General features: G+C 70.1%; 48 protein-coding genes and 1 pseudogene. 22 read left to right on the forward strand and 27 right to left on the reverse strand.

The window, feature by feature from the left end:
- Positions 1-101: 101 nt before the first annotated feature.
- Complete coding sequence (locus JHY01_RS08055) at positions 102-524, reverse strand: SRPBCC domain-containing protein (RefSeq protein ID WP_205325101.1); 423 nt, start codon at positions 522-524, stop codon at positions 102-104.
- Positions 525-654: 130 nt separating this feature from the next.
- Between JHY01_RS08055 and JHY01_RS08060 the strand changes: the two genes are divergently transcribed.
- The 3 genes from JHY01_RS08060 (at position 655) to JHY01_RS08070 (ending at position 2,846) form a co-directional block, all read left to right on the forward strand.
- Positions 655-1,014, forward strand: coding sequence for a hypothetical protein (locus JHY01_RS08060; protein WP_205325102.1), 360 nt, complete (start codon positions 655-657; stop codon positions 1,012-1,014).
- Between the two features lie 3 nt (positions 1,015-1,017).
- On the forward strand, positions 1,018-2,157 hold the full coding sequence (locus JHY01_RS08065; RefSeq protein ID WP_205325103.1) for a DivIVA domain-containing protein: 1,140 nt from the start codon (positions 1,018-1,020) through the stop codon (positions 2,155-2,157).
- Between the two features lie 107 nt (positions 2,158-2,264).
- Positions 2,265-2,846, forward strand: a complete 582-nt coding sequence (locus JHY01_RS08070; protein WP_205325104.1) for a pyridoxamine 5'-phosphate oxidase family protein — start codon at positions 2,265-2,267, stop codon at positions 2,844-2,846.
- Between the two features lie 44 nt (positions 2,847-2,890).
- Here JHY01_RS08070 and JHY01_RS08075 read toward each other — a convergent pair whose 3' ends face one another.
- Positions 2,891-4,012 carry an FAD-dependent monooxygenase gene (locus tag JHY01_RS08075; RefSeq protein ID WP_205325105.1) on the reverse strand — a complete coding sequence of 374 codons (1,122 nt, stop codon included), beginning with the start codon at positions 4,010-4,012 and terminating at the stop codon, positions 2,891-2,893.
- 160 nt (positions 4,013-4,172) lie between these two features.
- Between JHY01_RS08075 and JHY01_RS27670 the strand changes: the two genes are divergently transcribed.
- Positions 4,173-5,117 carry a GntR family transcriptional regulator gene (locus JHY01_RS27670; protein WP_205325106.1) on the forward strand — a complete coding sequence of 315 codons (945 nt, stop codon included), beginning with the start codon at positions 4,173-4,175 and terminating at the stop codon, positions 5,115-5,117.
- Positions 5,118-5,206: 89 nt separating this feature from the next.
- Here the strand turns inward: JHY01_RS27670 and JHY01_RS08085 are convergent, their stop codons facing one another.
- The gene (locus JHY01_RS08085; RefSeq protein WP_205325107.1) at positions 5,207-5,800 is read right to left on the reverse strand and encodes a TetR/AcrR family transcriptional regulator; all 594 of its coding nucleotides are present in this window, start codon (positions 5,798-5,800) and stop codon (positions 5,207-5,209) included.
- 65 nt (positions 5,801-5,865) lie between these two features.
- Between JHY01_RS08085 and JHY01_RS08090 the strand changes: the two genes are divergently transcribed.
- Positions 5,866-6,789: an NAD-dependent epimerase/dehydratase family protein gene (locus tag JHY01_RS08090; RefSeq protein WP_205325108.1), complete on the forward strand. Its 924-nt coding sequence runs from the start codon at positions 5,866-5,868 to the stop codon at positions 6,787-6,789.
- 74 nt (positions 6,790-6,863) lie between these two features.
- Positions 6,864-7,175: a DUF4190 domain-containing protein gene (locus JHY01_RS08095; protein ID WP_205325109.1), complete on the forward strand. Its 312-nt coding sequence runs from the start codon at positions 6,864-6,866 to the stop codon at positions 7,173-7,175.
- A 56-nt stretch (positions 7,176-7,231) separates the two neighbouring features.
- Here JHY01_RS08095 and JHY01_RS08100 read toward each other — a convergent pair whose 3' ends face one another.
- The 5 genes from JHY01_RS08100 to JHY01_RS08120 form a co-directional block, all read right to left on the reverse strand.
- Positions 7,232-7,915, reverse strand: a complete 684-nt coding sequence (locus JHY01_RS08100; RefSeq protein WP_205325110.1) for a polysaccharide deacetylase family protein — start codon at positions 7,913-7,915, stop codon at positions 7,232-7,234.
- A gap of 98 nt (positions 7,916-8,013) precedes the next feature.
- Positions 8,014-8,805: a pyrroline-5-carboxylate reductase gene (proC, locus tag JHY01_RS08105; protein WP_205325111.1), complete on the reverse strand. Its 792-nt coding sequence runs from the start codon at positions 8,803-8,805 to the stop codon at positions 8,014-8,016.
- 83 nt (positions 8,806-8,888) lie between these two features.
- Positions 8,889-9,380, reverse strand: coding sequence for a DUF1990 family protein (locus tag JHY01_RS08110; protein ID WP_205325112.1), 492 nt, complete (start codon positions 9,378-9,380; stop codon positions 8,889-8,891).
- A 1-nt stretch (position 9,381) separates the two neighbouring features.
- Entirely contained in the window at positions 9,382-9,909 is a 528-nt protein-coding gene (locus JHY01_RS08115) for a GNAT family N-acetyltransferase (RefSeq protein WP_205325113.1), read from the reverse strand.
- Between the two features lie 250 nt (positions 9,910-10,159).
- On the reverse strand, positions 10,160-10,675 hold the full coding sequence (locus tag JHY01_RS08120) for a GNAT family N-acetyltransferase (protein ID WP_205325114.1): 516 nt from the start codon (positions 10,673-10,675) through the stop codon (positions 10,160-10,162).
- Positions 10,676-10,917: 242 nt separating this feature from the next.
- Here JHY01_RS08120 and JHY01_RS08125 point away from each other — a divergent pair, with 242 nt between their 5' ends.
- Both JHY01_RS08125 and JHY01_RS08130 read left to right on the forward strand, forming a co-directional pair.
- On the forward strand, positions 10,918-12,024 hold the full coding sequence (locus JHY01_RS08125; protein ID WP_205325115.1) for a sensor histidine kinase: 1,107 nt from the start codon (positions 10,918-10,920) through the stop codon (positions 12,022-12,024).
- Positions 12,021-12,689, forward strand: a complete 669-nt coding sequence (locus tag JHY01_RS08130) for a response regulator transcription factor (protein ID WP_205325116.1) — start codon at positions 12,021-12,023, stop codon at positions 12,687-12,689. The genes JHY01_RS08125 and JHY01_RS08130 overlap by 4 nt, the downstream gene beginning before the upstream one ends.
- Here JHY01_RS08130 and JHY01_RS08135 read toward each other — a convergent pair.
- Positions 12,686-13,381, reverse strand: a complete 696-nt coding sequence (locus JHY01_RS08135) for a class I SAM-dependent methyltransferase (RefSeq protein ID WP_205325117.1) — start codon at positions 13,379-13,381, stop codon at positions 12,686-12,688. The two genes, JHY01_RS08130 and JHY01_RS08135, sit on opposite strands and share 4 nt — an antisense overlap.
- A 162-nt stretch (positions 13,382-13,543) precedes the next feature.
- Between JHY01_RS08135 and JHY01_RS08140 the strand changes: the two genes are divergently transcribed.
- The 4 genes from JHY01_RS08140 to JHY01_RS08155 all read left to right on the forward strand — a co-directional run bounded on the left by JHY01_RS08140 (position 13,544) and on the right by JHY01_RS08155 (position 18,956).
- A complete protein-coding gene (locus JHY01_RS08140) occupies positions 13,544-15,274 on the forward strand; it encodes an ABC transporter ATP-binding protein (RefSeq protein ID WP_205325118.1) in 1,731 nt (576 codons plus the stop codon).
- Positions 15,271-17,031, forward strand: a complete 1,761-nt coding sequence (locus JHY01_RS08145; protein ID WP_205325119.1) for an ABC transporter ATP-binding protein — start codon at positions 15,271-15,273, stop codon at positions 17,029-17,031. Before JHY01_RS08140 ends, JHY01_RS08145 begins: the two co-directional genes overlap by 4 nt.
- Positions 17,032-17,088: 57 nt before the next feature.
- Positions 17,089-17,289 carry a hypothetical protein gene (locus tag JHY01_RS08150; protein ID WP_205325120.1) on the forward strand — a complete coding sequence of 67 codons (201 nt, stop codon included), beginning with the start codon at positions 17,089-17,091 and terminating at the stop codon, positions 17,287-17,289.
- 422 nt (positions 17,290-17,711) lie between these two features.
- Entirely contained in the window at positions 17,712-18,956 is a 1,245-nt protein-coding gene (locus JHY01_RS08155; protein ID WP_205325121.1) for an endo-1,4-beta-xylanase, read from the forward strand.
- Between the two features lie 246 nt (positions 18,957-19,202).
- Here JHY01_RS08155 and JHY01_RS08160 read toward each other — a convergent pair whose 3' ends face one another.
- Together JHY01_RS08160 and JHY01_RS08165 are read right to left on the reverse strand one after the other, a co-directional pair.
- Complete coding sequence (locus JHY01_RS08160) at positions 19,203-19,709, reverse strand: TfoX/Sxy family protein (RefSeq protein ID WP_205325122.1); 507 nt, start codon at positions 19,707-19,709, stop codon at positions 19,203-19,205.
- Positions 19,710-19,754: 45 nt separating this feature from the next.
- Positions 19,755-21,668: a glycoside hydrolase family 127 protein gene (locus JHY01_RS08165; RefSeq protein WP_205325123.1), complete on the reverse strand. Its 1,914-nt coding sequence runs from the start codon at positions 21,666-21,668 to the stop codon at positions 19,755-19,757.
- Between the two features lie 308 nt (positions 21,669-21,976).
- On the opposite strand from JHY01_RS08165, the gene JHY01_RS08170 reads away from it, so the two are divergent.
- Positions 21,977-24,058 carry a PhoX family phosphatase gene (locus tag JHY01_RS08170; protein WP_205325124.1) on the forward strand — a complete coding sequence of 694 codons (2,082 nt, stop codon included), beginning with the start codon at positions 21,977-21,979 and terminating at the stop codon, positions 24,056-24,058.
- Between the two features lie 109 nt (positions 24,059-24,167).
- Here the strand turns inward: JHY01_RS08170 and JHY01_RS26515 are convergent.
- Positions 24,168-24,557 (reverse strand): annotated as a pseudogene (locus JHY01_RS26515) (DUF1772 domain-containing protein); the annotation flags it as partial.
- 59 nt (positions 24,558-24,616) lie between these two features.
- On the reverse strand, positions 24,617-25,201 hold the full coding sequence (locus JHY01_RS08180; RefSeq protein WP_205325125.1) for a dihydrofolate reductase family protein: 585 nt from the start codon (positions 25,199-25,201) through the stop codon (positions 24,617-24,619).
- Positions 25,202-25,285: 84 nt separating this feature from the next.
- Between JHY01_RS08180 and JHY01_RS08185 the strand changes: the two genes are divergently transcribed.
- A complete protein-coding gene (locus JHY01_RS08185; RefSeq protein ID WP_205325126.1) occupies positions 25,286-25,861 on the forward strand; it encodes a TetR/AcrR family transcriptional regulator in 576 nt (191 codons plus the stop codon).
- Here the strand turns inward: JHY01_RS08185 and JHY01_RS08190 are convergent.
- Complete coding sequence (locus JHY01_RS08190; RefSeq protein WP_205325127.1) at positions 25,821-26,648, reverse strand: isocitrate lyase/phosphoenolpyruvate mutase family protein; 828 nt, start codon at positions 26,646-26,648, stop codon at positions 25,821-25,823. The genes JHY01_RS08185 and JHY01_RS08190 overlap by 41 nt on opposite strands.
- On the reverse strand, positions 26,638-27,357 hold the full coding sequence (locus tag JHY01_RS08195) for a hypothetical protein (protein ID WP_205325128.1): 720 nt from the start codon (positions 27,355-27,357) through the stop codon (positions 26,638-26,640). The genes JHY01_RS08190 and JHY01_RS08195 overlap by 11 nt, the downstream gene beginning before the upstream one ends.
- A gap of 65 nt (positions 27,358-27,422) precedes the next feature.
- Between JHY01_RS08195 and JHY01_RS08200 the strand changes: the two genes are divergently transcribed.
- Positions 27,423-28,139, forward strand: a complete 717-nt coding sequence (locus tag JHY01_RS08200; protein ID WP_307814315.1) for a winged helix-turn-helix domain-containing protein — start codon at positions 27,423-27,425, stop codon at positions 28,137-28,139.
- A 133-nt stretch (positions 28,140-28,272) separates the two neighbouring features.
- On the opposite strand, the gene JHY01_RS08205 is transcribed toward JHY01_RS08200, so the two are convergent.
- From JHY01_RS08205 to JHY01_RS08230, 6 genes are all read right to left on the reverse strand, one after another.
- A complete protein-coding gene (locus JHY01_RS08205; protein ID WP_205325129.1) occupies positions 28,273-29,343 on the reverse strand; it encodes a LacI family DNA-binding transcriptional regulator in 1,071 nt (356 codons plus the stop codon).
- A gap of 75 nt (positions 29,344-29,418) precedes the next feature.
- On the reverse strand, positions 29,419-31,464 hold the full coding sequence (locus JHY01_RS08210) for a TIM-barrel domain-containing protein (protein WP_240192510.1): 2,046 nt from the start codon (positions 31,462-31,464) through the stop codon (positions 29,419-29,421).
- A gap of 81 nt (positions 31,465-31,545) precedes the next feature.
- Positions 31,546-32,553 (reverse strand): LacI family DNA-binding transcriptional regulator, encoded by a 1,008-nt coding sequence (locus JHY01_RS08215; RefSeq protein WP_205325130.1) that lies wholly within the window; start codon positions 32,551-32,553, stop codon positions 31,546-31,548.
- 109 nt (positions 32,554-32,662) lie between these two features.
- A complete protein-coding gene (locus tag JHY01_RS08220) occupies positions 32,663-36,253 on the reverse strand; it encodes a LamG-like jellyroll fold domain-containing protein (RefSeq protein ID WP_205325131.1) in 3,591 nt (1,196 codons plus the stop codon).
- Positions 36,254-36,412: 159 nt separating this feature from the next.
- A complete protein-coding gene (locus JHY01_RS08225) occupies positions 36,413-37,870 on the reverse strand; it encodes a family 43 glycosylhydrolase (protein ID WP_205325132.1) in 1,458 nt (485 codons plus the stop codon).
- A gap of 149 nt (positions 37,871-38,019) precedes the next feature.
- A complete protein-coding gene (locus JHY01_RS08230) occupies positions 38,020-39,003 on the reverse strand; it encodes an aldo/keto reductase (protein WP_205325133.1) in 984 nt (327 codons plus the stop codon).
- 111 nt (positions 39,004-39,114) lie between these two features.
- On the opposite strand from JHY01_RS08230, the gene JHY01_RS27675 reads away from it, so the two are divergent.
- Both JHY01_RS27675 and JHY01_RS08240 read left to right on the forward strand, forming a co-directional pair.
- Positions 39,115-40,119, forward strand: a complete 1,005-nt coding sequence (locus tag JHY01_RS27675) for a hypothetical protein (protein ID WP_205325134.1) — start codon at positions 39,115-39,117, stop codon at positions 40,117-40,119.
- 85 nt (positions 40,120-40,204) lie between these two features.
- Complete coding sequence (locus JHY01_RS08240) at positions 40,205-40,639, forward strand: CBS domain-containing protein (RefSeq protein ID WP_205325135.1); 435 nt, start codon at positions 40,205-40,207, stop codon at positions 40,637-40,639.
- A 58-nt stretch (positions 40,640-40,697) separates the two neighbouring features.
- Here JHY01_RS08240 and JHY01_RS08245 read toward each other — a convergent pair whose 3' ends face one another.
- A complete protein-coding gene (locus JHY01_RS08245; RefSeq protein ID WP_205325136.1) occupies positions 40,698-41,693 on the reverse strand; it encodes an NADP-dependent oxidoreductase in 996 nt (331 codons plus the stop codon).
- Positions 41,694-41,961: 268 nt separating this feature from the next.
- Between JHY01_RS08245 and JHY01_RS26525 the strand changes: the two genes are divergently transcribed.
- The 3 genes from JHY01_RS26525 (at position 41,962) to JHY01_RS08260 (ending at position 43,782) form a co-directional block, all read left to right on the forward strand.
- A complete protein-coding gene (locus tag JHY01_RS26525) occupies positions 41,962-42,450 on the forward strand; it encodes a MarR family winged helix-turn-helix transcriptional regulator (RefSeq protein WP_205325137.1) in 489 nt (162 codons plus the stop codon).
- Between the two features lie 118 nt (positions 42,451-42,568).
- Positions 42,569-43,372 carry an MBL fold metallo-hydrolase gene (locus tag JHY01_RS08255; RefSeq protein WP_205325138.1) on the forward strand — a complete coding sequence of 268 codons (804 nt, stop codon included), beginning with the start codon at positions 42,569-42,571 and terminating at the stop codon, positions 43,370-43,372.
- A complete protein-coding gene (locus JHY01_RS08260; RefSeq protein ID WP_205325139.1) occupies positions 43,363-43,782 on the forward strand; it encodes a nuclear transport factor 2 family protein in 420 nt (139 codons plus the stop codon). Before JHY01_RS08255 ends, JHY01_RS08260 begins: the two co-directional genes overlap by 10 nt.
- Positions 43,783-44,110: 328 nt before the next feature.
- On the opposite strand, the gene JHY01_RS08265 is transcribed toward JHY01_RS08260, so the two are convergent.
- On the reverse strand, positions 44,111-45,139 hold the full coding sequence (locus JHY01_RS08265; protein WP_205325140.1) for a hypothetical protein: 1,029 nt from the start codon (positions 45,137-45,139) through the stop codon (positions 44,111-44,113).
- A 373-nt stretch (positions 45,140-45,512) separates the two neighbouring features.
- Here JHY01_RS08265 and JHY01_RS08270 point away from each other — a divergent pair, with 373 nt between their 5' ends.
- Together JHY01_RS08270 and JHY01_RS08275 are read left to right on the forward strand one after the other, a co-directional pair.
- Positions 45,513-46,913: an endo-1,4-beta-xylanase gene (locus JHY01_RS08270; protein WP_205325141.1), complete on the forward strand. Its 1,401-nt coding sequence runs from the start codon at positions 45,513-45,515 to the stop codon at positions 46,911-46,913.
- A gap of 162 nt (positions 46,914-47,075) precedes the next feature.
- Positions 47,076-48,110 (forward strand): LacI family DNA-binding transcriptional regulator, encoded by a 1,035-nt coding sequence (locus JHY01_RS08275; RefSeq protein ID WP_205325142.1) that lies wholly within the window; start codon positions 47,076-47,078, stop codon positions 48,108-48,110.
- A 129-nt stretch (positions 48,111-48,239) separates the two neighbouring features.
- Here JHY01_RS08275 and JHY01_RS08280 read toward each other — a convergent pair whose 3' ends face one another.
- The 4 genes from JHY01_RS08280 to JHY01_RS08295 all read right to left on the reverse strand — a co-directional run bounded on the left by JHY01_RS08280 (position 48,240) and on the right by JHY01_RS08295 (position 56,043).
- Positions 48,240-49,499: an alpha-L-fucosidase gene (locus JHY01_RS08280; protein WP_205325143.1), complete on the reverse strand. Its 1,260-nt coding sequence runs from the start codon at positions 49,497-49,499 to the stop codon at positions 48,240-48,242.
- A 79-nt stretch (positions 49,500-49,578) separates the two neighbouring features.
- Positions 49,579-52,950 carry an alginate lyase family protein gene (locus tag JHY01_RS08285; protein WP_205325144.1) on the reverse strand — a complete coding sequence of 1,124 codons (3,372 nt, stop codon included), beginning with the start codon at positions 52,948-52,950 and terminating at the stop codon, positions 49,579-49,581.
- 4 nt (positions 52,951-52,954) lie between these two features.
- Positions 52,955-54,712: a glycosyl hydrolase family 28 protein gene (locus tag JHY01_RS08290; protein WP_205325145.1), complete on the reverse strand. Its 1,758-nt coding sequence runs from the start codon at positions 54,710-54,712 to the stop codon at positions 52,955-52,957.
- A gap of 101 nt (positions 54,713-54,813) precedes the next feature.
- Positions 54,814-56,043: an alginate lyase family protein gene (locus JHY01_RS08295; protein ID WP_205325146.1), complete on the reverse strand. Its 1,230-nt coding sequence runs from the start codon at positions 56,041-56,043 to the stop codon at positions 54,814-54,816.
- Positions 56,044-56,154 lie beyond the last annotated feature (111 nt).

Consider the following 56,154-nt stretch of genomic DNA (forward strand, 5'->3'; position numbering starts at 1 on the left):
GGGGGGGGGGGCGGGGGGGGGGGGGGGGGGGGGGGGGGGGGGGGGGGGGGGGGGGGGGGGGGGGGCGGGGGGCCCCCCCCCCCCCCCCGCCTCCGCGGGGATCAGGCTTTGGCGAGGTAGGCGAGGCAGGAGTCGAGCAGCATCTGGCTGCCTTCCTTGGCCATGTCGTACTCGTCCTTGGTGGCGCAGGTCTGCGAGATGGTGAGGCGGGTGCGGTCCTCGCCGAGGTCGACCAGGTCGAGGCGCATGACCTCTTCGCCGCCGCCGGGGGTGTCCATGCCCATGACGAGCCGTTCGTGCTCGACGACCTCGATGTAACGGCCGGTGATGGGGAACTCCTGGCCGTCGGGGGTGACGACGGTGGCGGTGTAGCGGCCGTTCGGGGTCGGGTCAATCGACACCGAGCCGGGCTTGGAGTAGCTCCACGCCTCGTAGGGGGCGTCTTCGGTCCAGGCGGCCCAGACGGCGGCGACGGGGGCGTCGGCTTCGACGGTGAGGGTGTAGGTCAGGTCGTTGGCGCTCATTGCGGTGCTCCTTGGTCCATGTCGTTCGGTGTATGCCCGTATGGACGAGCGGGGTCGGTCGGATTCATCGCTGCGGCGAGCAGCATTTTCGGGCCCGCCGCGAGTGGCGGGGGTCTGGGAGAATCCTGGGATGGACGTCGAGATAGCGGTCGAAGGTTCCGAGAATGCTCGGAGCGAGCTGGAATCCTTGCGGCAGTGGCTGAACCAGGAGGACGAGTACCGGGGCCTGGTCGACTTCGCGCCCGCCGGGATCGAGCCGGGCCGACTCGGGGCCCTGCAGGAGATCCTGCTGGCGGCGATCGCCGCCGGCGGTGTCGACGCGCTCGGACGGACGATCGGCGTGTGGCTGCAGACCCGCCGCTCGGAGATCAAGGTCTCGCTGCGCGCCGACGGCTCGGTGAGGGAGGTGAGCGCGAGCGGCCCGGTCGCGAAGACGGTGGCCGAGAACCTGTTCGGCGACGCCCGCGAACGGCTCGGTCAGGGCGGCTAGCGGATGCGCCTCCCCGACGGCGCGCAGTCCCGGGCGCTCCTCATCGGCACCGGCGCCTATGAGCACCTGCCGGGTGTCCCCGAGATCCGCAACAACCTGCGGGACCTGAAGGTCGCGCTGGAGCGGCACACCGGCCTCCCGCCCGCGCACTGCCGAACGCTGATGGACCCGCCCGACCTCGCCGCCGTCGGCCGCGAGGTGGAGGCCGCGGCGACGGAGGCCGCCGACCTCCTGCTCATCTATTACAGCGGCCACGGCCTCGTCGCCTCCGACGGGCTCCTGCATCTCGCGCTCCCGCAGACCTCGCAGCGACTCCTTCCTTGGAGCGGCATCCCTTTCAGGCTCCTGCACCATGCGATCCAGGTGTCGCGCGCGAAGGCGAAGGTGCTCCTCCTGGACTGCTGTTTCTCAGGGAAGGCCACCCAGCTGCTGAGCGGCGAGGAGAGCACCCTCCTCGGCCAGATCACGGCGAACGGCGCGTTCACGCTGACCTCCTCGCCTGCGAATGAGCCGTCCTTCGCGTTCGACGGCAGCGGGCGGACCGCGTTCACCGGAGCGTTCCTGACGCTGCTCGAGAACGGCAGTCCCCGTGCGGGAGCGGCGCTGACGCTCGGTGACGTCTACCTTGAACTCCTGCACGATGCCCGGGCGCGCCATCTCCCTGAGCCGCAGAAGCTCGGGACGGACACGGCCGAGTTGCTGCCGCTGGCGAGGAACCGGCATGTCGCGCTCGGCGACCCCGACTTCGATCAGGACGTATCGCCGCCCGAGGAGGTCGGTGAGCGTCTCGAACGTCTCGTCGCCGGTGTCTCGACGCTCCTTTCGCATCGTGAGGCGATCGCCGCGGACGCGCTGGTGACCGCTGCTGACGTCGTCAACGCCCAGTTCAAGACCGTGCGGCTCACCCCTGGCTACGACGAGGACGAGGTCGACGACCTCCTCGACACCGTGGCGATCGCGCTGGCCGATCCCCCGGACGGCCCGCAGCGAATGCGGGCCGAGGACATCCGGAACAGCCATTTCACGACGACGCGGATGCGGGAGGGCTACGACGTGGAGGAGGTCGACTCGTTCCTCGACCGGGTCGAGCTCGAATTCGTACGCCGCCAAGCGTTCACGTCCGAAAGCGGTACCGGGGGCTGAAGCACTGCGGCAACCGCCCGGCCACCGGGAAGACGGTTGCGACCCGGTCGGACCAGGCGTAGGTTCGACCGCGGATAGACCGAGGAATGGGAGTCGAGGTTCGCATAATGGGAAAGACGTATCCTGTGATCGAGGGTCGCCTGCGCGAGTTCATCGAGGCGCAGCCGGTGTTCTTCGTGGCGACCGCGCCGCTCGCCGAAGACGGCCACGTGAACCTCTCCCCCAAGGGCCACAACGGTTCGCTCAAGGTCCTCGACGAGCTGACCGTGGCCTACCTCGACTTCGGCGGCTCCGGCGCCGAGACGCACGCGCACCTGCGCGAGAACGGCCGCATCACCCTCATGTGGTGCGCCTTCACCGGTCCGCCCGACATCGTGCGCGTCCACGGCACCGGTGAGGCCGTCTACCGCGACGACCCGCGGTTCGAGGAGCTCATCCCCCGGTTCGCGGAGGCCGACGGTCCGGGCGTTCGCGGGATCATCGTGGTGCGCGCCAAGCGCATCAGCGACACCTGCGGCTTCGCGGTGCCGCTCATGGAGTACCGGGAGGAGCGGCCGCTGCTGCGGCAGTTCCTGGGCCGCAAGAGCGACGACGAGTTCGCCGAGTACTGCGAGTCCAAGGAGTACAACGTGAAGAGCATCGACGGGCTCCCGGCCCTGCCGCTGCCGCTGCCGCCTCGCACCAGCTGAGGAGCTCCTGGGCGCACCGAAACCGGTGCGGCCCCTCTCTGTCCCTAGTCGACGACCGCGTCCAGGTCGATCGCGTTCTTGGCGGCGTCCGTGCGGGCGTTCCGCTCCTCCGGCGGCGTCTCCCGCGGGTCCAGCAGGGCCAGCGCCTGGTTCTCCTCGACGAACGGGCGCATCCGGCGCTCGTAGCGGGCGAAGGCGAGCTCGTGGTCGTCGGTGCGGCCGAGTTCGAGGGCGAGGACGTAGGCGCCGACGAGGGCGAGGCTGGTCCCCTGGCCCGAAGTGGGCGCGGCGCAGTGCGCGGCGTCGCCGAGGAGGGCCACGCTGCCGTCGGACCAGGTGTCCATTTTGATCTGGGCCATGACGTCGAAGTAGAAGTCCTCGGCCTTCCACATCCGCTCGAGGAAGCCGGGGACCTCCCAGCTGAAGCCGGCGAGACGGTCGGCGATGAGCTGCTTCTGCGCGTTGGCGTCCCGGTGGTCGTACTCGAGGGGCGCTGCGGCGAAGCCGAGGTAGATGCGCAGTTCCCGGTTGTCGCGCACGGTCATGACCATGCCGCCGTCGGTGCCGTTGTCGAACCAGGTCTGCCAGTGCTCGAGGCCGAGATAGTTCTCCTGGCTGAACACGCCGAGGTACGTGCCGAGGTGGTCGATGTACCGCGATTCGGGACCGAAGGCGAGCTTGCGGGTGTTGGAGTGGAGGCCGTCGGCGCCGATGACGAGGTCGAAGCGGCGCGGGGCGGCGTGCTCGAACTCGACCAGGACCTCTTCGGACTCTTGGCGGAGGGCGGTGATCGAGTCGCCGAACACGTACTCGATGCCGTCGTTGCGGGCGTATACGAGGTCGACGAGGTCGTCGCGGAGGATCTCGATGTCGTCGGAGTCGAGGCTGCCGGAGGAGAGCGCGAATTCCTCGGAGCGGAAGATCTCGTTGCCTTCGGAGTCGAGCATGTTCATGCCGTTGCTGTGGTTGGCGAGTGCGCGGGCCTGGGTGTCGAGTCCCATGCGGCGCAGGACGTGGAGGGCGGCGCCGCGGACGTCGACGGCCTGGCCGCCGCGGCGGAGCTGCGGGGCGCGTTCGAGGACGACGGGGGTGAGGCCCTGCTCGCGCAGCCAGGAGGCGAGGGCGGTGCCGGCGATGCCGGAGCCTGAGATGAGGACGGTGGTCATGGGGTTCCTCCGGATACGTCGTACTGGGTTGACTCGGACTACCGTATGAAACATGCCTTTGACCTGCAAATACATCTCCCAACTGCCCTAGTGCAGTTGGGGTCCGGAAGGTGGGGTGCGGCTAGGATCTGTCGTAGTACAGACCAGAGGGAGGGCCGCCGTGGCCGAGCCGAACGAGCCGCCATACGTTCGCATCGCCGCCGAACTGAGCAGGCGCATCGCCGATCGGGAGCTGGCTCCGGGCGACAAGGTCCCCTCGACTCGGCAGGTCGCCCGAGAATTCGGTGTGGCACTGGCCACTGCCATGAAGGCGCTGGACGTGCTTCGCGCTGAGGGCCTGGTCATCACGCGTCCGCGCTCGGGCACGGTGGTCGCGCGGAGGCGCGGCGCCGACGGCGGCGCGACCGCCGAACTGACCCGGGAGCGGCTGCTCGCGGAGGCGATCGAGATCGCGGACGGCGAAGGGTTCGAGGCGGTCTCGATGCGTGCGGTCGCCAGCCGGTGCGGGGTGGCGCCGATGTCGCTGTACCGGTTCGTGGAGGACAAGGATGAGCTGGTCTCCGCCATGGCGGACACGATCTACGGTTCGTCGGCGTTCGACCGCGACCCGGCCGCACCATGGCGGTCCCAAGTGGAGTCGCTGTCGCGGGAGCTCTGGCGGCTGCACCGTGCGCACCCCTGGCTCGGGCGGACCCAGCCGCTCACCAGGCCGCTGCCGCTGCCGAACATCATTCGGCTCGGGGACCGGCTCTTGGGCGCGCTCGAAGCGACGGGCCTTCCGCCGCACCTGTACTTCGAGTTGCACATCCTGCTGTTCAGCCACATCCTCGGCCTGGCCGCGAACTTCGAGGCCGACCACGCCGCCGCCTCCGAGACGGGCCTGTCCTCTGAGGAGTGGACCGACCTCCAGTACCAGCCGCTCATCGGCGACGCGGCCTTCATGAGCGCGCATCCGCATTTCACAAAGCTCTTCGGCCGATTGGGCTCACTGGAGGACGGCTACGACCTCGACCTCGACGGTCTCTTCGAGCTGGGCATGGGCCTGCTCCTCGATGGCGCCGAGGCCTTGGCCGCTCGAGTCGCAGCGGGACGGGCGGACGCCTAGCGCGATCGCGGTCGGCCGGACGCAGGAGGGGGCCGACTCGAGCGGCGAGGACGGCCCGGCCCGTTCGCTTCACGGGGGAGGCCGCCGGCTCAGGCGGCGAGCCCTCTGGTGAGGGAGGCGAACGCGCGCTTCCAGTGTGCGTTCGCCTCGTCCTCGTCGCCGAGGGCGCCTCGCAGTCCGAGGCTGCACAGGCCATGGGCCATCGCGTTGAGCTGCACGGCGATCGAATGCGCGCCGATATCGGCGAAGACGCCTTGCTCGACGCAGCGCCCGCAGGCCTCCACGAGGGCGTCGAAAGTGGGCTGGATCCGTTCGGACGCTGCGGCGTCGGGTTGGAACTCGGGCACCGGGCGGCCGAACATGAGCTCGTACAGGTGCGGGTTGGCGCGGGCGTTGGCGCGGTAGGCGTCGCCGAGGGCGAGCAGGTCGGCGAGCGGATCGTCGGTGCGCGGCACGGATGCGAAAGCGGCGGCGAGCCGTTCGAAGCCCTCCAGGAACATCTCGCGGAGCAGACCCGCCTTGTCGCCGAAGAGACTGTAGACGGCGGTGGTCGAGGTGCCGGTCTCCTGCGCGACCCGCCTGGTGCTCAAGGCGGCCGGGCCCTCCGCGGCCAGGATGCGCCCGCCCGCGTCGATGAGTTCGCGCCGCAGCGTCTCGTAGTCTCGTTTCCTGGGTCTCGCCATGTTGACCAGCGTATCGTAACATGGTTATATAACATCGTTACTAAATTTCGCATCAGGAGCACCCCATGACTGATCTCCACGTCGTCCTCGGCGCCACCGGCGGCATCGGCAGGGCCGTCGTCGCCGAGCTCACCGCGCGCGGACACGAAGTGCGCGCCGTCAGCCGCAATGCCGAAGGCCCGCAGGGCTTCCGCGCCGACATCACCACCGCCGAGGGCGCCGCCGCGGCCTGCGCCGGCGCCGCCGTCGTCTACCAGTGCGCGCAGCCGCCCTACGCCGAGTGGGCCAAGGAGTTCGTGGGCTTCGCGGACACCGTCCTCACCGGAGTCGAGAAATCCGGGGCGCGGCTCGTCATGGCCGACAACCTCTACATGTACGGGCCCGTCGAGGGACCCCTGCACGAGGGCCTGCCGTACGCGGCCGCGTTCCCGAAGGGCCGGGCCCGCGCCCGAGTCGCCGAGATGATCCTCAACGCCCACAAGGAAGGGCGCGTCCGCGCGAGCCTCGGCCGGGCCTCGGACTACTTCGGGCCCGGCGGCGTGAACACCGTCCTCGGCCCCTCGATCTTCGCCGCCGCGGCCGCCGGGAAGACCGCCCGCTGGCTCGGCGAACCCGATGAGCCCCACACCGTCTCGTACCTCCCCGACGTCGCCGCCGGACTCGTCACCTTGGGCGAGCACCCGAAGGCCGACGGCTACGCCTGGCACCTGCCGGTCGGACCGCCCGTCACCGGCGCCGAGTTCCTCGCGCTCGTCTGGGAAGCGGCCGGCGGCAAACCCAAGAGCGCCGCGCTGGGCCGGGGCATGCAGCGCCTCATCGGCGTGTTCAACCCGACCGTCAAGGAGCTCAGCGAGACCTGGTACCAGCGCGACCGCGCCTGGATCGTCGACGACACCGCGTTCCGCGCCGCCTTCCCCGAGCACGTTCAGGTCAGCGCGCACGAGGAGGCGATCGCGCGGACCCTGGCCTGGTTCAAGCAGCAGGCCTGATTCCCCCGAAACACACCAGAACGCCCGAATCCCTCCGTAGACTGCGCACACTCACCGTATGCAATGGAGGCGTCATGGCGCAGGACTACGGACCGGGCGCGCAGGTCAACGTGCCCAGGGAGATGAACGGGACCGCGATCGCGGCGTTCGTGCTCGCGGTCGTCGGGCTGTGCTGGCCGCTGGGTCTCCTCGGGCTCATCCTCGGCTACGTCGCGAAGAGCCAGATCAAGTCCCGCAACAACTCCGGCAGCGGGCTCGCCACGACCGCGATCGTGCTCGGCTGGATCACGGTCCTCGGCTTCATCCTGTTCGCCATCGCGCTCGCCGTGGGCTGGGACGCGTGGATGGACCGCGTGAACGACTACAAGGACGACTACGACCTCTAGCGGGCACCGAAGCGGCCCACCCGGCGGACCGGATGGGCCGAACGAGCGTGCGGACCCTAAGCGGCGGGGCTGCACTTCGGGGTGATGCCGAACGTGTACCCCTTCGCGGCGAGCTGCGGCAGCGCGATCTCCAGCGCCTCCACGGTCTGCGAGCGGTCGCCGCCGCCGTCGTGCATGAGCACCACGTCGCCGGGGGTGGCCCCGAGCAGGACGTCCACGATCGCGTCCACACCCGGACGGGCCCAGTCCCTGGTGTCCTCATTCCACAGCTGCCGTTGGAGACCGGCGTCGGTGATCGCCTGGTTGACCGTGGTGTTGTGGGCCCCGTAAGGCGGACGGAAGCAGTTCACCTCGGCGCCGAAGCTCTCGAGGAGGTTCTGGGCGCTGCCGATCTGCTGGTCCATCTGCGCGCGGGTCAGGGTGGTCATGTCGGGGTGGTCCCAGGTGTGGTTGCCGAGGGCGTGGCCGGCCGCCAGGACGGCCCGGGAGCGCGCGGGGTCGCGCTGCGCGTTCTGGCCGAGCTGGAAGAACGTCGCCTTGGCGTCGTTCGCCGCGAGCACGTCGAGGATCTCGTCGGTGTAGGAGCCGCCGGGGCCGTCGTCGAAGGTGAGGAAGATCTGGCCGTTCCAGGGGTCGTCGGCGGCGGGGGCCGCGTTCTGGGCGGCGTGCGCCGGGACGGAGAGGAAGAGGGAGCCGATGATCGCCGCAGCGGCGACCACGATGAAGCGAAGATGTTTCATGCCAACATCGTGGCGTGACTTCCCTTGTGGCGCAACGAGGGAGTTATCACCTAAGTCGCTTGTGTCCTCGAGCAACCAAGCGGGGGCGCGGGAGCGTATCAGCCGCCGGAGAGCTCGCCGCCGCGCTCGGCCGCGGCGGCCACGGCCGCCCTGATCACTTCATGCACATTGGATTCGTCGAGCGTCTCGAGCGCGGCTTCGGTGGTGCCGCCGGGAGTCGCGATCCGGTCCAGGAGCGCCGCGGTCGGCTCGTCCGAGTCCTGCAGGTGGAGGCACGCGCCGAGAAGCATCTGGTCGACCAGGACTCGGGCGGCGACCGGGTCCATGCCGCCGTCGACCGCGGCGTTCGTCATCGCGTCGGCGAGGTAGTAGAGGAAGGCGGGCCCCGAACCGCCCACGGCCGTAATGACATCCATCATGGACTCATCGGCGGTGACGGTGACCCCGATGCGGTCGAACAGGTCCTCGATCTCGGTCAGGTCGGTGCCCTCGGGCGCGGCCAGCGCGGTGGCGGCCTGGCGGGCGCGGGCGGCGGTGTTGGTCATGGCGCGGACGGCCGTGATGCCCTCGGGGAGGCGTTCGGTGAGCTTGGCGAGCGGGACGCCGGCGGCGAGGGAGACGACGATCGCTTCGGGTGCGAGGGAGGGGCCGATCGCGGAGAGCAGGGGTCCGACGGCGACGGGCGGGACGGCGACGAGCACGATGTCGGCCTCGGCGACCGCGAGCGGGTTGTCGGTGCCGACCTCGACGCCGTACGCGTCGGCGAGCCGTGCGGCGCGTTCGGCGGGCAGGGCCGTGGCCCAGATCTGGGCGGGCGGCAGACCGGAGTCGAGGAGCCCCGCGAGGACGGCCTCGCCGAGATGTCCGACGCCGAGCAGCGCGATGTCCATGTCCTCACCTCCGTGTCAGCGCTCCACAGCCCGAAATCTACGGGCCGGGCCTCCCGGGTACCGGGATTCAAGGGAAATGCCGCTTATGTACGCAAACAGGCGTCGCGCATGGCGTCGGCGAACCGGTCGGTGGCACGCGACCGCAGGAACCGCGCCACGGGCCCTCCGAGGCGGGCGGCGACGGTGCCGGCCCGCGAGAAGGACCGCACGGTGAAGCGGACGCGGCCGTCGGCCGCTTCGAGCAGGAACGCGGCTTCGCCCGTTTCGGGATGGCCGGGCATGGAGCCGTATCCGAACCCGACCCTATCGGGTGTCTCATCGGCCCATACGACCTGGCAGGGTATGTGCAGGACGCCGGCGAAGCGGAGCACCACCTCGACCCCGGGCGCGGCGCGTTCGGCGGAGGCCTCGGGGCGGAGGCCGCACCGCTCGTGGAGGCCCCAGGTCATGAGAAGGTCGGCGGCTTCGGGCAGGGTCGCGTCGAGGACGGCGGTGCGCTCGAGGTGGCGATAGCCGGGCGGGAGGGTGCCGGTGCGGGTGGCACCCGCTTCGGGGTAGTTGACCTTGTACTCCACGTCAGTCGTCCAGTTCGGGGTCGAGGACCTGGAAGAGCAGGTGGTCCTGCCATCTCCCGGCGATCTTGAGGTAGGCCGGTGCCATGCCGATCGGTTCGAAGCCGTTGCGCTGCAGCACCTTCTGCGAGGCGTAGTTGTCGATCAGGGTTTCGGCCTGCACGCGGACCAGGCCCAGGTCCTGGAACGCCACCCGCTTCGCGAGGCGCACGGCCTCGGTCGCGACCCCGCGCCCGGCCGCGGACTTCGCGACCCAGTACCCGACGCTGCACGAGCGGAAGTAGGGCCCGCGCACGATCGAGTTGAGGAAGATCTGCCCGACGAGCCTGCCGTCGTCCTCAATGGCGTAAGCGAGTCCGATGCCCGCTTCGGCCCGCGCCTTGGCCGCCTCGATCTCGGTCCGCACCCCCTCGGCGGCGAACGCGGCCTCGCCCCGTTCGGGCTCCCAGGGCGCCAGGTAATCCCGGCCTTCGCGCCGCAGCGCGGCGATCGCCTCGGCATCGTCGAGAACGATGGGACGAATGGTGATCATGACTTCATTCTGCCGTGTCGCGAGCGAACCGGGGGTACGGGCGCGGAGATCGACACTCCCCGATGGGTGCGCGCCTGCGGCATACCGTTCGGCGACTCGTGCGGAACCTCCCCCGAACGACCTTCCCGAGCGACAGGGCAATTCGGGACGAGCGACGGCGTCGACCCCCGCCAGACCATGGTCGACGGCATCGCCGAGCCCGACGAGGACCCGCGTCGAGCGGCGGCTCGAACGGGCCGTCGAGGGCGGGTCAGGGCCGCAGTTCCAGGGTGTGCCAGTCGAGGACCCGGCCGTCGGGTTCGCTGCGGCGCTGCAGGAACGTGAAGCCCGCGCGGGCGGCGACCGCCGCCGAGCGGGTGTTGGCCGGTTCGCAGCGGATGACCGCTTCGGTGCAGCCGATCCGGGCGGCGTAGGTGCAGGCGAGGCGCACCGCGCGGGTGGCGAGGCCGCGGCCGCGCCATTGCGGGTAGAGGCCGTAGGCGAGATTCGCTTGGTCCTTGCGCAGGTAGTACTGGCCGGTCTGGACGTCCACGGTCCCGGCGAGCGCCAGGCCGGGCTCGGCCCGGATGCCGAAGTTGTGGAAGGGCCCGCCGTCGCGCCACCATCGGGCGCACGCGTCGAGGTAGTCGCGCAGGCCCTGCGGCGTGGCGGGGTCGCCGCTGAGCCAGCGCACCATCTCCTCGTCCTCCCCCGCGAGGTGGGCCTCGAAGTCGTCGGGGCCGAGCGGGAGGAGCGTGACCGTGCCGTCGGTGAGCGCCTCGTGCATCCTTTCAGCCTCGCGCAGTTCGCCGCCTCCCGCAACGGATTCAGCGGGTGCGGCGCAAGGCCCGCCAGCCGAGTCCCCGGGCGAGAGGGTCGCGGCGGTGTCGTGCGCGCACGTCGCTGACGACGCCGCCCAGGAAGCCCGTGAGGGCCCCGGCGCGACCGACGGACCGCGCGGGCTGACGAAGGCATCGGATCGGGCCCCGATCCTCGTTCCCGTGGCCGGAGGCGGATAGGTTCGGGCGCATGACCGGTGAGGGAACGAGGCGCGGCGCGCGCGGCCTGGCAGTGGACTTGGGCGTGCTCCTCGTCGGGGTGTTGGCATGGCTGTTCATCGCCGGAGAGCGCCTCGCCTCCGAGATGCCTTCGCCCGCTTGGCTGTTCGACGTCGACATGGCGACCGGGCTGCTGGCGCTGCCGCTGCTGTGGCTGCGGCGGCGCTGGCCGACGCAGGCCGCGGTGGCGCTCATCGTCGTGTCGACGTACGCGGAGACCATCGCGTTCCCGCTGCTGGTGATGCTCTTCTCGGTGATCGTGCGGCGTCCGCCGCGCATCGCGGCGTGGGTGTACGCGGGGTCGCTCGCGGCCTCCGGCGTCTACGTGGTCCTCAGGCCCGAGGAGATGGGGCTCGCCTTCTCGATCGCGTTCGCGCTGTCAGTGCACGCGGCCGTCGCCGGGTGGGGCCTGTTCGTGCGGTACCGGCGGCAGATGGAAGCACGTGCGGCCCAAGCGGAACGGGACGAGCGCGAGCGGGCCCGCCAGCGGGCGCGCGACGAGCTCGCCCGCGAGCTGCACGACATGCTCGGCCACCGGCTCTCGCTGCTGAGCCTGCACGCGGGCGACATGGAGTACCGGCCCGACGCCCCGGCGGAGGAGCTGACGCGCGCGGCCGGTGTCGTGCGCGAGCAGTCGCAGCTCGCGATGCGGGACCTGCGGGAGATCATCGCGATCCTCCGCGCCCCCATCGGCGAGCTGCCGCAGCCGCGCATCGCCGATCTGCAGGCGCTCGTCGAGGAGGCCCGGCCCGCGATGCGGATCGAGCTGGCGATGCGCGTCGAGGGCGAGGTGCCCGAGCGGTCCGGCCGCACCGCGTACCGGATCGTGCAGGAGGCGTTGACGAACGCCCGCAAGCACGCCGAGGACGCCCCGGTGGGGATCGCTGTGGAGGGACGCAACGAGGACGGGCTCACCGTCGCGGTGGTGAACGGACCTGGCCGCGACACCGGCCCGGGTTCCGGTCACGGCCTCATCGGGTTGGAGGAGCGAGCCGCGCTCGCGGGCGGGCGACTCGAATACGGGCCGGCGGCCGATGGCGGCTGGCGGGTGCACGCGTGGCTACCCTGGACCGCATGAACGAGCAGCCTTCCGTGGACGTCCTGGTCGTGGACGACGATCCGCTGGTGCGAGCCGGACTGCGGATGATCCTCGGCGGCGCCGGGGACCTCGACGTGGTCGGCGAGGCCGGCAGCGGTACCGACGTGCCGGAGCTGGTCGCGCGCCTGCGGCCCGACGTAGTGCTCATGGACCTGCACATGCCCGGGGTCGACGGCCTGACCGCGACCGAGCGGCTGCGGGCCGCGCCGAACGCGCCGGAGGTCCTGGTGCTCACCGCGTTCGAGGCCGACGGGCACGTGCGGCGGGCGCTGCGCGCCGGGGCGGGCGGGTTCCTGCTCAAGGACACGCCGCCCGCCGAGATCGTGGCGGCGGTGCGCCGGGTCGCGGCCGGGGAACCGGTGCTGTCGCCCGAGGTGACGCGGCGGCTGATCGGCATCGTCGCGGGCGGCGCCCCGGATGACCGTCGCAGTGCGGCCCGCGAACGCTTGGGCGCGTTGAACAGCCGCGAGACCGAGGTCGCCGTGGAAGTCGGGCGAGGCAGCTCGAACGCGGAGATCGCGGCGGCGCTGCATCTCAGCGTCCCCACGGTGAAGACCCATGTCTCGGCGGCGCTCGGCAAACTGGGCCTGAACAACCGCGTGCAGCTGGCGCTGCTCGTGCACGACGCCGGGCTCGCCGACTAAGGACGGCGGAGCCGCGCCGCCAGGAACGACGGCCGCGTGTTGAGCTCCGCGAACGCCTTCGGGTCGATCGGCTCCAGTTCGGGCGCGGGGCGGGGCTCGATCAGCTTCTCGACGGCGAAGCCCGCATCGAGCAGATCGCCGATGAATCCTTCGACTGTGTTGCGCTGGAAGTGGATCGGCGGCAGGTCCTCGCGGACGTGGAGGTCGACCCACTCGTCCGAGAAGTACGAGTCGCCGAAATGGCGCCAGTCCGCGGCCGGGTGCGTGGTCGAGATCAGGAACCGCCCGCCGGGTCTGAGGACGCGGAAGATCTCGGCGAGCAGCCCGGCGCGGTCGGTGATGTGGTGGATGACGAGGGCGCACAGGACGGCGTCGAACGAGGCGTCCTCGGCGAAGTCGAGCGGCAGTTCGAGGTCGTGCTGCCGCAGTTCGGCCCGCTCCCCCACCTGCTGCTTCGCGCGGGCGAGGAGTTCGGCGCTGCCTTCGACGCCGACGACCGAGGCGCCCCGTTCGAGGAGCGCCGCCGCGTAATGGCCTGGGCCGCAGCCGACGTCGAGGAAACGCTGCCCGGCGACGTCGCCGGCGAGGCCGAGCATGGCCGGCCGGTCGACATAGGCGTTGTACGCGCCGTTCGCGGAATGGTCGGCGAAGGCGTCGCCGAGCGCGCCGTGGTAGGCGGTCTCTGGGGGCATCGGGACAGTATCGCGGAGCGTGTTCGGCTGCGCCAGCCGTTTCAGCCCGGCCGAACCGGAAGTGACCAGGACATCGTTCAAGGGTTGAAAAAACAGTATCGCCTCGCGAACGGCGGCCGGTAGCGTTCATCCGCGCATGACCCCGAACCGAAGGCACAGCAGATGGCACGCTTCAGTCCCCCGCGCGACCCCGGCGGGCCCCTCGCACACTCGAAACCGGCGGTGGCCGTCATCGGCTGGCTCTTCCGGTCCCAGTGGCGGATGCTCGCGATGAGCACGCTCGTCTCGTTCGCGTTCCTCGGCTGCCAGCAGTTCGTGCCCTTCATGGTGGGACGGGCGGTCGACGCGGGCCTCGTCGCGGGCGATCGCACCGCGCTCTACTGGTGGTCGGCGGCCCTCATGGCCTGCATCGGGATCGCCACCGCCACGGGCGTCGCGAGCTTCTACTACATGATGTACACCGCGATGGACACCGACTTCCGGGTGCAGCGACGCCTGGTCGACACGGTTGTCGCGGTCGGCTCGCGCATCCGATCGCGGGCCGACGCGGGCGAGCTCGTGGCCATCTCCGCGGCCGACGCGCACGCCCTCAGCTCGGTCTCGATGATGTTCGGCCGCTTGGCATCAGCGCTGCTCGCATTCATCCTCGCGCTCGCGATCCTCGCCACCCTCTCGTGGTGGTTCGTGCTCGCCGCGGGCGTCGGCGTCCCCGCCATGTTCATGCTCCTGCGGCCGCTGTTCCTGCGCCTCGAAGCGCGCGGACGCGACCTCCGCGCCCGCATCGGCGAGCAGACCGGCATCGGCACCGACGCCGTCGCGGGCCTCCGGGTGCTGCGCGGCATCGGCGGCGAAGCGCACTTCATCGGCCGCTACAAGGCCGCCTCGCAGGCCTCGCGCCGCGCCGGGGTCCGCGTACGGCGCACCGCGGCGGGCCTCGAGTTCGCGCGGCTCGCCCTGCCCGGAACGCTGCTCGTGCTCGTCCTCTGGATGGGCGCGGAGATGACGCTCAACGGCACGATCACCGCGGGCGAGTTCGTGGCCCTCTTCGGGTACCTCGTGGCGCTCACCCGGCCGCTCGGGTACACCATCCAAGGCGTCGACGCCCTGACCAGGGCCATCGTCGCCTCCGGCCGCTTCCAGAGGCTCCAGGACGAACATCCCGAGCCCGAGACGCAGAACGAGTTCCCCTGGCCCGCGGGCGAAGCCCTGCACGACCCGGCCAGCGGCGTCACGATCGAACCGGGCCTCATCACCGGCATCGTCACCGGTGACGGCAAGGGCGCGACCGAACTCCTCGACCGTCTCGGCGGCTACAGCGAGACCGGCGAACCCGCCCGCATCGGCTCGATCCCCTTGGACGCCTTCGACACCGCCACGGTCCGGCGCCACCTCCACCTGCTCGAGGCCCGCGCGCAGCTCTTCAGCGGGCCGCTCCGCGACCAGCTCGACGTGGACGGCGCCCGCTCGGACGCCGACATCATGCGGGCCCTCCACACCGCCTCCGCCGTCGACATCGTCGGCGTCGACCCCTCCCTCATCGAGAGCGAGGACGTCCCGACCGGCGGCTACGACCTCGACACCGTTGCGGGCGAACGAGGCCGCAACTTCTCCGGCGGCGAACGCCAGCGCCTCATCCTCGCCCGCGCGCTCCTCGTCGACCCCGAGATCCTCATCCTCGACGACCCGGCCAGCGCGTGCGACGCCCAGACCGAAGCCCGCATCGCGGATCGACTCGCGCGGCACCGCAGGGGTCGGACCACCGCGATCCTCACCAACGCCCCGCAGCTCCTGGCGATCTGCGACCGCGTTCAGTTCCTCGGCGACACTGTCACCTCCGGCACGCACGCCGAGCTGCTGCACCGGGCCGAGTACCGAGAGGCGGTCGCCCGATGAGCAACACGACCCTCCCCATCGCGACCGCGGCCGAGACCCGCGAGTACCTGCGGGCGCTCGTCGGCCGCCACCGCGTGCGCTTCAGTCTCGTCGTGGCCCTGACCATCAGCGCGGCACTCGCGGGCATGTCGACGCCGTACCTCGTGGGGCTGATGGCCGACGCGTTCGCGTCCTGGGCGCGCGGCGGCGCGGCGGACCCGGGCGCGGACCTGTGGTGGCAGATCCCGCTGATCCTCGCCGCGGTCCTCGCGCAGGCGGCCCTGACCTGGGGTTCGTACCGGAACCTCGCGGTCCTGTCGGAGCAGATCGTGGCGGACGTGCGCGAGGAGTTCATGGAGCGCACGCTGGCCCTCCCGCCGGGCCGTGTCGAGGCGGCCGGGACCGGAGAGCTGTTGTCCCGCACCAGCCTTGACATGGCGCAGGTGCAGCATTCGCTCGTGCAGGCCGCGCCGCAGTTCTTCACGGGGCTGGTCACGGTGCTGGTGTACGTGGCGGGCGCGTTCGTCGTCTCGCCGGTGCTCGGCGCGGCGATCCTGATCGCGGTGCCGCCGATGGTGCTGGTGCTGCGCTGGTATTTCAAGCGGGCGTTCAATGTCTTCCACGAGGTGCAGGCCGCCAAGGCGGACTTGACCTCGGCGGTCGCCGAGACGATCGACGGCGTCAAGACCGTCGAGGCGCTCGGCTGGCAGGAACGCCGCGTCGCCCACACCGACCAGGCCGTGGACAAGCTGTTCGGTGCGCAGATGCGGTCGATGCGCTTGCGGGGCAAGCTGTTCCCGGTGCTCGACTTCTCGGCGTTCCTGCCGTGCTTCACGGCGCTGCTGCTCGGCGGCGTGCTCACCGCGACCGGGTACTCGACGATCGCGCAGACGACCACTGTCGTGCTCATCATGCAGCTCGCGGTCGCCCCGGCGATCGAGATGATCCTCTCGCTCGAATGGGTGCAGAGCGGCATGGTCTCGCTGGCGCGGCTCATCGGCGTGCGCAACGTCGAAGCCGCGGTCGGAGTCGCGAGACCGGCGCGCGATGAGGACGAGATCATCGAGCTCAAGGGCGTGACGTTCGGTTACGCCCCGGACAAACCGGTGCTGCAAGGGGTCGACTTCGCGCTGCGCCGGGGCGAACGCCTCGCGCTCGTCGGCCCTACCGGGGCCGGAAAGTCCACATTGGCGCGACTCATGGCGGGCATCCACCAGCCGAGCGAGGGCACGGTCCGCGTCGGCGGTGCGGAGACGCGCGAGATCGATGAGACCCTGCTGCGGCGCTTCGTGATCCTCGCGACCCAGGAGTACCACCTCTTCAACGACACGCTCGGCTCCAACCTGCGCCTCGGCGCCCCGGGCGCCACCGACGAGCAGCTGCGCGAAGCCCTCGACGTGGTCGGTGCGGGCGGTCTCCCCGACCGCCTCGACGACGGGCTCGACACCGTGGTCGGCGGCCGCGACCACGCCTTGACGCCGGCCGAGGTCCAGCAGGTCGCCCTCGCGCGCGTCATCCTCGCCGCACCTGAGGTGATCGTCCTCGACGAGGCCACCTCCATGCTGAGCCCCAACGCCGCCAGCGACATCGAGCAGGGCCTCAACCGCATCCTCGCGGGCCGCACGGTCGTCAGCATCGCGCACCGCCTCAACACCGCCCACGACGCCGACCGCGTCGCCGTCGTCGAACACGGCCGCATCGCCGAACTCGGCTCCCACGACGAACTCCTCGCGAAGAACGGCGCGTACGCGGCGCTCTGGCGGCGCTGGCACGGCTGAGCGAAGCCGGACGCGGCCTGGGCCAGTTGCGACGTCAGCATCGAGGTGCGCCATCCCGTGTTCCGTTGGGACCTTTGGGATCTGGCCTCGGGCGAACGGCTCGACGGCGGCAGCGCCGCCATGGGCGACGGCTGCCTCGTATTCCTGGAGTTCGAGGTCGATCCCCATACCGGGGTGCCGCCGAGCCAGGTCCATGTCGAGATCGACGCGGACGCCGCGAGATCGGCGCTCGACGACGCCCTCGCCGACAACCTCTGACCGGGTTCGGGGTGCTCCGGTCCGGCCGGCGTGGTCCGTCCGGATCGAGGGCCGGGGTGCACATGACGGCGCGCCGGCCCTCGCCAGGCCGACGCACCGGGGGTCACTTCGTTCAGACCCGGGTGGTCCACCCGTTGTCCTTGATCCACAGGATGTCGCCGTCGAGCTGGACGCATCCGTCGACCTGGGGGAGGTAGCGGCGGTCGGTGCAGTGTCGCGAACACGCTGCGCCGCAGAGGGATCCGCCTCACACGACGTTGTCGCACCGAGAACGCGGGAAGGTGGCCGGGAGGTTGCGTGCGCCCGGGGATTTTTTGGTATCGATCCCATGGCTTGCGAGCCGGATTGCAGGCGCACTTGACTCCAGGGCTCCGGCCTGCTGGAATACAGGCGTTGAAACTTCCATGGAAAGTAGCAATGAAATGACTGAAACTTTCAGTGACGATCGGATCAGGCAGCACCGCAGCGCCGACGCGACGGTCGCCCTCACCGTCGATGGGGTGCCGCTCGCCGGGCGGGAAGTGCGGCTCGAGCAGACCCGGCACAAGTTCCTGTTCGGCTGCACCGGTTTCGAGCTGATGGACCACGCGAACGGCACCTCCGAGGACCCCGAGCGCGACGCCCGGAACGCCGAGCTGTGGGAGGGCCTGTTCAACTTCGCGACGCTGCCCTTCTACTGGGGCCGATTCGAGCCCGAGCGCGGCAGGCCCGCCACCGAGCCGCTGCGCAAGGCCGCTCAGTGGTTCGCCGACCGCGGCCACCCGGTCAAGGGCCACCCGCTCGCGTGGCACACCGTGAGCGCCGACTGGCTGCTCGACCTCGATAACGAGGAGATCGCCCGCGTCCAGGTCGAGCGCATCAAGCGCGAGGTCGGCGAGTTCGCCGGGATCATCGACATGTGGGACGTCATCAACGAGGTCGTCATCATGCCGATCTTCGACAAGTACGACAACGGCATCACCCGCATCTGCCGCGACCTCGGCCGTATCCCCATGGTGCGCATGGTCTTCGACGCCGCCCGCGAGGCGGGACCGAACGCGACGCTGCTGCTCAACGACTTCGACATGTCCGCCGCGTACGAATGCCTCATCGAAGGCGTCCTCGAAGCGGGCGTCAAGATCGACGCGCTCGGCCTCCAGAGCCACATGCACCAGGGCTATTGGGGCGAGGAGAAGACCGAGGCGATCCTGGAGCGGTTCTCCCGCTACGGCCTTCCGATCCACTTCACCGAGACCACCATCGTCTCCGGCGAGGTCATGCCGCCCGAGATCGAGGACCTGAACGACCACCAGGTCGACTCCTGGCCCTCGACCCCCGAAGGCGAGGCCCGCCAAGCCGACGAGATCGAACGCCACTACCGGACGCTCCTCGCGCACCCCTCGGTCGAGGCGATCACCTACTGGGGGATGTTCGACACGGGCATGTGGCTCGGCGCCCCCGGCGGCTTCGTCCGCCTCGACGGCACCCCGAAACCCTCCTACGACCGGCTGCACCGCCTCATCAACGAGGAATGGGGCACCCCGGCCACCACCTTGACGACCGATGAGGAAGGCCGCCTGCGCTTCAACGGCTTCCTCGGCGACTACCGCATCGCCGCCGGTGACCGCAGCGCCGAGTTCAAGCTCGACGAAGCGGGCGCGACGGATCTGACCATCGCCCTGGGCTAGCGGCGCCGGAGAAGCGGCCGGGCTGACAGTCCTGAATCGCGGCACCGGCGATGTCAAGGGCCGGTCGATCCCCGCCTGATCGACCGGCCCTCGCCTCTCCTCAGGACGGCCCTGGGGAACCTTCGAGGCTGGTCCCTCGTGCCGAACCCCGGACGCCGCCGACCACGCCCGCAGGCAGCTCGAGTACACGACGGACACGGCCGCCTTCTGCGACACCGAATGCACCGTCGCCGAGCTGCGACGGGTCTACGGGATCGTCTGGCAGACCAAGATCGACCCCGGGGACTTCCACCGCAAGGTCACCCGGATCGAGGGCTTCCTGCAGCCCACCGGCCGCACCACGACGAGGACGGCGGCCGACCCGCCGCGCTCTTCACCGCAGGGCCGCTCAAGCGGCTGCCGCTGCCGCCGACGCGGTAAGGACTTGCGCGGCAAGGACTCCGCGTAGGCGATCCCGCGCTCGACCCACTCGCGCAGCCGCTCGTCCGAGGAGCAGGCCTCCTCGTCGACGCGAAGCCACGTCTTGGACTCGCGCCCGCCCATGACCATCGGCTCGGCGCCCGGCTCCAGGATCAGGTCCGCGAAGTCGTCCTTGCCGACGCGGACCATCGCGCCGCCCCCGCTCAGCACCGCGGCCGCCATGTTGCCGTGCGCGAACCAGCAGGGACCGCCGAACATCGTCTTCTCGTACACGTACGGCCGGTCGTCCATGATGTCGCGCACCCGGTCGGCCAGCGCCTTGTCGTAAGCCATGCGGCCAGGCTGCCACAGGCGACCGACAGGGCGCTGCCGAACGGCTCACGGCGTCTCGCGGACCCAGACGGCCATGGTGCCGTTGCCGCGGTTCGCCCACGCGTAATAGGGGACGGTGCGGATCGCGGTCGGCTCGGCCGAGAGCGGCTCGCTCGCATAGAGGCCGTCCGAGGGCGGGGCGTCGACCAGGCCTTCGGCGATGATCGCGTCCTGGCCGTCGGCGTGCTCGGTGCGGAGCTCACCGCTGCGGGCGATCACGAGGCGGGGCACGGGGGCGGCGTTGTCGACCTCTTCGGCGCAGTGGACGATCGGCCCGCGCTGGATCGCGACTTTGCCCACAGTGGACGTTACGCGTGGATCGGCGCGGACGAGGGCGGGGGCCATGGGGAGGGTGAGCTCGACGCGGTCGCCGCGGGCCCAGGTGCGGTCGAGCACGGCGTAGCCCTTGTCGGTGGAGTAGGGGATGACGGTGCCGTTGACGCTGACGGTGGGCGTGCCGGTCGTCCATTCGGGCAGGCGCAGGCGCAGCGCCATACGAAGGGGCGCTTCGGCTTCGGTGACCGTGAAGGCGATCGCGCCGTCCCAGGGGTAGCCGCTCTCCTGCGCGACGGTGACGCGCCGGCCGCCGTGGGCGAAGCGGGCGGAGCCGGTGACGTAGAGGTTGACCCAGAGGCCTTCGGCGTCGGCGACGTACACGTAGTGCTCGAGGGAGGCGAGGAGCCGGGCGAGGTTCGGCGGGCAGCAGGCGCAGTCGAACCAGTCGCTGCGTTCGACGGTGCCGTCGCTGGCGAGGGGGTTGCCGTAGAAGTACTTGGTGCCGTCGGCGGAGGCGCCGGAGAGGACGCCGTTGTAGAGGGCGCGTTCGAGGACGTCGACGTATTTGGCCTCGCCGGTCAGGATCATCATGCGGTGGGCCCAGAAGACGAGGCCGATGGCGGCGCAGGTCTCGGCGTAACCGGTGTGGTCGGGGAGGTCGTAGGGCTTGCCGAAGCCTTCGATGGAGGGGTCGGAGCCGATGCCGCCGGTGACGTAGAGCTTGGTGGTGACGAGGTCGTCCCAGAGGCGCTCGCAGGCGTCGCGCAGGCCTTGGTCGCCGAGTTCGAGGGCGAGGTCTGCCATGGCGCTGTACTGGTACATGGCGCGAACGGCGTGGCCGACCGCGGCGTGCTGCTCGCGCACGGGCGCATGGGTCTGGTGGTATTCGCGGTCGCGCCGGCTGGTGCGGACGAAGACGCCGCCGGGGCTCCAGTCGCCGCCGAAGTAGCCGGTGTCGCCGCGGCGTTCGGCCTCGGCGTCGAAGTAGAAGGGAGCCTTGCCGCGGTTGTCGGTGAGGAGCAGGGAGAGGTCGAGGTAGCGGCGTTCGCCGGTGGCGCGGTAGAGCTTCACGAGAGCGAGCTCGATCTCCTGGTGGCCGTCGTAACCGCCTTCGCAGGGGCCGCCGGGGCTGAACTCGCGCGAGATGAGGTCGGCGTAGCGGCGCACGATGTCGAGGAGGGAGGTCTTGCCGGTGGCCTCGAAGTGGGCGACGCCGGCCTCGATGAGATGCCCGGCGCAGTAGAGCTCGTGGGCGTCGCGCAGGTCGGTGAAGCGCTTCCCGGGCTTGACGGCGGTGAAGTAGTTGTTGAGGTAGCCGTCCTCCTGCTGCGCCCCGGCGAGGAGGTCGATCGCCTTGTCCACAGCCGCATCGAGTTCGGGGGCGTCGGTGGTGGCGAGGACGTAGCTGGCGGCCTCGATCCACTTGGCGACGTCGGACTCCCAGAAGATGGGGAAGCGCTCGCGGTCGTCGTCGTCGTGGCTGCGGGGTTCGAGGAGCAGCGCCTCGAACTGGCCGCCTTCGCGGAGGCGGGCCTCCTGGTGCGGGATGGTCCGGGTGCGCACGGTCTCGCGGCGCGGGGCCCAGAACTCGTCGGCGATCTGGACGTCGGCGAGGTGGAGCGAAGTCCGGTGCGGAGCGGGCATGGGGGTTCCTTCGGCGTGGCGGAGAGAACGGACGGAAAAGGTTTTCGGTCAGGCTACCCGGGTCGAGAGTTTACCGGTACAGCGGTCCCATGCTGCGAAACGCCGCCGCTCCGGGAGGCCCTCCGAAAGCAATTCCGAAAAGGAGCGGCGTTGCGCAATCCGAGAGCGCCCCTTCACCTTTTGTTCACTTATGGTTGGCGAGCGGGGTACCCGCGGCGCATAGCCTCCGGAAGCGGAACGCGTCGATCCGCCACCCCGAATCGCGCATCGGCGATCCTGTTCCGGACGTACTGCCATAGGAGTCCCAAATGAATCGTCGTGACGCCGCCAAGCGGCGCAAGCTGCCGCTCCTGTCCGACCACATCGGCGGCCGCTCGCAGCTCACCTGCCTCTACCGCTGCGGCGACGCCTGCAGCCACCCCGTGCCGAACACCACTGACAACCCCTACATGGGCGACCTCATCGCCTCCGCCGTCTCCCGCCGCTCCATCTTCAAGGCCGGTGTCGTCGTGAGCGCTGGCGCCGGCGTCGCGGGGGCGCTCGGCGGCAGCGCCGTCTACGCCTCCGAGGACGGGGCGCGGTCCTCCGCGTTCTGGGGCTCGGTGCCCCGCGGCCTGCGCTTCGACGCCGTGGAACCGAACCAAGAGGACGCCGTCACCATCCCCGACGGGTACGAGCAGCAGGTCGTGATCCGCTGGGGCGACCCGATCCTGGACGGCGCCGCCGAGTTCGACCCCGCCGCCCAGACCCCCGAGGACGCGGCCGGGCAGTTCGGCTACAACTGCGACTTCCTGGCCCTGCTCGACCTTCCCGGCGAGCGGCGCCGCAAGGTGCTCGTGGCCAACCACGAGTACACCAGCGAAGAGATGATGCACTTCGGCTACGACTCGGCCGCGCCCACGCGCGAGCAGGTCGAGATCGGCTGGGCCTCGCACGGCCTCTCCGTCGTGGTCCTCAAGGAGGACAAGCACAGCGGCGAGCTCACTCCGGTCATCGGCCACGAGCTCAACCGCCGCATCACCGCCACCTCCGAGTTCGTCCTCTCCGGACCGGCCGCCGGCAGCGACCTGCTGAAGACCGCCGCCGACGCCGAGGGCGCGCTGGCGCTCGGCACCCTGAACAACTGCGCGGGCGGCGTCACCCCGTGGGGCACCATCCTCTCCGGCGAGGAGAACTTCAACCAGTACTTCGCGAACGCCGGTCAGGTCGCCGACGCGACCGAGAAGGCGCGCCTCGCCCGCTACGGCCTCTCCGGGAACACCTCCGAGCGCAAGTGGGAGCAGTTCGACCCGCGCTTCGACGTGCTCCAGGAGCCCAACGAGCCCAACCGCTTCGGCTGGATCGTCGAGCTCGACCCGTACGACCCCGACTGGACCCCGCGCAAGCGCACCGCCCTGGGCCGCTTCAAGCACGAGGGCGCCGGGCCGCACGTGGACCGGCACGGCCGCGTGGTCGTGTACATGGGCGACGACGAGCGCTTCGACTACATGTACAAGTTCGTCTCCAAGCACAAGATGAAGTCCGGCTCGGGCCGCAGCGCGCGCGAGCACAACCGCAAGCTCCTCGACGAGGGCACCCTCTACGTCGCGAAGTTCACCGGCGACAGCCCCGGCGAGATCGACGGCACCGGGGCCCTCCCCGAGGACGGCGCCTTCGACGGCTCCGGCGAGTGGATCAAGCTCGCCAGCGGCGACGAGTCCTTCGTGGAGGGCATGACCGCCGAAGAGGTGTACGTGTTCACGCGCCTCGCCGGCGACAAGGTCGGCGCGACCAAGATGGACCGCCCCGAGGACGTCGAGGTCAACCCGAAGACCGGCAAGGTCTACGCGGCCCTCACCAACAACTCGCAGCGCGGCGCCGGCGGCAAGGCCGCGGCCGACGAGGCCAACCCGCGCAACAGCAACAAGCACGGGCACGTCCTCGAACTCGAGGAGCAGTACGGCGACGTCACGGCCACGACCTTCGGCTGGCGGCTGCTGCTCGTCTGCGGCGACCCCGAGGACCCGAGCACGTACTTCGCGGGCTACCCGAAGGAAGAGGTCAGCCCGATCTCCTGCCCGGACAACGTGGCGTTCGACCCGCAGGGCAACCTGTGGGTCTCCACCGACGGCAACGCCCTCGGCGCCAACGACGGCCTCTTCGGCGTCTCGCTCACCGGCGCGACCCGCGGCCTGACCAAGCAGTTCCTCACCGTGCCGCTCGGCGCGGAGACCTGCGGCCCGGTCATCCAGGACCGCCACATCCTGGTCGCCGTGCAGCACCCGGGCGAGATCGACGGCGCGACCGCCGAGACCCCGTTCTCGCAGTGGCCCGACGGCCCGGACGGGACCCTCCCTCGCCCGTCCGTGGTGAACGTCGTGAAGGACCGCTTCGGCAGTATCGGCTGTTAAGCGGCGCAACAGGAAACGGGGCGACCGGTGCGGTCGCCCCGTTCTCCGTGCTCGCTAACGGGTTGCGGCCGTGGACGACGAGGGCCCAGGCCAGCGCCAGGAACGACAGGAGCGAGGCGACGCCGCGCACCGTGTTCCAGGCGATCCAGCGGGATTCGATGCTCGCGCGGAGCGCCGCCGGGTCGGTGATCGAAGCCGGGTCGCCCGCGGCTTCGAGGCGGTCGTTCATCGGCACGTTGACCGCCACGGTCCCGATGAACATGACCAGGGCCAGCGCGAGTGCGAGCAGGATCCACGGGGAGGCGGCGCGGTCGCCGGAGCACCAGTTCAGGGCGAGCGCGGCGGCGGTGAAGAGCACCGAGCCGAGGAACGCGGTCATGAACCAGCCGTTGAGGATCACCTTGTTGATGTGCTGCATCCCGGCGATCCAGCCGCGGTCGTCGAGGATCCTGAGGCCGGGCATCACCGCGTAGGAGAACCCGGTGAACAGCCCGGCCATGAGGCCGACGCTGAGGGTGGAGGCGAGGAGCGCGAGGAGTTGGAGGAGTCGCAAGGGGGCTATGCCTTTCGGTAGGTCTGGATCGCCGCTCCCGAGTCGAAAGTGCGGTTCTCGGTGAGTGTGAACGGCACCGGTTCGTAGGCGCCGGCGAACATCGGGATGCCGCCGCCGAAGAGCACGGGGTAGCGCTTGACGATGATCTGGTCGATCTCGGTGATCAGCGCCGAGGCGAGGTCGGCGCCGCCGCAGAGCCAGATGCCCTTGCCTTCGCGCGCTTTGAGTTCGCGCACGAGTTCGAGCGGGTCGCCGTCGACGAAGTTGACGTCCTTGTCGGTGTCGGCGCCGAGGCTGCGGGTGAACACGTATTGCTCCAGGTGCGCGTACGGGCTGGTGACGCCCACGGCGAGGCCCGGATCGTAAGTGCGCCTGCCCATCACGAGGGTGTCGAAGTGGGCGTTCGGCGCGTCGGCGATACCGAGCGCGGGGCGGATGTGGGTCGGAACGGTCTCGGGCCATTCCTCTTTGATGGCCTCGTGGACGTCGGCGAAGACCATGAGCGGTTCGACTTCGTCGTTCGGTCCGGCGATGTAGCCGTCGAGCGAGGTGCCGATGTAGTAGGTGAGCTCGCGGTTCTGCGTGCGCATACACACTCCGTTTGAAGTACTATGAATGAAGTGGTTTGAACTTACCACTACACATGAAGTGGTGTCAATCGAAGGAGTGGACCGATGCGCCAGAACCCCGAGCGCCGAACGGCCCTGATCGACGCGGCCATAGAGGTACTCGCAGATCAGGGGGCGCGCGGACTCACGTTCCGGGCCGTCGACACCCGGGCGGGTGTGCCGATGGGCACAGCGTCGAACTACTTCGCGAACCGCGATGCCCTACTGACGCAAGCGGGTCAGCGGGTGTTCCAGCGACTCGACCCCGGGCCCGCGGTGGTGGGCGAGGCGCTCGCCCTGCCGCGCACGCGCGCGTCCGTCGACCGCCTCATGCAGGAGACGGTCGAACGGGTCACCGCCTTCCGCTCGGGGTACCTGGCGATGCTGGAGCTGCGGCTCGAGGCCACGCGCCGCCCCGAGCTGCGCGAGGTCCTCACCGAGCAGATTCGCGAGAACGTGCAGCAGAACATCGACTTCCACCTCGAGTCCGGGATGCCCGGGGACGCGGACACGGTCGTGATGCTCTACCTCTCGCTGAACTGGCTCATCCTCGAGCGCCTGACGCTCCCCGACGTGTTCGGCGAGGACCGGACGGCGGCGCTCATCTCCGCGGCGGTCGACCAGATCGTGCCGTCCGATTGATCTGCGCGCGGTACCGCTCGATGAGGTTCTGGACTTCACCGTAGGGCGGCAGGTCGGCGGCGACCGGGGCGCCGTCGCGCAGCGCGTCGGCCGTACGGGTCACGGCGTCGAGGGAGGCGCGGAAGAGGAGCGATCCGGTGCTGACGCGCGCGACGCCAAGAGCGGCGAGGTCCGCGAGCGGCACCTGGGTGGGCGAGAAGAGGATGTTGAGGGGGCCGCCAACACCGTCCACAAGGGCCGAAATGTCCACGGCGGTGACCGCCCCGGGGACGAAGATCCCGTCGGCACCCGCGTCACGGTACCGCCGGGCGCGCTCCAGCGAGCGTTCGAGCCGCCGGTCGAGTCCGAGCCAGTACGGGTCGGTGCGGGCGTTGAGGAACAGGTCCGGGCAGCGCCGCTTCACGGCCGCGATGATCTCGGCCATATGCCCGGGGTCGGCCAGGGAGCCGTCGGCGCGGCCGTCCTCGATGTTGACCCCCGCGATGCCGAGTTCGACCAGTGCCGCGGTGAACTCGGCGACCTCCTCAGACGATTCGCTGAAGCCGCTTTCGATGTCGACGGTGATGTGGACGGGCAGCACCGCGAGCACCCGCGCGAGCGCGAGTGTCGCGTCACGGGCGAGCCCGGCGGCGTCGGGCAATCCGGCCGCCGCGGCGACCCCGAGGCTCGTGGTGCCGATGGCACCGAATCCCATGGCGGCCAAGGCCGCCGCGGAGGCGAAGTCCCAGGCGTTCGGGAGCAGCAGCGGTTCGCCGCCATGGTGCGCGGCGTGGAAGTCACCGGGCATCGCGCAGTGCCTCGCAGACGCCGACCGCGATCGCCAGTGCGTGGTCGACCCCGGGGCAGCGGTGCGCCCCGGCACCGAAGGGCAGGGCGGTGAGGTCGACCTGGACGACGGACGCAGAGGCGGTCGACCTGCGGACGGTCGCTCGGACGGGAGGATCGGTGAGCAACGTCTGCTCCACCAGCAGCTCGGCCGAGCCGGAGGGCGCAGTGTCGCTGCGTAGGGCGTTGTCGATCAGGCCCGCGGTGGCATCGCAGGCCTGGACGAGCAGCCCGATCCGGGCGGCTGTCGACTCATCGGCGACACCGCCGAACGCCTTCACCAGGACCGCCACGGCCGCATCGGCTTCCGCGTCGCCAGTGTCCTGCTTGTAGAGGGCGGCGATGCGGCGTACGGCGGCGGTATCGGTGTCGGCGAGTCCGAGGGCCTCCCCCAGGACCGCGACCGGCACCTGCCCGGCGAGGTCCGCCGCGCCTCCGGCCGGCAGCGCGGCGGCGCGGTCGCGTGCCCGCTCGCGGAGCAGCGCGGGATCGATCTCGTCAAGGAACCCTATCGCCAGCCGACGTCGGCGCAGGTGTGTCTCACCGCTGGAGAACCGGGCGACACGGGCACGCAGCCAGCGGATGCCTCCGGGGGCACCGTCTTGCGCAGGAGGGGGAATGAAGGCCGGGTCGGTGAGAATACGGGCGGCTTCGCGCTGGATCGCTGTCACGGCCGCAACCTTAGATCCGGAACGGTTCGGTGGGCGCCGAAGTGTCGGGGGCGCACAATGTGCGGGTGACGAACGATGTGGGCGCGGACCGGCTGGCCGAGCTCGCGCGGGCCCTCGCGGACCCGACGCGGGCGGCCTTCTGCCTGGCGCTGCTCGACGGACGGGCTTGGACCGCCGGGGAACTGGCCCGGCGCGCGGGAGTCGCGGCCTCGACGGCGACCGAGCATCTGCACCGGTTGACCGCGGTCGGCGTGCTCGCCGAGCGCCGGCAGGGCCGCCACAGGTACGTCGAGCTGGCCGATGCGCGCGTGGCCGCGCTCATCGAGGACATGGCCGCGCTCTTGCCGCCGGTACCCGCCCCGGTCACGGGTCTGCGGTCGGCAGCGGCCTCGACCGCGCTCGCCAGGGGCCGCACATGCTACGACCACCTCGCCGGTCGCCTCGGTGTCGCGCTCACCGAGGCCATGGGGGCGCACGGGTACCTGGAGACCGAGGGCGGGTTCGCCTTGAGCCGCGAAGGGCGCCGATGGATGGAAGCGTCACTGGGCGTCGACACGGCGGCCTGGGGCCGACGCCGCCCGGTGGCGCGGGCGTGCCTCGACTGGACCGAACGCCGCACCCATCTCGCCGGTCAGGCCGGCGCGAGCCTCTGCCGGGCCCTGTCCGACCGGGGTTGGACCCGAGGTGTCGGCTCGACCCGAGCCGTGCGCCTCACCGATGACGGCCGCGACGCTCTGCAAGCGCTCCTGGACATCGACGCCTCCGAGCGGGGCCTGCTCTGAGCCGCGGTCCGAGAGCCCTCCGCGGGCGCCCGGATCCGCCCGGAGCGCGACGTCACTGCTTCACTGCTCCCGCGACGGAACACCGAGTCGGTCCGTCTTGTCGCGCGCCAGCGCGAATCAGCATTCGTCGGCGCTACTGACGGATCGGAGGCGGTGCGGTCGAGGCGCGGACGACGAGGCGGCGGCGCGGCGGCGCGGCCTCCTGCTCCGGCGCTTCGGCCCCGGGCAGGAGCCGCAGCAGCACGTTGAGGGCGTGCGCCGCATCGCCCGCGAAGTCCTGCTGAACCGTGGTCAGCGGCGGCGAGAGGTACGCGGCGGCGGGAATGTCGTCGAAACCGACCAGCGAGACGTCCTCGGGGACGCGGCGACCGGCCTCGCTGAGCGCGCGGGCGAGCCCGATCGCGGTGTCGTCGTTGGCGCAGAACACGGCCGTGGCCTCGGGCGGCAGGGCGAGACCGGCCGCGTACCCGCTGGCGGGGGTCCAGTCGCCTGCAAGGGGCGGCGGCGGCTCGATGCCGCGCGCGCGGTGGGCCTCGGCCCAGCCTTCGAGGCGTTCGCGGCCCTCCCACCAGTCCTGCGGCCCGGCGGCGTGCCAGACCCGCTCGTGCCCGAGGTCGAGCAGGTGGTCGACGGCCTCGCGGCAGGACGCGGCGGTGCGGCCGCGCGCGAGGGCCACGCGCTCGTCGGGGAGGTCCCCGGCCTGGCCGAGGCTCACGATCGGGACGCCGGCATCGGGTCGCAGGCGCTGGCCCTCGTCCTTCGGCTCGGAGAGGATGATGCCGTCCACGCCTTGGGCGAGCAGCCAGTCGATGGACTCCTGGATCGCCTCCGGTTGGCCCTCAGGGGTGTTGGCGACCATGAAGGAGAGCCCGGCGGCGCGGGTGGCGCGCTCCAGCGCCACGAGCATCGAGGCCGGGCCGAAGAGGGCGGAGCCGAGGGAGACGACGCCGATGCGCTGGAAGCGACCGGTGATGAGCGCGCGTGCGGCGGTGTTGGGCCGGAAGCCGAGCTCGGCGGCGGCGCGGAGGACCTTCTCGCGCAGGGCCTCGCTGACATAGCGCTCGTTGTTGACGACGCGGGAGACCGTCTTCTGTGAGACCCCGGCCAGGCGCGCCACGTCGGTCATCCCGGGCGGCCTGCGCCGGGCATCGCCGTGCGAGGCTTCGCCTTTGGAGGCGTCGCCGGGTGCGGCTGGGGAGGACATAGGGCTCCAAAACGTTTCTGACTACGTAGTCAGGCGTAACCTACGCCGCGCTTCGGAGCCCTGTCAAGTCGACGATCAGATCGTACCCACCAGTTCCGGCAGAGCGCCGTCGCGGGCGAACACCGGGATCACGTCGAGCGGAGCCGCAGCGTCGATCCACTGCCCGCCCTCGTGCACCGTTCCAGAGTGGAGGTCGGTCCACGTCGCGCCCTCGGGAAGGTAGACGCGGCGGCTCGTCGCCTCCGGCCGGACCACGGGGGCCACGAGCACATCGGCGCCGAACATGTACTGGTCGGCCAGGTCCCAGCAGACCGCGTCCTGCGGGAACTCGTGGAACATGCCGCGCATGACCGGCTGCCCCGACTCGTGCGCCTCGGCCATGAGGCCGCGGGTGTACGGGCGCATGGCCTCGCGGAGCTTCACGTAGCGGACCAGGATCTCGTACACCTCCTCGCCGAAGCTCCACAGCTCGTTCGACGCGCCGGTCCCGCAGCGGTTCGATCCATCGGCAGCAGTGACCTGCTCGCCCGGCTGACGGTCGCCGTGCATGCGCATGACCGGGCAGAACGCGCCGAACTGGAACCAGCGCACGAGCAGTTCGCGGAACTCCGGCTCGTTGATATCGCCGCCCCAGAACCCGCCGATGTCCGTCGTGAACCACGGGATGCCCGCGACGCCCATGTGGATGCCCGCCGTGATCTGCTTGCGGAAGTCCTCAAAGGAGGACTGGATGTCGCCCGACCACACGAGCGCGCCGTAGCGCTGGCTGCCCGCCCACGCGCAGCGGACGAGGTTCACCACCTCGTCCTGCCCTGCGGCCCTTTGGCCTTCGTAGAACATGCGTGAGAACGCCTGCGGGAAGACGTTGCCGACCTCGAGATTCGGGCCGACGTGGTAGCGGTAGTTGTCGAAGTCGTAGACCCCGTACTCGGGTTCGGCCTCGTCGAGCCAGAAGACCTTGATGCCGAGGTCGTGGTAGTTGCGCTTCAGGATCTCCCAGGCCCGCTCGCGGGCGCGGGGGTTGGTGGCGTCGAGGAACATGCTCGGCCCGAGGAAGCCCATCTGGACATCCAGGCCGCGCTCCGTGCGCACGAGCAGGTTGTCCTTCTTGAACTCGTTGAAGTTCTCCGATTCAAGCGAGACCTGCGGCCACACCGAGACCATGAGCTCGACGCCCATCTCCTTGAGCTCGGCCACCATCGCGGCCGGGTCCGGCCAGAACTCCTCCTCGAACCGGAAGTCCCCCATCTTGGGCCAGTGGAAGAAGTCCGCCACGATCACGTCGAGGGGAAGCCCGCGCCGCCGATACTCGCGGGCCACCTCGAGAATCTGCTCCTGGTTCCAGTACCGCAGTTTGCACTGCCAGTACCCCAGACCGTATTCGGGCATCATCGGCGCGTGCCCGGTCGCGTCGGCGTAGGCGGCGCTGATCCGGGCGGGGGTGCGGCCGGCCGTGATCCAGTAGTCGAGCTGCTGCGTGGCCTCGGCGACCCACTCGGTTCGGTTGGCCGCGAACGAGGCCGAGCCGATCGCGGGGTTGTGCCACAGGAACCCGTACCCCGCGCTGGAGACCACGAACGGCACGCTCGCCTGCGAGTTGCGGTGCGCCAGTTCGAAGGTGGAGCCCTTGATATCCAGGATCGCCTGCTGGTACTGGCCCATGCCGTACAGCTTCTCGCCCTCGACCGGTTCGAACGCGGCCCGCAGGCGGTGCGCGCCGCCGGGCAGCGGCCGGAACTCGCGGGCGGCCAGTTTGAGCGAGCCGCCGCTGCCGAGTTCGCGAAGCAGCGTCTTGCCTTCGGCGTCGCGGAACTCCAGCGAGCAGTGGAACGTGTCGTAGCCGGTCTGCCAGTCGCGTCCGCCGCGCGCGCTCAGGACGACGGTGATCGCGCCGTTCACCAGGATCGCCGTGTCACCGTCCACAGTGATTTCGGCGTCGACGGGCTCAGGGTCGAGGAGCGCGAAGTCCGTGTCCAGCACCTCTCCCGCGCGGGTGCTCCGCACCCGCAGCGAGTCGCGGCCCCAGGCCTGGACGACGAGGGTCTCGCCGTCACCGCGCCAGACGATGGCGTCCTTCGTCGTCTCGAACGTGTTCATCGGGTCCACTCGCTTTCTCGACATGGCAGACGGTCCGCGACCCAACGGCAGCGAACCGGTTCGCGGCAGATTGTGCCAAGAGTTCCCGTCTACGTCAAGGCCTGCTCATTCGTTGGGATCGACACTCGACTTCCGGTCGAGCCGCGGCATGAGCAGACGCCGCCGCGCGGGCGCCTGCGGTGTTTCGATCCGCCTGCACAGCACCTCGACCGCGGTCTCGGCCACGGCCGTCGGATCGGACTCGACCGCCGTGTACGACAGCACGTAGAGCCGCGCGAGCTCCGCCGAGTGCAGCGAGACCACGCTCAGGTCCCCGGGCACCTCGAGGCCGAGGTCGCCGAGCACGAACGGCAGCATGGCCACGGCGGCGTCGTTGTGGATGAGCAGCGTCTTCGGCAGCGCCGGGTCCTGCAGTGCGGCGCGCAGCGTCGCCCGCACCTGCTCGGGCCCGACCGGGACCGGGACGGGCGCGAGCCGCAGCCCGCGCTCGGCCGCGCGGCGCAGCGCCTCCCGCTCGAACCGGGTGGCGTACGTGCTGCCCGACGCGTACAGCTCCTCGGGCCACTGCACGAACATCGCGTCCCGGTGGCCCGCGTCGACCAGGTGGTCCACCAGCATCGTCGCGGCGGCGGTGAAATCGAGGTCCACGGCGTCGATGCCGCGCGGGTCTTCAGGGTTCCCCACGAGCACCGCGGGGAAGCCGGAGCGGCTGATCGGCTCGAGGCGCGGGTCGCCGTCGAGCACGTTGAGAAGGATGAGCCCGTCCACTTGGCGGCCGGCGATGGCGCGGCGGACCGCTTCGGCGCCATCGGATTCGGTGAGCAGCATGACGGCGTAGCCGCGTTCGCGCGCGGCATCCGAGAAGGCCACCAGGTAGGTCGCCAGCGCGGGGCTGAACTCGGCCTCGTGGAAGCGGACGACGACGCCGAAGGTCATGGTGCGGGAGGTCGCGAGGGCGCGGGCGCCGGTGTTGACCGAGTAATCGAGCTTGGCGATGGCCGCCTCGATGCGCGCTCGCGTCTCGGGGGTCACGAACTTCCGCCCGGTCAGCACGGATGAGACGGTACTGCGCGAGACGCCCGCCTCACGCGCGACGTCGCCGATCGTCGCCACACCTGCTCCTCTCATGGCCCCTGTGGTTCGGTAGCGCGAGTGTATCGGCCCTCCTGGTGGTGGCGGCGGCGTCGGAGGCGGCCGGGAAGGCCCGGCCGCCTCCGAGCACTCAGTCGGACAACGGAGCGAGGGTGATCCGGTCGAGGTTCGGCGCGTACTGCGAGCGCAGCAGGACGCCGGGCCAGGCGTCGGAGCTGTAACCGGTCCCGTCGAACTGCGGCTTCTCCTCGCCGCTCACGCGAATCTCGTTCGCCCCCGCTTCGAGTTCGACGTACACGGTGAGCTCCCAGAAGTTGTTCTCGTGGAACGAGTGCGGGAAGATCACTCGGATCGGCTCGGCCCCGTTGATCGAGACGAGCGCGTAGCGGGCCACGGGGTCGGGGTTGTAGTGCGTGGCCGGTGACTGCTCCTCGTTGGAGTAGCGGAAGGTCAGCGCGTAGGTCCCGGCCTCGGGGGCTTCGACGGCGTCGAAGGTGAGCGTGTTGCCGTTGCCGGGTTCGCCGCCGACGCCGGTGACGGCCAGGCCGCCGGAGGCGAGGGACAGCTCAGAGGCGGCGGCGGTTCCGGCGAGCGTGCCGTCCTCGGCCTCGTAGGCGGTGGATTCGAGCGCGTCGGACGGGGTCACGGCGAGCCGGTCGACCTGGAGTCGCTTGGCGCCCTTGACGACGATCTTGTTGACGCCGCCGAGGAGGAAGGCGTTCACGGTGCCGTCCTTCGCGGTCGTGACGTGCTCGCCGTTGACCTCGAGCTTGACCCGCTTGCCGAAGTCGAGGAGCGCGGGCGCGTCGGTCGGCGAATAGACCCAGAAGGTCGCGGTGGCGCCCTTCGGGATCGAGGCGCCGCTGGTCTCGCCGTAGACCGGGGTCGCGCCTTCGAGTTCGGCGTGCTCGGCCTCGTAGACGTCGCCCGCGCGGTCCGGGTTCGGCAGTGACAGGTCGATCTTGTCGATGAGCACGTCGCCGGAGATCGCGCCGCTGCCGTCGAGGCTCTCGGTGGCCAGGGTGATCACGTGCTCCCCGGCGGTGAGCTCCACTGTGGTGTCGGCGTGGTCCCAGACGACCCACTTGTAGCCCAACGGCAGGAAGATCTCCTGCTCCGCCCCGCCGTCGACGTTGAGGAACATGTTGGTCGGCCCTTGTGCCCGCACTTCGGCATCGGTGTTGAGCGAGCTCGCGAAGACGCTGAGGTCGTACTCGCCGTCTTCGGGGACGCTCACGGTGAACCGGAGCCCGTTGTCGGTGCCGGTGCGCATGCCGCCGACGTTGTAGCCGCCCGAGGTGTAGAACTTCGAGACGTTCGAGGGCGAGCCCTCGGGGCCGTTGACGTTGAGGCCCGAGCCTTGGAAGGCGGCGTCCTCGGCCTCGTAGGTGGCTTCCCAGGAGGTGCGCGGCTCGGCGCCGGCACCCGTGTCGGCGCCAGGGGTCACGATGACCTCGTAGGAGGATTCGGCGTCCAGCTCCGGCAGGTCGCCGGCGCCGAAGTGCACGGCCGCGTCGCCGTCGGCGACGGGCACGTCGAGTTCGGCGATCACCTCCGGTTGGGCGCTGTCGCCGATCTGGCCGCTCCAGCCGATCTCGCGCACGGTGACGCGCACGGATTCACCGAAGACGCCCGTGGGCACGTTGCCGAGGCGGAGCGTGTAGTCGCCGCCCGCGCCGCCGAAGATGACGCGGCTCTGCTTCAGGCTCTCGTCCAGGGTCGCCACGCCCTGGAGGGTGTAGCTCTGACCGGGATTCGGCGGCGTGACCTGCACCGTGGTGCCGCTCATCTGACTGTAGGCGTGCAGGAGCCACCACTGGCCGTTGGCGCGGTTGGCCTGCACGGCCGAGTCGGAGAGGTTGCCGTCGATGTTCCAGTAGGCGATGTCGCCGTAGACCTTCTTGTCCTCCAGCGCGGAGATCCACTGGATCATCTGGCCGGGAACGGAGGTGTGGTAGTTGAAGGCGTACTCGGTGATGTTGATCGGCAGTTCGGTGCCCTCGTGTTCGGTGCCGGCGAAGAGCTCGGCCTCCCAGGCGCGGTAGCGGTCCACATTGGCGCGGATCTTGGCGGGGTCGGAGAGCTCGTGCCACACCACGGCGTCCGGTACGGTACCGGCCTCGATCGTGTGCGCCATGAAGCCCTTGACCTGGTTGTACAGGATGCTGGTGTTCGGGCCGCCGATGCGCGCGTCGGGCAGCACCTCATGGATCACCGCGTAGGCGCGGTCCCAGGCCGCGAAGAAGTCCGTCGGGTCGTCGAGCCAGCTCACCCCGTCGTAGCTCCACTGGCCGGTGCCGAACATGTTGCCCTCGGGCTCGTTGTACGGCATGAACACCACATTGGACTGCTGCTCGGCGGGCAGGGTCGCGACCTGCTCGGCCTGCGTCTTCAGTTTCTCCATGTAGAGGTCGAGCTTCTCCTCCGGGGTGTCGCCCGGCCATTGGTAGGGGAAGCCGCGGTGGATGTCGGTCATGTAGATGTACACGTCGCCGTTCGAGGCCTCGACCAGCGGGCCGAGCACTTCGAGCGCGTCGGCGCCGGGGTGCTGCGGTCCGTCCTGGGCCTTGGTGGCGACCGTGGTGAGGTCGATGCCGTCGATGAGGTTCTCGGAAGGCAGGCCCTCGTCGTAGAGGCCGTAGAGGGTGCCGGAGGCGCCGCCGAGGAAGTCACCGGTGGGGCTGCCGAGGTCCACGTTGATGGCGTTCTCGATCACCTCCACAGTGGCCGTGACGGTGAGGTCGTGGCCGATCACCTTGCCGGACACGGTGAACGTGCCGGGCTTGCCGTACCGCTCGGCCGGGATCTCGTCCCAGGCGATGCCCACGCTACGGCCGATGCCGTCGCTGAAGTCGGCCGGAGCCGCGGCGGGCAGCTCGGGCGCTTCGCCCACCATCGTGCGGGCCTCGAACGAGTCCTGCTGCAGCCCTTCGAGGACCGGCAGTTCGCCGCCGTAGAGCTCGGCGACCTGCGTCGCGTCGAGCGCCAGGTCGTAGACCTGGAACTCGTCGATCGCACCGTCGAAGAACGGGTGCCCGGGCCAGAACGCCTTGCCGAGGAAACCGGAGGTCGCACCGTTCGGGTCGTGCATGACCGCATCGAGGTCGAGCTGCGCCTTGGTGCGGCCGACTTCGACACCGTTGAGGTAGTAGACGATCTCCTGGCCGTCGATGGCGGTGACGGCCTGGACCCAGGTGCCGGTCGGGAGCTTGCCGGTGCCGTCCACGCCGACTTCACCGCCGCCGTTCACCGGCTTGATGGAGGAGCGGTTCGTGCCGGGTCCCTGGTAGGAGGGAGTGAGGAAGGTGGCGCTGGCGTTGTCGCGGCCGAGGTTGTAGGCCCACTGGAAGTCCGCGCCGCCGTCCCAGCGCAGCCACGTGGCGATCGTCATCTGGTCGCGGCCTTGGAAGAGTCCGTGCGGGACCTCCACATAGGGCGCGGAGATGAAGGTCGCTGCGCCGCCGGTGAGGTCGAGCGCGGTTGAGCCGTCGGCGCGGCCGGGCACTGAGGGCGCCTGTGCGGGGTTGACGACGGTGCCGTCGAGGCCCGAGGGCGACAGGTCGTCGACGATGCCGTTCGCCACCTGTCCCTCCTCGAACGAATAGGAGAGGATCAGGTGCTCGTCTAGGGGATTCGCGGCGGCCGGCACGGCCGCGAGCGGCACGATGGCGATCGCGGCGAGGGCACTCGCCGTCCGCCATAGAGGTGCGCGGGACTTCATGTCGCCTCACTCTCGTCATTGAGAGGTCCGCCGGAGTGATGGCAGCCCAGCGAACCGGTTCGCTCCACACCGTACCGAGCCTGAACGCCCATGGCAAGGGTCTAGTGAACCGGTTCGCTGATGATTTCCCCGCGAACGATCGGCCGCGCGGTTGCGGCCCTAAGTGAGACGGAACGTGGCGTCCGTGCGCTCTTGAGCGGTGGCGACCGGCAGGATATTGGCCAGGCCGCCCGATGCGCGGATGAACCGGCCCGGGAAGTTGTAGGACTCGAACGACTCCGCGGCCGGGTCGGCGAGCCCGTCCCGCTGGAAGAAGCTCGCGTCGGGCTTGAACACCGCCGCGCCGTCGTCGGCCTCGATCCACAGCTCGTAGTTCTTGTGCCGCAGGTATCGGCCCGGGAAATTGGCCGACTCCAGCGAGACCGTCCCCGAACCGGCCAGGCCCGGCACGATCCGGAACTGCGAATCGGCGAGCATCGCCACCGACGTGCCCGCTCGGACGCGGTAGTCGTAGTGGTTCAGGTAGGCGCCGCTCTGCCCGTACAGCGCGAAGCGGTACGGCGTCGCGCCCGCCGCGACCGGGATGCCGAAGTCGGGCGTGCCGTCCGCGCGCCAGTAGACCTTCTGAATCCTGGTGTGCCGGTTGGGGTCGTAGAGCGGGTCGCCGCTGATGGCCTTATAGGGCCGGGCGTGGTAGACGAGGATGTCGCTCTGCCCGTCCTCCGAGACCGTGAACGAGTTGTGGCCGGGGCCGTACTGGCTCGTCGCGTCGTTGCTGCGCAGCACCGGCTGCGCGCTCTTCGTCCACGAGGAGGCGTTGAGCAGGTTGGCGCCCGAGGAGGCGGTGAGCAGGCCGACCGCGTAGTTGGCGTCAGTGGCGCTGGCGGAGAACGTCATGAAGATCCGGCCGTTGCGGGTGATGACCGCCGGACCCTCGTTCACCTTGTGCCCGATGGTCTCCCACGAGTTGGTCGGCTTGCTGATGCGCACCGGCGTGCCGGTGATCGTCCACGGGTTCGTCATCGCGGCCAGGTAGAGGCTGGTGCCCGAGCCGAGCTCGGGGTCGCTCTGGGCCCAGCAGAGGTACCGGGTCGAGCCCTGGGTGAAGGTGGTCGCGTCGAGCGAGAACGAGTCGCGCGGCGTGGCGATGCGGCCCTTCTCGGTCCACGTGCCGCTCATGGGGTTCGCGTTCGCGTTCTCCAGCACGTACATCCGGATGGCCCACACGTCGTCGGTGCGGCCGGCGGCGAAGTAGATGTACCACTTGCCGTTCACATGGTGGATCTCCGGCGCCCAGATGTGCGCGCCCATCTCGCCGCTGGCGTGTTTGGTCCAGATCGTGGTCTCGGAGGCGGTCGCGAGGCCCTGGAGGGTGGTCGCGCGGCGCAGGATGATGCGGTCGTAGGCGGGGACGCTCGCGGTGAAGTAGTAGTACCCGTCGGTGTGCCGCCAGATGTGCGGGTCGGCGCGCTGCTGGATGAGCGGGTTGACGTACCGGACGCCGGGGGTGTCGGCGGCCTGCGCGGCGCCGGCGGCGAGGGCGACCCCCGCGCTGGAGGCGGCGGCGACTCCGGCGGCCTGGAAGAGTCGGCGGCGGCTGATCGGCGGGAAGGGCATGTCGGACTCCTCGAGGGGCGGTGACCACGGGTTGTGATCGATAACCATCTTGCCGACAGATTAGGCAGACACTCTCCGAAAGTCAACATTTTCGATCTGTCAATATCGATGGGCGGAGGTCCGGTGCCTCCCGGAGGCACCGGACCGGACTACCAGCGGTGGTGGACCTGCGCGCGGATCCTCGCGTCGTAGAGGTCGCGCACGGCGGCGAGCGTCGATTCCGGCAGCGCCGCGAGATCGGCCGCGGCGGCGTTCGCCCTGGCCTGCTCGGGGTTTCGCGCCCCCGGGATCACCGTCGAGACGCCGGGCTGCTGGATGAGCCAGCGCAGCGCGGTCTGCGCCGGCGTCGCGCCCTCGGGGGCGAGCGCGGCGAACTCGACGGCGGCTTCGACGCCCGTGGCGTAGTCGACCCCGGAGAAGGTCTCCCCTTGGTCGAAGGCCTCGCCGTGGCGGTTGTAGTTGCGGTGGTCGTTCGCGGCGAACTCGGTCGCGGCGGTGTACTTGCCCGAAAGCAGACCGGACGCGAGCGGCACCCGCGCGATGATCCCGACGCCGGCCGCCTCCGCGGCGGGCAGGACGGCTTCAAGCGGCTTGAGCCGGAACGGGTTCAGGATGATCTGCACGCTGGCCGTTCCCGGCCGCGCGATGGCGGCCAAGGCCTCGTCGCAGGTCTCCACGCTCACGCCGTACGCGGCGATCCGTTCCTCCTCGACGAGGGTGTCGAGGGCGTCGAAGACCGCGTCCGAGGCGTACACGGGGGTGGGCGGGCAGTGGAGCTGCACCAGGTCGAGCCGGTCGACGCCGAGGTTCACGCGGGACCGGTCGGTCCAGGCCCGGAAGTTGTCGAGGGTGTAGAGGGCCGGGTCGAGTTCGACGCGGCGGCCCATCTTGGTGGCGACCATGACCTGCGCATCGGGCCGTTCCTTCAGGAACCGCCCGATGAGCCGCTCCGAGCGGCCGTCGCCGTAGACGTCGGCGGTGTCGAAGAAGGTCACGCCCGCTTCGGCGGCCGCGTCGAGGACGGCGAGCGCGTCCTCCTCCTTCACTTCGCCCCAGTCGGCCCCGAGCTGCCAGGTCCCGAGCCCGACCACCGACACCCGCTGGCCGCTCCTGCCGAATACGCGCTGCTCCATTGCTCCCCCAAGTCGTCGTGTCGTTCGCGGGCCAGTCTAGGGCCCTTCACCGCCTGGAAGTGGAGCGCTCATCGCGAAAGCGGGGCCCTTCTCGCGGGTATGCTTCGTGCCGTGCGTTACTACGTTCAGTTTCCTGCCGGCACCGGCGAACTGGTCGCCGAGTCGATCGGTTCGTACGTCGACCGGCCGGAGACCGTCTACGCCGACGACAGCTCGCTGATCTTCGAATCGGCGAGCCGGTATTCGCAGGTGGTGCAGATCCCGTTCGTGAAGAACTCGTTCACGGTGATCGCCGATGTGGTCCGCCGCGATCTCGACGAGGGCGTGCTCGAACTCGCGGACGGCCTCCGCTACGACGGCCTCGACAGCCACGCGGACTCGTTCCGGGTGATGTTCCACGTCGACGGCGCACTCGTCCCCGTCAACCCTCGCGTGAAGCGCGCGCTCGAAACCGAGATCACCTACGCCTCGGGCCAGCGCATGGTCGGCCGCGGTTCGGGAGAGGAGTACTGGGTGGTCGGAAGGACCGACTTCGACTGTTTGATGCTCTGCCGCCGCCATATCCGGCCCAAGCGCGCGACGAAGGCCGCGGGCGCGATCTCGCACGAGTTGTCGTCGCTCCTCGTCGCGGCCTCGAGGCCCGAGCCCGACGACGTGTTCCTCGATCCCTTCGCCGGATCGGGCTCGTTCACCAATGCGCGGATGTCGTTCCCGGCCAAGCGCATCGTCTATTCGGATGCCGATCTGGCGCGACTCCGCGAGGATTTCCCGGCGGCGGTGCGCGAGGGCCGCGACATCGAATTCCTGAGCGAGGACGCATTGGCGCTCCCCTCGTTCCAGGACCACGAAGTGGACGTGATCGTCACCGATCCCCCGTGGGGCGAGTACGAGGAACTGCCGCTCGAGCTGCCCGTGTTCCTCGACGCGATGGCGCGCTCCTTCGACCGCGTGCTGGCTGCGCGCACCGGGCGCTTCGTGCTCCTGATCGCACGCATGACGGCGGAAGCGGCCGAGAAGGCCCTGACCGCCAACCACCTCGCGATCGCCTCGCGCCACGAGATCCTCGTGAACGGCCACCCCGCGACCGTCCTCGTCGGAGGCCGCGAAACCGCCTGAAGCCGGGTCGGGGTTTGACCGTGTTCCTCAGGGCACATCTGGGCTATGCTCAAAAGCTACTCGCTGTGCATACAGGAGGGTCTCCGTGCGGATCAATGACATCTTGCGGTCCAAAGGCGCTGCCGTGGTTACCATCCGGCCCGAGGAATCGGTCCGCGACCTGGTGGCCAGACTCGCCGAACACAACGTCGGCGCGCTCGTGGTGAGCGCGGACGGCCTCGCTGTCGCCGGCATCGTCTCCGAACGCGACATCACCCGCGGACTGCACGCGGACCCCGGCCTGCTCGACGCGCCCGTCGAGCGGATCATGACCGCCGACGTGCACACCCGGGTCCTGAACGACTCGATCGAGGACCTGATGGTCCTCATGACCGAGCAGCGCATCCGTCACGTCCCCGTGGTCTCCGACAGCGGCGCCCTCGTGGGCATCGTGAGCATCGGCGACGTGGTGAAAGGCCGCATCGGACAGCTCGAGTTCGAGAAGGAGCAGCTCGAGGGCTACATCTCCGGGGCGAGCTGACCGAATGCGCCCGCCGTGATGGGACGCCCGGGAGGCCGCTCGCCTCGAGGGCGCTCCGTCACGCCCGGGTGATGACGGTCTTGCCTCGGTGGCCGCCCTGCTCCAACGCCTCCAGGGCCTCGACGGTCTCGACGAAGGGGACGGTCTTGCCGACGATCGGGCGCAGCACTCCGCGGTCGACGAGCGCGGTGATCTCGCGCAGCTGGCCGCCGTCGGCGCGCATGAAGAGGAACTCGTAGCCGACCCCGAGTTTCCTGGCCCGGCGGCGGACGCCGGCGCTGATGGCGGTGACCGCCGAGCGCATCAGCGCATTGGCGCCGATCTCGCGGGCGAAGGAAGGGTCGGGCGGCCCGGCGATGCCGACGACCTTGCCGCCGGGCTTCAGCACGCGCAGCGACTTGGCGAGGTTCTCGCCGCCGATGCCGTCGAGCACCAGGTCGTATCCCGATAGCAGCTGCTCGAAGTCCTGGGTGCGGTAGTCGATCACGATGTCGGCGCCGAGTCCGCGGACGAAGTCCGCGTTGGCGGCACTGGCCGTGGTCGCCACGCTCGCGCCGAGGTGCTTGGCGAGCTGGATCGCGATCGAGCCGACGCCGCCGGAACCCGAGTGGACGAGCACCTGCTGCCCGGCCCGCACGTCGCCCTTCTCGACGAGGGCCTGCCAGGCGGTCAAGGCGACCAGCGGCAGCGAGGCCGCCTCCTCCATGCTGATCGACGCGGGCTTGCGGGCGAGGTCGGCTTCGGCGACGGCGATCCGCTCGGCGAACGTGCCGATGCGGTCCTTGTCGGGCCGGGCGTAGACCTCGTCCCCCGGCTTGAACGCGCGCACCTTCGCTCCGACTTCGAGGACGGTGCCCGCGACATCGTTGCCGAGGACGAAGGGCGGCCGATACGGCAGGATCTGCTTGAACTCGCCCGCCCGGATCTTCTCGTCGAGCGGGTTGAGTCCGGCGGCCTGCACCTGGACGAGCACGTCGCGCTCGCCCACGAGAGGCTCGGGGACGTCTGCGAGCTGCAGCGGTGCCTTGTACTTGCTGACGACGAACGCTTTCATCGCGGTTCCTTGCTCCTTGCGTCGTATTTGAGTTGACTCAAGTATGAGTCAACTCAGAAATAATGTCAAGGCAGTCCCGGTGTGAGCCGTTCGAGGGACCGCAGAGCTCCGAACCCGCCCGCCATGAAGTCCGCGCGCAGAACGTTTGACACCTCCCGTCGGGACGGAAGGACGACCAGGCATGGAACGCCGAGGTCGGCACGAGCGGCCGCGGCGGACGAGCCCGCTCCGGTCTCGTAGGGTGGACGGCGGCTACGGGGAGGGCATTGTGGGCGATGCGATCGGAACGGCGAGAGAGGCCGCCGGCAACGAGTCGGTGGTCGCCTTCGGGCGTTTCCTGGGTGCGGCGAACCGGCTGGAGCACGTGCTCGGCCGGGCGCTCGAGGAGCGGTGCGGCATCTCGCACCTGATGTTCGAGGTGCTGCTGATCCTCGCGCGCACAGGGGATCCGGGGCTGCCGATGCGGGCGATCAGCCGCGAACAGGTGCTCACCACGGGCGGCGTGACCAGGCTGGTCGACCGCATGGAGGCCGCGGGCCTGGTCGAGCGGGGCGACAACCCGGCCGACCGGCGCGGCCGCCTGGTGCGGCTGACCGAGGCCGGCGAGGCGAAGGCGGTCGAGGCGTCCCGCGTGCATCTGGAGAACATCCGGCGGTACTTCCTGGAGCCGCTGCCCGTCGAGCATCGCGAGGCATTCGCCGAGGACCTGCGGATTCTCAGCCGTTCGGCGGGCGAGGCGGTCGGGCGTCTGCGATAGTCGGGTGTGATCCGCGCCGCGGACCGGCACGAGGGAATATCTGACTAATCAGATACTGTTGTGTCAGGCGAATGGTTCCCGTGCTGGGCGGGGGCCCCACACGATATGAGGAGTACTGATGGCCGCGCTCGACTTCACCATCTTCGACCTGGACTTCCCGGCCGGAAGCCCGGCCAAGACCGCCACGCTCGTCACCGGCGAGCACGAGGCCCTGCTGGTGGACGCGGGCTTCACCCGCGCCGACGGCCACCGCCTCGCCGCCGCCGTCCTGGACTCGGGCAAGACCCTCACCACCGTCTACATCAGCCACGGCGACCCCGACTTCTACTTCGGCGCCGAAGTCCTCGCCGACGCGTTCCCCGGCGCCCGCTTCGTCGCGACGGCACCGGTCATCGAGCACATCGAGCACTCCTACGAGGGCAAGCTCAAGGCATGGGCCGCTTCGGGAGCGAACCTGCCGACCCGCCTGGTCGACTTCGAGGTACTGGACGGCGACCTCGTCCTCGAAGGCCACCGCCTCGAACTCAAGGGCGGCGTCGCCGGCCTGGCCGACCGGCACTACCTGTGGGAGGCCGAGCAGCGGGCCGTGGTCGGCGGCGTCCTGGTCTTCTCGGGCCAGCACGTGTGGACCGCCGACACCGACGAGGCCGCCCGCGCCGTCTGGCGCGACCTGCTCGACGAGATCGAGGCCCTCGAACCCGAACTGGTGGTCCCCGGCCACCGCGCGCCCGGCGCGGCGGCGAACGTCGAGGCCGTGCGCTACACCCGCGACTACCTGAACGCCTTCGAGGAGGTCTTGAAGGAGCAGCCCGACGGCGCGGCGGTCACCGCCGAGCTGGTGCGACGCTACCCCGACGCCCGACTCCTGGTCGCGGCCCAGATCGGCGGCAAGGTCGCGAAGGGCGAGATGGCATGGGGCTGAGCGACTTCGAGGCATCGACCGCGCCGCGCGACGTAGTCCGCCGCCAATACCTGGCCTCGGCCGCGGGAGACCTGGAAGCGCTGCGAGCCACGCTCGCGCCCGATGTCGAGTGGACCGAGATGGCGGGCTTCCCGCTGGCGGGCACCTACCGCACGCCCGAGGGCGTCACCGCGAACGTGATGGAGAAGCTCGGCGCCGACTGGATCGATTGGACCGCCCACGACGACACCTATGTCGTCGACGGCGAGAACGTCGTGGTCCTGGCCCGGTACACGGCGGCCAACAAGGCCACCGGCCAGCCGATCGACGTCCGCGTCGCCCACCACTTCATCGTGAGGGGCGGGCGCATCGTCCGCTTCGAGCAGTTCGTCGACACCGCCAGAGTCCGCGACGCCATGGTCACCCCCTAGAGGCCGAGACGCAGCAGGTCCGGGTCCGGCATCTCGTGCCGGCCCGGACCTTCGCATTCCGGTTGCCGCGCAGTTCGATCAAGGGGCCTGATCCGGATCCGTCAAGCATGCCCGCTGTTCGGCGTGACTTGCATCATCTCGAATTGACATTCATTCTCGCCTTAGTTGAAGCTTCTAGTGCTCAAACACGTCCGCGACCGACCGTCGCGGGCCGGGCGCGGCCGCGGTTGGGTCGGCCGCGCCCTTCTCCTCCCCCGAAGCCGCCGTTGCGGAACTGCGGGCCGCCGGATGCGATTCCGGCGGAACCGCGTCGGCGGCCCGCTGCGCCTCACCACCATTGGCGAACGGTCACCGGGGCGTAGCCCCCGTTGTCGCTCAGATTCGAGTCGTTGAAGCTCAACTGCAGCTTCCGGCTGGTGGTGCCGAGGGACTCGTACAGCATGCAGGGTGTGCCGGTGTGCACCGTCCCGATCGCCGGGAACCATCGGTTGGCCTCGTACCAGCCCCAGCCGTGGACGTACATGGCGCCGGCGTCGACCCGGCCGATGAGCGAGTACGGGGCGAGCTCCGGCGCGGGACCGCCCGGATTGTGGGCGAACAGGTCGCCGAACACCGATTCCTCGCGTCCCCAGTAGTCGACCCTGATCACGCTGCCGGGGGCCGCCGTGACCTTCAGCGCGTCCCCGTCCAGAAGGTTCCACGATCGGTTCCAGTCGGTCACCGTGTTGCCGTAAGCGTTCCAAGCCGCGGGGTCCTGCGAGTCGTGTGAGACGTTGCTCGTGCACAGGACCAAGGGCGTTTCCGGCGGAGGCAGCAGGAAGCCCTCGCTGCGGTACGAGGTCCAACCGGCCGGCGGCGGCGTCCACGTGCGCCAGGTGGCCATCGCCGCGTTGTCCCCGAGGTCGGGGTTCCAGAAGCTGCGGAGCGGGACCGCGCCGCTGGGCGACAAGGTCGACACGTAGCCCTCGATCCGGAAGAGCACGTACTCCTCGCCTGAGGTTCGGCGGTCGCCGACCTCGCCGGCCCAGTTCGGATCGGTGGTGAGGAAGTTGTCGCCGCGGGCGGCGCTCCACCAGTGGTAGAGCGGCGTGGAGTTCGCCGGCTGCGGGTTCGCCGGGTTGTAGACGTAACCCTGGATCCCGACCGCTTGATAGCCGGGATCCGCCGCGCAGGTGCGGAAGTACTTGCACGTCCATGACGACTGGGTCGTCGTGAAGTGGTCGCCCCTGCTGGGGCTGAAGAAGGAGACGAGCGGGACCAGTGCCGGACCGTCCGCCGCAGCGGGCAATGCCGGGGTCGTCACGATGACGGTCAGCGTCAGGGCGATAGCGAGGGCGATTCGCTTGAGAAGGCGCATGAAGGGCTCCTTTCGGGCTCGGTATGCATTGCTCAGTATGAGCGCCCAACGTGGACTCATGGGTACATGCCCTACGTCCGCAAACTGCCGTTTTGCCTTGTCGCCGTGGGCATTCGAAAGCACCACTGAGGCAGCGCGAGAGCAATTCGCCGAAAGGTTCGGATTGGGCGCCCGAACCGGGCTTTCGGAGGAGGTGCCACCGCGCTCTCACGCCGCTTCTCCCGATCACCGCGGCAGATGCGCTGTTCACCGTGCCACGGGATGGGATTGACAGATTCATGTCTCTCAATATATTGTCGCCTTCCGATCGATGTTTCGGTCATGCCCCGAAAGTTTTCGGGGCTTGACGCGATCACCCTCCCAAGGAGTGCATATGACCCAGTCCCCGCAATCGAAGCGGAGGCGCCGCCGGACGATGCTGTCCGTAGCGGGCCTTCTCGCGCTCGGCGCCGGCGTCGCGGTGCCGTTGACGGCCTCAGCAGATCCGGCACCTGCCGAGGCCGATGTCCAGCAGTCCACGCTCGGCGAGCTCGCCGAGAACCACGGCATCTACTTCGGATCGGCCATGGACGGCTTCCCGAACGACGCCTATAACGACATCCTCGGCGGCGAGTTCGGCTCGATCACCCCTGGCAACGCGCTGAAGTGGGACGCGACCGAGCCCAACCGCGGCCAGTTCGACTTCACCCGCGCCGACTCCTACGTGGACTGGGGCCTGGCGAACGGCCAGGAGGTCCGCGGCCACACACTGGTCTGGCACAACCAGCTGCCCGGGTGGGTGCAGAACGTGCCCGCCGGGGAGCTGCTCGGCGTCATGCAAGAGCACATCACCACCGAGGTCGACCACTTCGAGGGCCGCCTCGTCCACTGGGACGTGGTGAACGAGGCGTTCGAAGAGGACGGTTCGCGGCGGCAATCGGTCTTCCAGCAGAAGCTCGGGGACGGCTACATCGCCGAGGCGTTCAAGGCGGCCCGGGCGGCCGACCCGGACGTCGGCCTCTACTACAACGACTACAACATCGAAGGCATCGGCGCCAAGAGCGACGCGGTCTACGAGATGGTGAAGGCGTTCAAGGAGCAGGGCGTCCCGATCGACGGGGTGGGGATGCAGGCCCACCTCATCCTCGGCCAGGTGCCGGACTCGCTGCAGGCGAACATCCAGCGCTTCACCGACCTCGGCGTCGACGTCGCCATCACCGAACTCGACATCCGGATGGACCTGCCTCGGGACGCGGCGAAGGACGCCCAGCAGGCGGACGACTACGCCGAGGTCACCGCGGCCTGCCTGGCGGTGGACCGGTGCGTCGGCATCACCATCTGGGACTTCAGCGACGCGCACTCCTGGATCCCCAGCGTCTTCCCCGGTCAGGGCGCGGCGCTCATCTACGACGAGGACTACCGGAAGAAGCCCTCGTACTGGGCCGTCAGCCAGGCCCTCGGCGGTGACGGCAGCGGCGAGGAGGAGCCGCCTCCGAACGGTGAGTGCACCGCGGCGATCGAGGTCGTGAGCGACTGGGGCTCCGGTTGGCAGGGCGACGTCTCGGTGACCGCCGGGGAGGGGAACGTCGACGGATGGACGCTGGAGTGGACCTGGCCGGGCGGCCAGACCGTCACCAGTTCCTGGAATGCGGAACTCTCCCAGGCCGGTTCGGCGGTGACGGCCGCCGACGTCGGGTGGAACGCAAGCGTCGCGGCGGGCCAGACCCGTCAGGCGTTCGGATTCATCAGCTCCGGTCCCGCGGTTGAGCCCGCCGTGACCTGCGAAGCCGCCTAGCGCCGACCGCACCTCGGCGCCCCGCGTCCGCGGGAGCCGACACCTGCGGCCCGGGCATCGCCGTCGACCCTCAGGGCGTCCGGTGCCCGGGCCGCTCGCCTTCACGCACCAGCGGCGGCACGCACACTCCATTTCGACATGAGAGAGCCATACGATTCCAGCATGAGCACCGGCATCGCCCCCTCCAGCGGCTCGAACGGGACCACGATCGCCCAGATCGCCGCGCATGCGGGTGTATCGGTGCCGACCGTCTCCAAGGTCATCAACGGCCGCGCCGACGTCGCCGCCGCGACACGCGAACGCGTCGAGGCGGCGATCCGCGAACACGGCTACCGACGCCCGAATCCGCCGGGTTCGGCACGACTGGTCGAACTCACCTTCCACGAATTCGAGGGCCCCTTCGCCATCGAGGTCATCCGCGGGGTCGAGCGGGTCGCACGCGAGCACCGGCTCGGCGTCGTGATCTCAGAACTCCACGGACGCCTCACCCCCGACCACACCTGGCTGCAGGACATCCTCGAACGGCGACCGCTCGGCGTCCTCGCGGTCTTCTCGCAACCGCATCGGACCCAGCTCGAGCGGCTCGCCGCCCGCGGCATCCCGATCGTCCTGGTCGACCCGACCGGTGAACCGACCCACGACACGCCCTCGGTCGGCGCCGCCAACTGGAGCGGCGCCCTCACCGCCACACGCCACCTCCTCGGCCTCGGACACCGCCGGATCGGCGTCATCACCGGGCCCGAGCACATCCCCTGCAGCCGCGCGCGCCTCGACGGATACCGGTCCGCGCTGCAGGACGCCGGGATACCCGTGGACCCGGACCTGATCCGCTTCGGCGACTTCCGCACCCGAGACGGGCGCGAACACGCGGCCGACCTCCTCCGCCGAACCGAGCGCCCCACCGCGATCTTCACCGGGAACGACCTCCAGGCGTTCGGGGTCTACCAGGCCGCGAGAGCCGCCGGACTCGCCGTCCCCGCAGATCTGAGCGTCGTCGGCTTCGACGACCTGTCCGTCGCGGCATGGGCCGACCCGCCGCTGACGACCATCCGCCAGCCACTGACCGAAATGGCCGTGAGCGCCATGGAGACGCTCCTTCGCCTCACCCGCGCAGAGCAGCCGCCGACCACCAGGATCGAACTGGCCACCACCCTCATCGAACGCGAGAGCACCGCCCCGCCGGCCCCACGGCCCTGACCGACCCGCGAACGGGTTCGGCGCCGATCGAACGCGCCGTCGGTGATCGGCTCGGCTTCCGGTTTCGTCGGTTGAGCCGCCGTTGCCGGACCAAGGTGGCGTTCGGTGCCGTCTCAGTGAGCGGTCGGGTCAGTGGTCCTCGTAGTCGAGGACGATGACGCTGTCGACCGGGTCCGGTGGCTCGGCCGGGACATGGATCATGACGCTCCGGTGGTGCAGGTCGACCTGGAGCGGCGTCTGCGCGGGGTCGGCGAGGAGGTACGCGCGTTCGAGGCGGTGGGGGAAGTCGTTGTAGAACACCCGCCCGTCGTCGGGCCAGTCGTCGACGTGGAGGTACTCCTTGCCGGGCCGCCGGGTGACCGCGGCGAGGTTCGTCTCCCAGCGCATCGACGGGCCCCCGGCGGTGCCGAATACGGCTTCGCCGTTGACCGCCAGCCAGCGGCCGACCTCGCGAATCGACTCGGCGTCGCCCTCCCGGATGAGGCCTTTGTCGCAGGGGCCGACGTTGAGCAGGTAGTTGCCGCCCTTGCCGACGACGTCCACCAGGTTGCGAATGAGGGTCGGGCCGTCCTTGACGGCGTCGTCGGGGTCGTATCCCCAGCCGTCGCCGACGGTCATGCAGACTTCGAACGGGCGGGTGCCGCCGCTGCCGGGGATGGTCTGCTCGGAGGTCGCGAAGTCGGCGCCGACGCCGCCGAGGCGGTCGTTGACGACGCAGCCGGGCTGGAGTTCGCGGACCATGGCGATGATCTCGGCGGCGCGCTCGCGCTCGTCTTCGCGCTCGAAGGCGTCGCCGTACCAGTCGAACCAGAGCGCGCCGATGCGCCCGTAGTTCGTCATGAGCTCGCGGAGCTGGCCTCGCATGTAGTCCAGGTACCGCATGAAGTCGGGGTCGGCTTTCGGGCGGCCGTGGAAGCCGTCGGGGTGCCGCTTGGTCCGGTAGGTGTAGCGAGTGGGGTAGTCCTGGTGGTGCCAGTCCTTGACGGAGTAGTAGACGCCGAAGGCGATGCCCTGGCGTTCGCATTCGACGGCGAGTTCGGCGATGGGGTCGCGGCCGAACGGCGTGGCCTTCACGATGTTGTAGTCGGTGAGCGCGGTGTCCCACATGCAGAAGCCGTCGTGGTGCTTGGCGGTGACGACGAGGTACCGCTGACCGGCGGCCTTGGCCAGCGCGACCCATGCGGCGGCGTCGAACCCGGTCGGGTCGAACCGCGGAGCGTATTGCCCGTACTCCTCGGCGGGGGCGCCGTCGCCGAATTGGACCCATTCTCCGCGGGCCGGGATCGCGTAGAGTCCCCAGTGGACGAACATGCCGAACTTGGCCCGCTGCCACGCGGTGACGCGTTCGGGCAGACCGCCTCGGGCGGGGTCCGCGAATCGGTGTTCCATCTGCTTCCTTCGTTCTCGGTGGTGGTGTGCCCCGGCGCGGCGGGTGCTCCGCGCCGGGGTCGACGGTGTTCGGCAGCGGTCAGGTGAGGGTCACCTGGTCGAAGACCGCGGTGCTCAACGCGAGCGGGTTGCCGGAGACGACGGCGAGGCCGGCGTGGTACGGCGCGGCGCCGAAGGCCGGGATGGCGTGCGGCTCCCCGACCGGGGTCCAGGTCTCGCCGTCGGCGGAGGTCGCCGCCGCGAAGGCGTCGCCTTCTCGGGCGAGCCGCAGCCAGATCGGCGCTCCGACGCCTCGTGGCCCGTCGGTCGTGTTGGGTCGGAAGGCCACTCGCGGACGTCGGAAGAACTGGACGGTGCCGTTCGCGCCCAGGACCGTGGCGGCCATCTGGTCGAACGGGTTGAGCGACTTCGCCATGACCAGCCCGACCCGGCCGTTCGCGGCCGCACCGGACCATTCGGCCAGGCGCGCGACGATCGCACTGTCGCCTTCCATGGGTATGGAGGCGAAGTGGACGGTCATGCCCTGGTTGATGACGTTGAGGTCCGTGCCGGCGCCTCGCAGGGTGAACGTCCCGGTGTCCGGGTCGTGGCCGGTGATGCCGGCCATGCCCATCGCGACGACGCTCCGCGAACCGAGCCTCCGCTCATCGGGGACGACGTCGCCGATGTCGCGATAGGCCCACGGTGACGGCGGCGGCGCCTCGACCGTGAGCGTGATGCTCGCCGTGTCGCTGCCGGTCGCGTTGGCGGCACTGACTTGGACGTCGAACTCGCCTTGCGCGTTCGGGGTCCCGGTGATCATCCCGGTGGTCGCGTCGATGCGGAGTCCGTCGGGCAGGCCGTCGGCGGTGAATCCGGTCGGTTCGCCGCCGGCGCGGACCAGATGGTTGAACGGCTTGCCCGCGTTGGCGAACAGCGTGGTTTCGGTCGCGATCGCCGGTGGCGGCGGGGTCGGCATGACCGCGCGGGCCTCCGATGAGGGCGGGCCGTCGCCGTCCGCGTTCGCGGCGCGGACGACGTATCGGTATTCGTCTCCGGGCGTGCCGGTCGAGTCGCGGTATCGGGCTTGGACGCCGTAGCCGACCGGGCCGATGCCGCAGGCGAGGACCGCGTATCGCCCGCCGTTCGCCGGGGCGCGCTCGACGGTGTAGCGCCCCGCGAGGTCCGTTGCGCTCCAGGCGAGTTCGACGGCGCTCGCGCCGGTCCAGGCTCGCAGGTCCCCCACGGGGGCGGCGGGGCGCTCGACCGACCAGTCGGGCGCGGTCACGTTGTCGAAGACCGCCGAAGTGGTCTCGGCGTGATCGGTGTCGGCACCGAGCGCCGAGCAGGCGGCGAGGCCGACGTACAGGTCTCGGTCGAGTGCCAGTTCGGAGGACCCGACCTTCTCCCAGTCCTCGCCGTTCGGCGAGATCCAGCCGGTGAATTTGGAGCCTTTGCGCCGCAGGCGGACCCAGTAGGGTCGGCGCCAGCGGTAGCCGTCGCTCGCGCCTTCCGCGTACGGCGCGGGCAGCGGACTCGCGGACGCGGGCAGCGATCCGAGGTTCGAGATGGGGAACCCGGCGCCCGAGGTGATCTCGGCCTGCTGCGTCGGCGGGACGAGGGTGCTGCCGGTGCCGGAGGTGTCGCCGCCGGTCTCGGCGCGGGTGGTCCAGACACCGCTCCAGGTGTGGAGGGGCAGTCCCTGGACGAGCATCGACGCGTGCGCGGCGTCGGGTTCGAGCGACTCCCGCATCATCAGGCCGACCTTCGCGTACTGCGAGCTGACGGGGTGGGCGATCCGCGCGGTGACCGTGCCGTCGCCGGCGAGTGGCAGGTAGGTGAAGCGGAACGAGTCGTGAGAGCCGGCGATGTCGCTGCCGCCGGCCTCGATCCGGAAGGCCTGTCCGTCGAAGGCGGTGGCGCCTGCCGGTGCGGCGTCGCCGATGTCGGCGGCCGCCCAGTCCGCGGGCAGGCCGGCGGTCGCGGCGATGCCGAGCGAGTCCGGGCCCGCACCGGCCCCGTTCTCGGCGGCGACGGCATAGAGGTAGGTCCGGCCCGGCTCGACGTCCTCATCGGTGTACGAAGTGGACGTGACACCGGTGGCTATCACCTCGTACTCGTCGTCGTCGAGCGCCGCGCGCTTGACGGTGTAGCCGTCGGCCGGGGCCATGCTGGCCGGTTCGACCGAGGCGACCCAGCTGACGGTGATCGCATCGGGGGCGTCGTGGGCGGCGAGCCCGGCGGGTGCGGGCGGCGGTGCCTTCGGGGTCGACGTCTCGGCCTGCGGGCGAGCGAAGGTGAGTGTGCCCCAAGAGGGGTGGTCGTCGTTGTGCCCCTCGGTGAAGCGGGTGCCGCCGGTCCCTCTGAAGACGACCCGCTCGGTGTAGGGGGCCGGGACTCCCCTGCGGCTTGCGTAGTGGCCGTAAGCGAGTTCGTGGATCGGCCGCCACTGCCCGCGGTTGCCCGCGGCGACGGCGGTCTTGAGGTACTTGCCGGTCCGGTCGAGGTCGGCGGTGAACGGCACCTCCTCGCCCAGGTTGTAGCGCGAGACGTACTCGTACCCGGCGAGGATGCGGTCGTCCTTGTAGCCGTACAGGTCCACGCCCTGGTTCCAGGCGACTTCGGCGACGTCCGCGAGCAGCCCGATCGCGAGCTGGGCGTAGGCCTGGCTGCGGCCGCTCTCCTGACCCTGGCCGGACTCGTCGACGACGATGCCGGTGATCGAGCCGTTCCCGGCCCCGTTCGCGGCGTAGCGGACGGCGTCCTCGAACATCACGCGGTCCTCGCAGAACACCGCGATCGCGATGACCAGTTGCAGGGCGGCGACGTCCCAGTTGCCGTTGGCGAACAGGGCGTAGCCGGAGATCGCCGGGTACCAGACGTCTTTGAAGGACCGCTCGCACCGGGCGATGTCCGCCTCGGCCCAGCCTTCATAGCCGCTGTGCCGCAGGAGCTCCGCCGCGTTGACGAGCTTGAAGCCCTGGAGGCCGGCGCCGAGCTGCCCGTCCGCGCCGGTGATCATCTCCAGGCTGGACGACCAGGCGTTGAGGAGGTCGCGGGCCTTGTCCGCGTGCCGCGCATCGCCGGTCACCGCCCACATGAGCGCGTTCTGATAGGCGGCCCCGGCGTCCTCGGCCGCCTCGGCGGTGTGGTCGGTGGGGCCGCGGCCCCAGGTCGTGACCTGACCGGTGTTGCGGATGCGGTAGTCGAAGGAGGACCGGGCATGAGCGGCCATCGACGCATAGCCCTGGTAGATCGGTGCTTCTTGGGCCGCAACGGCTTCACGCATGCGTTCGAGGTCCGCCGCGGTGTGCAGCAGGCCGGGGTGAACGAATGCCGCGTCGCCGCTCGAAGTGGTGGGCGCGGCCTGTCCGGCCCCGGCGGGAAGGGCGTTCGCGGCGGTCACCGCGATGAGGGAACCCGCCGCGCCTCGCAGCAGCGTGCGCCGGGTGGTCGTGATCGTCGTCGACATCGTCTCACAGCACCTTGATCGCGACGGTGTGGTCGGTGGTCCCGACGGTGTTGGCGGCGCTGACCGTGACGGCGTAGGTGCCGGCCGCGGCGGCGCCGGTGACCACACCGGTGGCGGTGTCCAGCGTGAGGCCCTCGGGCAGGCCTGCGGCGGCGAACGACTCGGGGTAACCGGTCGCGCTGACGGTGTAGAGCAGCGGCGCTCCGGCGGCGGCCTCGACCTCGGCGGCGGCGGTGATCTGCGGCGCCTCGGCGGTCGGCGCGGTCGCGGCGTCGATGAAGCGCAGATTCGTCACGTGCTCGTTGACGTGCATCGGCACCATGTCCGTCATCTTGAACCAGCGGGGTTTCTGCATGGTGTCGGCGATGACCTTCCCGTTGATCGAGAGGTTCTGGAAGGTCACGTCGTCGATGCCGTGCTCGGCGTCGTAGCCGAGCATGATCGGGGTGGTGGCGCTGTCGCCGTTGTAGCTGAGGTTCTTGATGAAGACCCCTTCGATGCCGCGCCCGGCGGAGGTGTTGTAGTCCCGGTTGAAGGCCACGCGCATGTGGATGAGCTGGCCCCAGCGGAAGTCCTCGACGCGGACGTCCTCGATCCGGACGTTCCGCACCAGGTTTCCGTCGCCCGGGTTGAGCGCGATGCAGCCCTGGTAGTTGAGCTGGGGCTCGCGGTGGTCGAGGATGTCGACGTTGTAGAGGGTGATGTTCTCGAGGACCTCGGGGTCCTCGGTGTTGCCGTGGGTGCCGACGTTGAACGGGTGCGCCACATCGGCCCACAGGGTCGAGTCGCGGACGGTGATGTCGCGGACGTCGCCGTAGTACTGGTTGCGGTGCGAGTACAGGGCGATGCAGTCGTCGGAGCTGCGCAGGAACGCGCCCTCGATGAGCACGCCGCTGCTGCAGAACACGTCGATGCCGTCGCCCCAGGTGCCGTGGCTGAAGTAGCTCAGGTTGCGGATCGTGACCTGCTCGGACTCGGCGATGGTCGAGGCGTTGCCGGTCGGGTTGTTCGAGATGGTGACCCCGTCGACCAGGATGTTCTTCGAGTTCTCGATGGGGATCGCGCCCCATTGGACGCCGTAGATCATGCCGCGGCCGAGGAGCCGGGCGTTGTCGACGTTCTGGAAGACCACCTTGCGCCGCAGCACCGCGCCTCCGGCGAGGTACACGGTCTGGCCGGCGGCGACCGCCAGGTCCCCGCCGTCGTGCACGCCGGGCCCGAAGTAGACCACGTTCGGGTCGCCGAGGTCGGGGACGTCCGTCTCGATCGGCTTGGCCAGCAGGTGCAGGCAGTCGAAGATCTCGCCGTTGACCTCGATCACGACGTTGCGGGGGCCGTCGAGGGTGAACTCCACGGTGCTCTCGTCGATCTCCGGTTCGATGCCGTACGACAGCGGGCGGACGCGCGCGGTCTCGACGGCGGCCCTGGTGTAGGTGACCTTGACGTTCACTTCGCCGGAGACGTCGAAGTAGGCCATCGAGGAGTTGAAGGTCCGGCCGCCGCCGGTGTCGGGGTTGATCTCCTTGAGCCGCACGTTGTAGGCGTCGACCGGCTGCCACTCGCCGTGCGGGACCCGCACTTGGATCTGGAACGAGTCGTTGCGGGCGATGCCCGCGGGGATCGGGTAGGTGGCCAGGCGGGCCTCGGCGTCTTGGGCGGCGGCGGGGCTCCCGGTCGCCAGGTAGCCGGCGACGGCCGCGGCGCCGGTCGCCTGGAGCACGATGCGGCGGGACAGGCTGGGTGTCGAAGGGTTCTCAGTCATGATTCCTCATTCGTTGCAGGGGAGGGAAGGTCGCAGGGCCGGACCGGGTCCGGCCCCGCCTGTGGTCGCGGCCGAAGGCCGCTGGGAGTGGATGCCGGAGGTCAGCGCGAGTGCGTGAGCGTCCCGAATCCGAGGTCGTCGAAGCCGCCGGAGGTCGTGCCGTAGTCGCCGCCGCCGCCCTCGGCGCCGCTCTGCTCGACCATCCGCTTCAGGTTGGGCAGGGTGAAACCCCACCGTGAGAGGTAGTGGCCGTACACCCGCGCCCACACCGGCCGCGGCTGGCCGCGCCCGCCCGCGCCCATCACCGTGTGCTCGTTGTAGCTGCAGTTGACGCCGGAACCCCACGTGTACTTGGTGAACGGGAGGTCGTCGTGGCCGAGGTTGTAGCGCGCCACGTAGTCGGCCGTCCGGGCGAAGGCGTGGTCCCGGGCGGAGTACAGGTCGACGCCCTGGTTCCAGGCCATCTCCATGATCGAGCCCATCAGGCCCATGCCCATCATGGCGTGCCCCTGGTCGCGGCCCGACTCCTGCCACTGGGCGAGGGCGCCGTGGATGAACGGGACGGCGTTCTTGATCGACCCGTTGCCCGCGCCGTTCCAGAAGTAGTCGACGGCCCGGTCGAACAGCGCGTCGTCGTCGTTGAAGATCCCGATCGCCATGATCGAGGCCATGCTGCACAGGTCCCAGTTGGCCCAGTAGTTGGTGATGCAGGCGCCGTTGTGCCGCACCAGGAAGTCCTCGTTCATCGGGTAGAAGAGGTTCCGCAGCATCGACTGGAACCGGCCCCGGTCGAAGCCGGGGGCGTCGCGGACGAGTTCGGCGGCGTTGGCGGCCTGGTAGCCGTAGATGCCGGCGGCCAGCCAGCGGTCGGCCGAGCCGTTGATCTCCTGGAGCGTGCCCGACCAGGCGTTGAGGATCCGCACCGCGCAGTCGCGGTGGGTCGTCGTGCCGGTGATCCGCCAGCGCAGCGCGTTCTGGTAGGCGGCGTGGATGTCGTTGTAGAAGAGGTGGTAGTTCTGCGGCCAGCCGCTCCCGCGGTAGATGCCGGTCTGCGGGTTGGGCTGCCAGTCGGGCCAGGAGTGGTTGTTGGCGATCAGCTTGTTCCAGCCGGAGATCCAGGGCTCCTCCCCGGCGTAGACCTTCTGGCGCATGCGGTCGAGGTCGGCCTGGGTGTGCAGCATCCCGGGGTGGGCGCCGGTCCGGGCCTGGGCGATGCCGACGCCGCCGGCACCGGCGGCCGCGAGACCGCCCGCGACGATCGCTCCTCTCAGGAGGTTTCGCCGGTTGAGGTTCGCGCGGAGGCGCGGTCGATCCTGTTGTTCGGTTGACATGGTGCTCCTTTGCGCCATGCGGTGTGCGATGCCGGGGAATGCCACCGCGTACTCGTGAAGGTTCACGTTGAAACGTGTGCCTTCCCTGGAAGTATAGCACGATATATCTGC

The sequence above is a fragment of the Glycomyces sp. YM15 genome, assembly GCF_016918015.1.
Classification (GTDB): domain Bacteria; phylum Actinomycetota; class Actinomycetes; order Mycobacteriales; family Micromonosporaceae; genus Glycomyces.

Excerpts from the sequence above, each read along its gene's own strand:
- JHY01_RS08280 (WP_205325143.1), bottom strand. The coding sequence starts at position 49,499 with ATGGAACACCGATTCGCGGACCCCGCCCGAGGCGGTCTGCCCGAACGC.
- JHY01_RS08055 (WP_205325101.1), bottom strand. The coding sequence starts at position 524 with ATGAGCGCCAACGACCTGACCTACACCCTCACCGTCGAAGCCGACGCC.
- JHY01_RS08210 (WP_240192510.1), bottom strand. The coding sequence starts at position 31,464 with ATGTCGAGAAAGCGAGTGGACCCGATGAACACGTTCGAGACGACGAAG.
- JHY01_RS08285 (WP_205325144.1), bottom strand. The coding sequence starts at position 52,950 with ATGTCGACGACGATCACGACCACCCGGCGCACGCTGCTGCGAGGCGCG.
- JHY01_RS08155 (WP_205325121.1), top strand. The coding sequence starts at position 17,712 with ATGACTGAAACTTTCAGTGACGATCGGATCAGGCAGCACCGCAGCGCC.
- JHY01_RS08100 (WP_205325110.1), bottom strand. The coding sequence starts at position 7,915 with ATGAAACATCTTCGCTTCATCGTGGTCGCCGCTGCGGCGATCATCGGC.
- JHY01_RS08225 (WP_205325132.1), bottom strand. The coding sequence starts at position 37,870 with ATGCCCTTCCCGCCGATCAGCCGCCGCCGACTCTTCCAGGCCGCCGGA.
- JHY01_RS08070 (WP_205325104.1), top strand. The coding sequence starts at position 2,265 with ATGGGAAAGACGTATCCTGTGATCGAGGGTCGCCTGCGCGAGTTCATC.
- JHY01_RS08220 (WP_205325131.1), bottom strand. The coding sequence starts at position 36,253 with ATGAAGTCCCGCGCACCTCTATGGCGGACGGCGAGTGCCCTCGCCGCG.
- JHY01_RS08295 (WP_205325146.1), bottom strand. The coding sequence starts at position 56,043 with ATGTCAACCGAACAACAGGATCGACCGCGCCTCCGCGCGAACCTCAAC.
- JHY01_RS08060 (WP_205325102.1), top strand. The coding sequence starts at position 655 with ATGGACGTCGAGATAGCGGTCGAAGGTTCCGAGAATGCTCGGAGCGAG.
- JHY01_RS08085 (WP_205325107.1), bottom strand. The coding sequence starts at position 5,800 with ATGGCGAGACCCAGGAAACGAGACTACGAGACGCTGCGGCGCGAACTC.
- JHY01_RS08135 (WP_205325117.1), bottom strand. The coding sequence starts at position 13,381 with ATGCCCCCAGAGACCGCCTACCACGGCGCGCTCGGCGACGCCTTCGCC.
- JHY01_RS08115 (WP_205325113.1), bottom strand. The coding sequence starts at position 9,909 with ATGATCACCATTCGTCCCATCGTTCTCGACGATGCCGAGGCGATCGCC.
- JHY01_RS08120 (WP_205325114.1), bottom strand. The coding sequence starts at position 10,675 with ATGCACGAGGCGCTCACCGACGGCACGGTCACGCTCCTCCCGCTCGGC.
- JHY01_RS08095 (WP_205325109.1), top strand. The coding sequence starts at position 6,864 with ATGGCGCAGGACTACGGACCGGGCGCGCAGGTCAACGTGCCCAGGGAG.
- JHY01_RS08255 (WP_205325138.1), top strand. The coding sequence starts at position 42,569 with ATGGCCGCGCTCGACTTCACCATCTTCGACCTGGACTTCCCGGCCGGA.
- JHY01_RS08260 (WP_205325139.1), top strand. The coding sequence starts at position 43,363 with ATGGGGCTGAGCGACTTCGAGGCATCGACCGCGCCGCGCGACGTAGTC.
- JHY01_RS08190 (WP_205325127.1), bottom strand. The coding sequence starts at position 26,648 with ATGCCCGGTGACTTCCACGCCGCGCACCATGGCGGCGAACCGCTGCTG.
- JHY01_RS08130 (WP_205325116.1), top strand. The coding sequence starts at position 12,021 with ATGAACGAGCAGCCTTCCGTGGACGTCCTGGTCGTGGACGACGATCCG.
- JHY01_RS08065 (WP_205325103.1), top strand. The coding sequence starts at position 1,018 with ATGCGCCTCCCCGACGGCGCGCAGTCCCGGGCGCTCCTCATCGGCACC.
- JHY01_RS08185 (WP_205325126.1), top strand. The coding sequence starts at position 25,286 with ATGCGCCAGAACCCCGAGCGCCGAACGGCCCTGATCGACGCGGCCATA.
- JHY01_RS08170 (WP_205325124.1), top strand. The coding sequence starts at position 21,977 with ATGAATCGTCGTGACGCCGCCAAGCGGCGCAAGCTGCCGCTCCTGTCC.
- JHY01_RS08265 (WP_205325140.1), bottom strand. The coding sequence starts at position 45,139 with ATGCGCCTTCTCAAGCGAATCGCCCTCGCTATCGCCCTGACGCTGACC.
- JHY01_RS08160 (WP_205325122.1), bottom strand. The coding sequence starts at position 19,709 with ATGGCTTACGACAAGGCGCTGGCCGACCGGGTGCGCGACATCATGGAC.
- JHY01_RS08230 (WP_205325133.1), bottom strand. The coding sequence starts at position 39,003 with ATGGAGCAGCGCGTATTCGGCAGGAGCGGCCAGCGGGTGTCGGTGGTC.
- proC (WP_205325111.1), bottom strand. The coding sequence starts at position 8,805 with ATGGACATCGCGCTGCTCGGCGTCGGACATCTCGGCGAGGCCGTCCTC.
- JHY01_RS08180 (WP_205325125.1), bottom strand. The coding sequence starts at position 25,201 with ATGCGCACGCAGAACCGCGAGCTCACCTACTACATCGGCACCTCGCTC.
- JHY01_RS08275 (WP_205325142.1), top strand. The coding sequence starts at position 47,076 with ATGAGCACCGGCATCGCCCCCTCCAGCGGCTCGAACGGGACCACGATC.
- JHY01_RS08090 (WP_205325108.1), top strand. The coding sequence starts at position 5,866 with ATGACTGATCTCCACGTCGTCCTCGGCGCCACCGGCGGCATCGGCAGG.
- JHY01_RS08290 (WP_205325145.1), bottom strand. The coding sequence starts at position 54,712 with ATGACTGAGAACCCTTCGACACCCAGCCTGTCCCGCCGCATCGTGCTC.
- JHY01_RS08245 (WP_205325136.1), bottom strand. The coding sequence starts at position 41,693 with ATGAAAGCGTTCGTCGTCAGCAAGTACAAGGCACCGCTGCAGCTCGCA.
- JHY01_RS08145 (WP_205325119.1), top strand. The coding sequence starts at position 15,271 with ATGAGCAACACGACCCTCCCCATCGCGACCGCGGCCGAGACCCGCGAG.
- JHY01_RS08075 (WP_205325105.1), bottom strand. The coding sequence starts at position 4,012 with ATGACCACCGTCCTCATCTCAGGCTCCGGCATCGCCGGCACCGCCCTC.
- JHY01_RS08205 (WP_205325129.1), bottom strand. The coding sequence starts at position 29,343 with ATGTCCTCCCCAGCCGCACCCGGCGACGCCTCCAAAGGCGAAGCCTCG.
- JHY01_RS08270 (WP_205325141.1), top strand. The coding sequence starts at position 45,513 with ATGACCCAGTCCCCGCAATCGAAGCGGAGGCGCCGCCGGACGATGCTG.
- JHY01_RS08140 (WP_205325118.1), top strand. The coding sequence starts at position 13,544 with ATGGCACGCTTCAGTCCCCCGCGCGACCCCGGCGGGCCCCTCGCACAC.
- JHY01_RS08165 (WP_205325123.1), bottom strand. The coding sequence starts at position 21,668 with ATGCCCGCTCCGCACCGGACTTCGCTCCACCTCGCCGACGTCCAGATC.
- JHY01_RS08125 (WP_205325115.1), top strand. The coding sequence starts at position 10,918 with ATGACCGGTGAGGGAACGAGGCGCGGCGCGCGCGGCCTGGCAGTGGAC.